We start from the raw sequence: 55,211 nt of genomic DNA, 5'->3' as shown, positions 1-55,211 counted from the left end.
TAACCCGTACCGGGGAAACCGGTCGGCAGCATCGTCAGGCGCTGTTCCTGGGTGCGGGCGCTGAGCAGTTCGCCGGTGGCCAGGACCTTGGCCCAGCGGTGCAGGTCGTGCAGGTCGGAGATCATCGCGCCGGCCGCCCACGCCCAGCTGGGGTTCCAGTCGGTGGAGTCCTCGACGTCGCCGCTGAGCGTCTGGTCGGTGTAGCCGTGCGCGTGCGGGGAGGGGAACTCGGGCCCGGCGGGGAACAGCGTGTGGCGCAGACCGGCCGGGCGCAGCACCCGCTCGTGGACGACGTCGGCCAGGCGGCGGCCGGTGACCTTCTCGACGACCAGGCCGAGCAGGACGAGGTTGGTGTTGGAGTACTGGAACTCCCGGCCCGGTTCGGCGGTGTTCGGGTGCTTGAACCCGTAGGCGAGGACCTCGGCGGGGGTGAAGGAACGACGGGGGTCGCTGAGCAGATCGTGGACGAACCCGGGGTCGGCGGTGTACGGGAACAGGCCGCTGCGCATCTCGGCGAGTTGACGCAGGGTGATCTCCTCGCCGCAGGGCACGCCGTCGACGTAGGCGGAGATCGGGTCGTCCAGGCCGATGCGGTGCTCGTCGACGAGCTGGAGCAGCGCGGTGACGGTGAAGGTCTTGGTCTCGCTGCCGATGCGCAGGTAGGTGTCGGCGGGCATGGGGGCGCCGGTGGCGGTGTCGGCGACGCCGCTGGCCCGCACGTAGCAGCCCCTGCCGGGCAGCCACAGGCCGACGACGGCGCCGGGGATGCCGGCCTGGCGGCGCACGTCCTCGATCGTCCGGTCCAGGCGGGCGCTCAGGTCGGCGTCCAGGCCCCCGCGCGGGCAGTCCTCGCCGGGCCCGCCGACACCGTGCCCGCCGACACCGTGCCCGCCGACACCGGGCCCGCCGCCGCGCCCGTCACCCCGGTCCGCGGTGCCCGCGGCGGCGGGCGCCGGGGACCGGCCGGCGGTGTGGCCGGCGGCGGGCGCCGCCGTGACCGGGGCCAGGACACAGACCGCGGACAGTGCCGCGGCGCACAGCCGGCGATGGGTGGTACGTCGCACGTCGGGGCCGCCTCTTCCAGCTCACGGGGGTCGGACGGCAACACCACCACCGCGACCCGCGGACCACCGCCCGCGCCCGCCCGCCACGGCGGCGAGTCCACTCGTTCGGAGCCCACACCCACCCGTGCCGGCCCGCCGCCGGCCCCGCGAGCCCGCAGGCGCTGGCGCCCCGGCGCCGGGCACGGCATCCGGTGCCTGTCGGCCTGTCGGCCTGTCGGCCTGTCGACGCGCCGACCGGCGGCGGGCACGGCGCCCGGCCGCGGGGTGCGCGGCCGGTGCTGCCGGTGCAGGACGGCGGGGCAGGGCCGGCGGTGCCACGGCGGCGATCCGCGGGCAAGGGGCCCCGGTCCGGCTGCGCCCACCGGAGCGGCAGCGGCCCGGCACGGGGCCCGGTGGTGGGGCGGGCAGGGGTCAGGGCCGCCAGCGGGGGGCCGAGTCGTCGGGGGTGCGGGGGCTGGCGAAGTGGAAGGGCACCACCAGGCGTTCGGCCAGGGCCCGGCCGGCCCGTTCGGCGGCCGCGGCCTCCAGGGGCTGCGCGCCCACGCCCGCCGCGTCCGCGCCCAGGTGGTGCTCGGCGGTGGACCGGTAGACCGTCGCCAACTCGTGCTGCTGCGCGGGATCGGTGGTGATCGCTAGCAGGACCACGAACCAGTCGTGGACGGTGTCACCGTCCCAGACCGCCTCGACGGCCACGATCCGCCCCGGGCAGCCGGCCGCGCGGTGCGCCAGCGACGCCACGTCCAGCGGACTCTCCGGCGTACGGGCTATCCGGTCCCCGTAGTGGAGGTAGCGGTCACCGACGATCAGCTGCGCGGCACCGACCCCGATGTTGTGGGTGACGAACCCGACGTCGACGACGACCTTCACCGCCTGCAGGAACGAGTCCTGCAACACGTAACCGTCGACCTGGTCGCGGATCCCGGCCGGCAGGCTCTGCCACCACTTGGCCCTGGCCGCCTCGTCCATGATCATCCGGGCCCCCCTGGACTCCCGCGGCCCTCACGGCAGGGCCCCGCGCGCCACTGTACCCGGGCCCGCCCGGCCCGCACGGCGGACCATGACAAGCCCCCGCCACCGCCCGTGCGAAACCGGCCGCCGCACCGCCCCACCAGCCCCGGCCCCCACACCCGACCACCGCAACCCCTGGTCACGACCCCCGCGAAACCCGCCGCCGCACCGCCGACACACCCCCCGCCCCGACCCGCACGAGACGCCGAACGGGCCCACTCCCGCACCCGCAGTGGCCGGATTCCACCACGACCACCACCCCCACCCACGCCACCACGGCCCGGGCCGGGCACACCCGCACCCCACCCCCGGACGAGGCGGCCCGAACCCCCGCCGCAGCACGGGAAGTCGGACGGGCCGACTTCCACCGCCACGACCACACCCGACTCCACGCGCGCACGCCGCACCAACCCGCGCGCACCGCTCCCCGGCCGCAGCCGACCCGGCACTGACGGTGCACCAGAAGTCGGACCGGCCGACTTCCCCCGTACATGGGGCAGCCCGCACGCCCTCCGGGGTCTCGCGGCCACCACACCCGTAGCCGCGACCACGCCGGCCCCCCGGGCCCGCGTCACAGCGGCCCCGCACGGGCGCCGGCCCAGCCGGCTCTCCGCCGGACACGCGGCCGGCGACCGGGAGCGGTGCGGGAGGTCGGACCGGCCGGTTTCCCGCGTCGGGCGCGTGGAGGGTGAGTGGGGGCGTAGGGCGAGGGCCGCGCCGGGCGCCGCCGTGTCGGTGGCGTGCACGGGAAGTCGGACGGGCCGACTTCCCGTGCGGGGGAGTCCTGGTTCTTGCCGGTGGCCGGCGTGGTGGTGGGCAGGTGGTGAGCTCGACCGCGCCCCGGGGCCCGTTTCGCGGCCGGGGGAGCGGGCCGCAGGCGGGGGGCAGCGGGCGCCCTGACCGGGACACCGCGCGCACGGCCCCGCCCGCGCGGGCGGCCCCGCCGGCCGCGGACACCTCACCAGCGCCCGGACCGAACAGGACCGCCCCGGCCGCCGGCGACCCCGGGGCCCGCGATCGGACCGCGGCCCGGCCGACGGGCCGGGCCGGGCGGCCGGGGGTCAGGACGGGGCCGGGCCCGGGAGCCGGCGCTCCTCGGCGTCGGCGGCGGCGACCACCGCCGACAGCAGGCCCGGGAAACGCCCCTCCAACTCGTCGGCACGCAACGCGTTCATCTTGGTGGTCCCCACGTAGTACTGGCGCAGCAGACCCGCCTGGCGCAGCACGTTGAAGTGGTGGGTGGACGTGGAACGGGAGATCGGAAGGTCGAAGGAACCACAGCTCAGATCAGCGCCGGCGTGGGCGAGCCGGCGCACCACCGATCTGCGCGCCGGGTCCGCCAGCGCCTCCAGTACCTGCTGGACGCTCAGGTCCTCCACACCAGGGTGCACGATCACCCGCGCGACGACGCGTGCCCGTCCCACACCCACCACCCCTTCCCACCATCGCCCCCGTTCCGGTTTCGGTGAAAAGCCGCGCCGCGTGCGCGACTTCGCGTCCCTGACGCTACTACGAGCACGACCCCTCCCACGCCCACCGCAACACCTCCGCAACACGCCCCGGCACAGCGCAGAACGGGAAGGAGCAGAAGGCAAGGAGCAGAAGGAGGAAGAGAGGAAGGCAGGGACCGGAGAAGAGGACGAGGGCGGGGGCGGGGCCGGGGCCAGGTCAGGCCGCGCGCACCGGCGGCCCCGCCGGACGCGGCGCCAACCGGGCCAGCGCCAGCGGCTCGAAGATGCCCATCAGCACCGGATCCACCGGCCGCACCACCGCCGGCGCCGGCGCCAGCGCAACCGGCGAGCGCAGCAGCGCCAGATACAACTCCTGCGTCTCGGCCGCCGGATCGATGCCCAGCTCCTCCGCCAGCACCTGACGCAACTGCTGGTAACAGCGCAGCGCCTCGGCCCGGTTGCCCGCCGCCGCCAGCGCCTCCATCCGGCACCGGTAGGCACTCTCCCGGAACGGCGCCCGCCGCACCGCCTCGTCCGCCCACCGCAGCGCGTGGTGCTCCTCACCCAGCGCCGACGCCGACAGACTCGCCGTCTCCAACGCCGACATCCGCAACTCCTCCACGTGCTCGCGCACCCCGCCCGCCCACTCACCCTCGTGGTCGGGCAGGAACGCCCCCCGCAGGTTCGCGATCGCCCCGGCCGCCAACTGCTGCGCCACCGCGTAGGAACGCGCCGCGTACGCCTCCCCGGCCTCGCCGACCGCACTGGCCGCCGCCTCCAGATCCACCGCCGCGTCCGCGGGCAGCCGCAGCACGTACCGCCCGCCCTGGGCGATCAACGGGGTCGCCCCCGGCCCCTGACCGGGGGAGGCGACGAAGGCCCGCACCCGGCTGACCACGCTGCGCAGCGCGGACGCCCAGGTGTCGGGCAGCCCGTCGGGCCAGATGGTGTCGGCCAGCTGGTCGCGGCTGGTGCCGGCGGAGCGCTCCAGCACCAGGCGGGCGAACGCCACCTGGGCCTGGGCGCTGGACAGGTGCTGCGGGGCGCCGTGGTCGTGCTCGATCGTCACCAGGCCCGTCAGACGGATCAGCATGCGGACGCCCCCGATCTGCCGGACGGACTGTCTTCCCGGAAGCCGTTCATCGTGCTCCAACCCCCTTGAGCCAAAGCGGAGCCGCCGGCCCGTGCGCCGGGCCTGCGGTATGGGAAACCTGGACCGGAAAAAATGCCGCCGACCAGCCGTTCGGTTTCGGCGGATTTCGACCATACATTCGGCGTATCACGCGGTGTCAACACCGGTAGGCGAAACATACCCACCGGCCGGTCCATACGTCGTGGACGCAAGGTTTCTGCACGTCAGGGTAGAACCGCAGGCCGGGAATGCGGCTATTGCGGACGCCTTGCGCTTCCTGCCGTAGAAATGTAGCCATCCTTGAGCACCCCGCGTGAAGGCTTCCAGAAAAGCCCGCCCGAACCACCGCCCGTGAAAAGCCCGGGACCGCCCCGCGCCTTTCGTCCGACAAAAGCCGCGCACCACCGCCCGCCACACCCGCGGATAAACCGCCCGCATACCGCGGAACAACCCGCGCGAAGAATGCCGCACACCGCACCGCGCCGCCGCAGCACCCGCACCGCCACCCGAAGCACCGCAGCCCGAAGCACCACCACCGCCCGCACCACCACCGCCCGTAGCGCCACCGCCCGACGCACCCGCCGACGAAGGAGACCCGTACGTGAACGCCACCGGAGCATGGGACCGCCTGGAGCCGAAGCTCGCCGCCACCCTGAACCGCGTGGCCGCACTGGAATCCGACCCCTCCCGCCGCAACAGCTTCGTCGCCTACACCATGGAACGCGACAGCGCCTACTGCGACCTCGACGGCGAACGCCTGCTCATGATGTCCGGCTACAGCTACCTCGGACTGGCCGGCGACGAACGCGTCGTCGCCGCCGCCAAGGCCGCCGTCGACGTCTACGGCACCGGCAACCACGGCGTGCGCGCCCTGGCCGGCACCATCCCCCTGCACGAGGAACTCGAAGCCGAGGTCGCCCGCTTCGCCCGCCGCGAACGCGCCCAGGTCTTCGGCTCCGGCTACGCCGCCAACGTCGGCACCGTCGGCGCCCTCGTCGGCCAGGGCGACACCGTCCTGATCGACAAGTACGACCACGCCAGCATCGTCGACGGCTGCCGCCTCTCCGGCGCCACCGTCACCCGCTTCCGCCACAACGACGTCGACCACCTCGAACGCCGCCTCAAGGCCGCCGCCCCCACCGGCGTGCGCCTGGTCATCGTCGACAGCGTCTACTCCATGGACGGCGACATCGCCCCGCTGCCCGAACTGCGCGAGGTCTGCGACCGCCACGACGCCCTCCTCATGGTCGACGAGGCCCACGCCCTGGGCGTCATCGGCGCCACCGGCGGCGGCATCGAGGAACACTTCGGCCACCGCTACCGCGTCGACATCAAACTCGGCACCCTCTCCAAGGCCATCCCCTCCATGGGCGGCTGGGTCGCCGGCAGCCACGAACTCATCGGCCACCTGCGCTACGCCGCCCGCCCCTTCCTCTTCTCCGCCGCCCTCGGCCCCGCCCAGACCGGCGCCGCCCTGGAATCCCTGCGCATCCTGCGCCGCGAACCCGAACGCGTCACCCACACCCAGACCCAGGCCCAGCGCCTGCGCGAGCGCCTCAACCAGGCCGGCATCTCCACCATGGACTCCACCACCGCCGTCCTGCCCGTCATCGCCGGCTCCGACGACGCCGCCTACGACTACGCCACCGCCTGCCGCAAGGCCGGCGTCATCGGCCTGCCCGTCGTCACCCCCGCCGTGCCCAACGACCTCGCCCGCCTGCGCATCGCCGTCACCGCCCGCCACACCGCGGCCGACATCGACTTCGCCGCCGACGCGTTCCTGACCGCCGCCGCCCAGACCGGCCTGATCTGACACCCGGCCGCACCCGGCCACCCCAGGCCGCACCCGGCCGCACCCGGCCACCCAGGCCCCACGCCGGTCACCCCAGGCCCCACGCCGGCCACCCCAGGCCCACGCCGGCCGCACCCGGTCACCCCCGGCCCGGACAGGAGAGGAAGCCATGGCCCCGCACCCCCGCCCACCGATCGCCGTCACCGGCCTCGGCGTGCTCAGCCCCGCCGGCCACACCGTCCCCGAGTTCTGGCACACCGTCACCTCCGGGCACTCCACCGCCACCGCCCTGCACGACCCCGACCTCGCCCGCCACAAGGTCCGCCTGGGCTGCCGCGTCAACGACCTGCCCCACGACGACTGCCTGCCCGCCAAGGACGCCCGCCGCCTCGACCCCTTCGCCCACTACGGCACCCTCGCCGCCCTCGCCGCCCACCGCGACGCCGGAAGCCCCCACCCCGAACCCGGCCGCGCCGCCATCGTCGTCGGCAACGCCGTCGGCGGACGCACCACCAGCGACCGCGAATCCGCCCTCTACACCACCCACGGCCCCCTGCGCGTCTCCCCCCTGATGCCGCTGGTCACCATGCCCAACGCCGCCGCCGCCCAGATCGCCATGCGCCTGAACTGGAGCGGCCCCGCCCTGACCATCGCCACCACCTGCGCCTCCAGCGCCGACGCCATCGGCCACGCCGCCCTCCTCCTGCAGACCCACCGCGCCGACGTCGTCATCGCCGGCGGCTGCGAGGCCACCCTCACCCCCGTCACCCTCGCCGCGTTCGGCAACCTCGGCGCCCACTCCCAGCGCAACCACGACCCCGCCCACGCCAGCCGCCCCTTCGACACCCACCGCGACGGCTTCGTCATGGGCGAAGGCGCCGGCTTCCTCGTCCTGGAACGCCTCGACGACGCCCGCGCCCGCCACCGCACCCCCTACGCCCTGCTCGCCGGCCACGGCTCCAGCTCCGACGCCTACCACCTGGCCAACCCCCGCCCCGACGGCGCCGGCGCCGTCACCGCGATGCGCGCCGCCCTCGCCGACGCCGGCCTCACCTCCGCCGACATCGCCCACGTCAACGCCCACGGCACCTCCACCGTCCACAACGACCGCGCCGAAGCCGCCGCGCTGCGCACCGTGTTCGGCCCGCACGGCGTGCCGGTGACCTCCACCAAGGGCGTCATCGGCCACCTGATCGGCGCCGCCGGCGCCGTCGAGCTGATCGCCGCCGTCCAGGCGATGAACAGCCGCCTCGTCCCTCCCACCGCCAACCACGAGAAGACCGAAGAGGGCCTGGACCTCGACGTCGTCCACGGCGCCGCCCGCCCGATCCGCGCCGGCGCGGCCCTGTCCAACTCCTTCGGTTTCGGCGGCCACAACTCGACCCTGGTGGTGACCCCGCTATGACCACGACCGCCCCGCCCGCCCGGCGCGCCCGCCACACCCTCGGCGCCGAGGACCTGGCCGCCTACCGCGCCGCCGCCCGCACCCGCCTGCCGGCCGCCACCACCGCCGCGCCCTCGCCCGCGCAGCCCTTCGTGCTGGCCCACACCCTCGCCCAGCAGAGCGTCGCCGACCTGACCGCGGGCGACGCCGGCTTCACCGGCGTGGTCCACCTCGGCCAGGAGATCCGCACCCACCACCGCCTCAGCCCCGCCACCACGGTGCTGGTGGAGGTCGCCCTCACCGCGGTGCGCCGCGAGGCCCGCGGCACCCGCCTGGCCCTGGCCACCCGCATCAGCGACGACACCCGGGGCACCCTGCTGGCCGAACTGTCCACCGCCGCCCTGCTGGTGGGCGTCACCACCCTCGAACCGTTCGGCGCCCCGGCCCCGGCCGCCCACCCCGGCACCACCGCCGACACCGAAGCCCTCACCCTCACCCACACCCTCACCCGCGCCGACGTCGCCGCCTACGCCCACGCCTCCGGCGACCTCAACCCCATCCACCTCGACGACACCGCGGCCCGCGCCGCCGGCTTCCCCGGCGTCATCGCCCACGGCATGCACCTGGTCGCCCTGGCCGCCGAGGAGATCACCGACCGCCACGCCGGCGGCGACCCGGCCCGCATCACCGCCCTGGGCGCCCGCTTCGCCGCCCCGCTCGCCCCCGGCGCCGCCCTGCGCCTGACCCTGCAGCCCTACGACCGGGCCACCGTCGTGCGCTTCAGCGTCGCCACCGACACCGGCACCGCCGTCAAGGCCGGCTGGGCCACCCTGGCGGGGGAGTGAACACCGTGACCACCACCCCCACCCCCGCCCCCGCGGACACCGCCGCCACCCCGGCCACCCCCATCCCCGCCCCCGCGGGCACCGCCGCCACCCCGGCCGCCCCCATCCCCGCCACCGCGGACACCGCAGCCACCCCGGCCACCCCGGCCGCCGCCGCGGGCACCGCCGGGCACGGCGCGCCGCCGCTCACCCTGGCCGACGCGTTCGCCGCGCACGCCCGCCACCAGCCCCACGCCGCCGCCCTGCTGTGGCACGAGCGGGCCGTCACCTACCGCGAACTGGCCGACGCCGCCGACGCCGAACGCACCCGCCTGCACGCCCTCGACCTCGCCCCGGGCGAGCCGGTGGGCCTGGTGGCGACCAAGTCCCCCGAGGCGATCGCCCTCGTCCTGGCCTGCCTCACCGAACGCCGCCCCTTCCTGCTGCCCTCCCCCCAGCTGCCGCCGGCCCTGCTGGCCGCGCTGTTCGCCCAGGCCGGTGCCCGCCACGTCCTCGCCCCCCACGGCCAGGACACCCCCCGCCTGCCGCAGCCCCCGCACCCCGCCACCCGCCCCACCCTGGCCGCCGGCACCTCCTTCCTCCTCACCACATCCGGCTCCACCGACCTGCCCAAGATCGTCCCGCTCGCGCAGAGCGCCGTCGACCGCTTCACCACCTGGGCCCACGACACCTTCGACCTGGGCCCCGGGCGCACCGTCGCCAACTACGCCCCCCTCAACTTCGACCTGTGCCTGCTCGACGTGTGGGCCACCCTGGCCGCCGGCGGCACCGTGCTGCTCGTCGACCCCGCCCACGCCCTCAACGGCCGCCACCTCCTGGACCAGCTCACCCGCCACCGCCCCCACGTCCTGCAGGCCGTCCCGCTGGCCTACGCCCTGCTGGTCCAGGCCGCCGCCCGCGACGCCCGGGCGCTGGAGAGCGTCGAACACGCCGCGTTCACCGGCGACGCCATCGACCCGCGCACCCTGGCCGCGCTGCCCGCACTGCTGCCCCGCGCCGCGCTGTACAACATCTACGGCTGCACCGAGACCAACGACAGCTTCCTGCACCGCCTGGACCGCCTGGACGCCACCGCCGCGCTGCCCGTGCCCATCGGCACCCCGCTGCCCGGCGTGCGCACCCTGCTCGCCGCCCCCGACGGCACCCCGGTCACCGGGCCCGGCAGCGGCGAACTGTACGTCTCCACCCCCTTCCAGGCCGCCGGCTACCTGGACCGCTCCCGTGACGCGGGCCGCTTCACCACCCAGCCCGCCGGCGCGGGGCAGGGCCGGCGCTGGTTCCGCACCGGCGACCTCGCCGTCCGCGACGACCAGGGCCGCCTGCACCTGCGCGGACGCGCCGACTTCCAGGTCAAGGTCCGCGGCGTCGCCGTCAACACCGCCGAGGTCGAACGCGTCCTGCTCGCCCACCCCGAGGTGCGCGAGGCCGCCGTCGCCGCCGCCGACGACCCGATGACCGGCAAACGCCTGCACGCCGCCGTCCAGCGCGCCCCCGGCAGCACCCTCAACAGCCTCGTCCTGCGCGAGCACCTGGCCCGCAACCTGCCGCGCGCCGCCGTGCCCGAGCGCCTGGCCATCCACGACGCCCCGCTGCCCAAGACCCCCACCGGCAAGGTCGACCGCAAGGCCGTCCTGCCCCCCACCTGAACCGGCCCCACCTGAACCGGCCCCGCCTGAACCCCCTCGGGCCTGAACCGGCCCCGCCTGAACCGGCCCCATCCGCATCCGATTCCTTCTTCGATTCCTCACTCTTGCAAGGGAGTTGCCACCATGAGCAACATCGCCCAGATCAAGCGGTTCCTCATCGAGGAGTTCCTGCCCGACGTCACCCCCGAGCAGCTCGCCGACGACCACGACCTGCTCTCCGACGGCGTCATCGACAGCCTGGGCGTCCTCAAGCTCATCGCCTGGGTCGAGGACCACTTCGCCCTGCCCGTCGACGACACCGACCTGGACCCGAACAACTTCCGTTCCGTCGCCGCCATCGACGCCTTCATCACCGCCCGCCGCGCCGCGGCCACCGCCACGGTGGGCGGCTGATCCCATGCACCCGGCCCTCACCGCACTCCTCGCCGGCCGCCCGGTGCCCCTGGAGGCCTGGCGCTCGTGGTGGGACCAGCTGGAGCAGCGCACCCTGGGCCCGGCCCGCGACAGCGACCGGGCCCAGGCGGCGGCCCTGCTGGCCAGCCTCACCACCGGCCTGCCCGAGCCCGCGACCCTCGCCGCCCTCACCACCTCCCTCACCGAACGCGCCCCCGACCCGGGCCCCGCCCACCCCGGCAGCGTCAACATCGTCGGCACCGGCGGCGGCCCCGCCACCTTCAACCTCTCCACCGCCGCCGCGCTGACCGCCGCCAGCATGGGCATCCCCGTCGTCAAGACCGGCTCGCGCGCCTACACCAGCGCCGCCGGCTCCATCGACCTCCTCGAACGCCTGGGCATCACCCTCACCTCCTCCCACGCCGCCACCGGCGAGGACCTCGCCCGCCACGGGATCGCCTTCGCCGGCCCGCACGTCTACCCGCCGGCCCTCACCCGCCTGGCCCGCATCCTGTACCCGCTCACCCTCAAACCCTTCGGCGCGTTCCTCAACACCCTCGGGCCCCTCCTGGCGAGCGTGCCCGTCACCGCCCAGCTCACCGGCGTCTGCGCCGCCGCCCGCCTGGACGCCCTGCGCGACCTCGCCGCCCGCACCGCCACCCGCACCGTGTGGCTGGCCACCAACAGCGCCGGCGCCGACGAGCTCCTGCCGTTCGCCGACAACACCCTGCACACCCCCGGCGGCGCGATCCACCTGCCGGCCGGGTCCGTCGCCCCGGACCGCGGCACCCTCGCCGACCTCGCGCCGCACCCCGACGACCTCACCGGCCACTTCCTGCGCGCCCTCGCCGGGCAGGGCGGCGACACCGCCACCCACACCATCGCGCTCAACGCCGCCGCCCTCGCCCTCGCCTCCGGCCGCCACACCCGCTGGCACACCGCCCACGCCGCCGCGCTGGACGCGCTCGCCGACGGCGCCCCGCGCGCGCTCGCCGAACGCCTGCGCGCCCGCCCCCGGGAGGCGGCCGGTGTCTGAGCCCCTCTTCCCCGACGGACGGCTGGGCCTGGCGCTCTTCCTCAACGCCGGCGACCCCGCCGGGCGCCTGGCCGACCTCGCGCACATGCTCGACGCCCACGGCGTGGACGTCCTCGAACTCGCCGTGCCCTTCCCCCACTCGCCCACCGACGGCCCGGTCATCCGCCGCTCCGCCGCCCGCGCCCTGGCAGCCGGCACCACCCTGGACACCGTCCTGGCCGAACTCGCCGACCTCACACCGCGGCTGACCCGCCTCAAGGTCGCCCTGCTCGCCGACTGGAGCCACAGCCTGCGCCACCGCGACCCCGCCGCCACCGCCCGCGCCGTCACCCGCGCCGGAGCCGCGGCCCTGCTCGTCCACGCCCTGCCCCCACGGGTGCGCCCCGCCTGGCAGCAGGCCCTGCACGACGAGGGCCTGCCCGAGGTCACCACCTGCTACCCCGCCTCCACCCCCGAGGTCCTCACCGCCGCCGCCCGCGGCGCAGCCGGCGCCTACGTCTACCTCGTCGCCCACTACGGCCGCTCCGGCACCACCCCCGCCCACGGCCACCGCGCCCTGGCCGACACCGTCACCGCGCTGCGCACGGCGGCCCCCGCCGTCCCCGTCGCCGTCGGCTTCGGCGTCAAGAGCGCCGCCGACCTGGACGCGGTCGCCGCCGCCGGCGCCGACGCCGCCATCGTCGGCTCCGCGGCCGTCGCCCGCATCGAACACGCCCACACCGAAGGCCTCGACGCCGTCGAGGAGTTGCGGGCCTTCCTCACCGACCTCCGCCCCACCCGTCCCCCACACCCGGACGCACCCGGCGGACGCACCACCATCACCCTCACCCCCGCCAGCACCACCACCCGAGAGGAACAACCGGCATGCTGATCCGCGACATCGCCGACGTGAAGACCGTCGAGTGGGGCAACGGCGTCTCCCGCCGCTTCCTGCTCGCCGGCGACGGCCTCGGCTACAGCCTCACCGACACCGTCGTCAACGCCGGCACCAAGTCCCGCCTGGAGTACCGCAACCACCTCGAGGCGTGCTACTGCATCGCCGGCTCCGGCGAGGTCGTCGACATGGACGGCAACTCCCACCCCATCACCCCCGGGCGGCTGTACGCCCTCGACCAGCACGACGCCCACTACCTCATCGCCAGCCCCCACGAGGACCTGCGCCTGGTGTGCGTGTTCTCCCCGGCCCTGCGCGGCGACGAGGTCCACCAGCTCGACGCCCACTCCTCCTCCGCCTACTGAGGCGAAAGGTCCACGCACACGCCCCCAGGCGTGCCGGGCACGCCGCGGGGCGCCTGCGACCCGCCCCGGGGCGGGCCCCCCGCCCCGAGCCACCCACCGGCGCGCCGCCCCGCGCGCCGGCCCTGCCACCCCGGGCCCCCACGGCGGGCCCGGGAGGAAGGCGGCAACGTCATGATCCGCTGGGACGCCGACCAGAACGCCCTGCGCGAGGGCCTGGCCCGCTTCGGCGACGACCTGAGCGCCGGCCACATCGAAGGCGACGAACAGGCCGCCTTCTCCCACGACAAGTGGCGCCTCATCCAGAAGACCGGCATCCTCTCCCTGCCCTTCGACGAGCGCTACGGAGGCCTGGGACAGTCCCTGCTCACCACCATGTACGTCCTCGAGGGACTGGGCCACACCTGCCGCGACGGCGGCCTCAACTTCTCCGTCACCACCTCCATGGCCTCCACCGGCGTACCCCTGCAGGCCTTCGGCTCACCCGCCCTCAAGGAGGCCTACCTGCCGCGCATCGCCTCCGGCGAGGCGATCGGCGCCCACGCCATCACCGAGTCCGACGGCGGCTCGGACGCCATGCAGATGCGCACCCGCGCCGTGCGCGACGGCGACCACTTCGTCCTCAACGGCGCCAAGACCTTCGTCTCCAACGGCCCCGTCGCCGACGTCATCGTCGTCTACGCCCGCACCCACCCCCAGGGCGGCGCCCTGGGCGTCACCGCGTTCCTCCTGGACCGCGACACCCCCGGCATCACCACCGGCAACCCCATCAAGAAGATGGGCCTGCGCACCTCCCCGCTGTCCGAGCTCTACCTCGACGACGTGCGGGTGCCCAAGGACCGCGTGCTGGGCCGCGTCGGCGGCGGCTTCCTCGTCCTGGACCACGTGATGAAACGCGAGATCCTCTACTCCTTCATCGTCAACACCGGCGAGATGCAGCACCGCCTGGCCCGCTGCCTGGACTACGCCAAGACCCGGATGTCCTTCGGCAAGCCCATCGGCTCCTACCAGTCCGTCGCCAACAAGATCGTCGACACCAAGATCCGCCTCGAGACCGCCCGCAAGTGGCTCTACGACACCGCCCAGCGCCTGGAGGCCGGCGAGAACGTCACCGTCGACATGGCCATCGCCAAACTCCTCACCAGCGAGTCCAACCTCGCCACCTCCCTGGCCGCCGTCCAGGTCTTCGGCGGCAACGGCTACATGTCCGAGTACGGACTGGAGAAGGACGTGCGCAACGCCGTCGCCGGCACCATCTACTCCGGCAGCAACGAGATCCAGTACAACCGCATCGCCGCCATGCTCGGACTGGGCAAATGAGCGCCCCCGCCCCGCCGCGCCCGGCCCCCGCCCGGCCCCGCCACCTCAAGGTGTGCGGGGCCCGCACCCGCGCCGACCTCGCCCTGCTCGCCGAATCCGGCCCCACCCTGGTCGGCCTGTGGCACGGCGTCCCCGACGGCCCCGCCGACCTCACCGAACAACGCCTCGCCGACCTCGCCGCCACCGCCATCCGCCTGGGCCTGGAACCCGTCCTGGTCACCTTCCTCGACGACGCCCACCGCCTGGCCGCCCTGGCCCGCGCCACCGGCATCCGCTGGATCCAGCTGCACGCCTACCAGCCGCCCTCCCTGGTCGCCGAGCTGCGCGAGCGCCTGCCCTACGCCGTCCTCGTCAAGGTCCTCCACCTCTCCCGCGGCCGCTGCCTCGAACGCCCCTTCATCGGCGCCTTCGAACGCGCCGGCACCGACCTGTTCCTCCTCGACACCGTCACCGCCGACGGACGCGTCGGATCCACCGGCCACCCCCTGGCCCCCACCGACGTCCACACCCTGCTGCCCCGCCTGGGCATCCCCTTCCTCCTCGCCGGCGGCCTCAACGCCGCCAACCGCGACACCTACCGCACCGTCACCGACCACCCCCTGTACGCCGGCGCCGACATCGACACCGCCGCCCGCGACCACGCCGGCCGCTTCACCCGCGAAGCCGTCACCGCCCTCACCCACGCCTGGCAGCACACCCGGCGCACGCCCCACCCGACGGAGGCCTACGCATGAGCAGCGCCCACCCCCAGCGCTTCACCGACGCCCTCCTCGCCGCGCAGCGCCCCCTGATCATGGAGGTCAAACTTCGCGACCCGCACGGCACCGACCTGCTCGGCCCGCGCACCGTCACCGACCTCGTCACCCGCTACGAACAGGCCGGCGCGCCCTGCCTGTCCGTCGTCACCGGCCGCTGGTTCGGCGGCACCCCCCGCCTGCTGCGCGAGGTCACCGCCGCCACCCGCCTGCCCGTCCTGCAGAAGGACTTCCTCACCCGCCCCGCCCAGCTCGAGGCCTCCGCCGCCCTCGGCGCCAGCGCCGTCCTGCTCACCGCCGCCCTGCTGCCCGCCGTCTCCCTGCGCCGCCTGGTCGCCGCCGCCCTCACCCTCGGCCTGACCCCCTTCGTGGAGATCACCGACGCCCGCGAACTCGACCTCCTGGACGACCCCGCCGACTGTGTCATCGCCGTCAACAACAAGGACATCCGCACCCGCGAACGCGACCCGGGCGACCTCACCCGCAGCCTGCGCCTGCTGCCCGCCCTGCGCGCCGCCGCCGTGCGCGCCCCCGTCTCCGCCTCCGCCATCACCGACCCCGCCGACGCCGCCCGCCTCCTGGACGCCGGCTACGCCGGCCTGCTCGTGGGCACCACCCTGATGCGCACCGGCGACCTCACCGGCTGGCTGGCCGGCCTCGACACCGCCCGCGCCGGAGCCGCCGCATGAACACCGCCACCCGCTCCCTGGTCCTGGACGCCGACGGCATCCCGCTGTCCGTCCTGGTCGCCGAACCCCGCGACCGGGCGCCCAAGGCCGTCGTCCTCGCCATCCACGGCCGCGGCATGCGCGGCGCCTACTTCGCCGGCCCCGCCCACCCCGACACCGACCTGCTCACCCTCGCCGCCGACCTCGGCTACACCGTCCTGGCCCCCGACCGCCCCGGCCACGGCGCCTCCGCCCACCGCCTGCCCCACGGCCAGCTCATCGCCGACCAGGCCGCCACCCTGCACGCCGCCCTCACCGACTACGCCCGCGCCCACGACACCGGCGCCGGCGTCCAACTCCTCGCCCACTCCTTCGGCGGCAAGATCGCCCTGCAGCTGGCCGCCCACTGGCCCCACGACCCGCACCTGCCCCTGCTCGGCGCCGACATCTCCGGCCTCGCCCAGCACTACGCCCCCGGCGCCTGGGACCGCCCCGACGACCTCGCCGGCGGCGGCCGCCTCAACTGGGGCCCCCTCCACCTCTACCCGCCCGGCACCTTCCACGCCGCCCGCACCCTGCTCACCCCCGTCCCCGCCCTCGAATCCCGCGAACTGGCCACCTGGCCCGCCCGCTACCGCGCCCTCGCCGCCCGCGTGCGCGTGCCCGTGCGCCTGACCCTGGCCGACCACGAGCACTGGTGGCGCCTGGACCCCGCCGCCCGCACCGCCCTCACCACCGCCTTCCCCGACGGCCTGGCCCACCTCGTCACCGCCCACCGCGCCGGCCACAACCTCTCCCTCGGCCACGCCGCCCGCCCCTACCACCTGCGCGCCCTCGCCTTCACCGACGACTGCCTCACCCGCGCCCCCCACACCCCCGCCACCGCGGCCCCGGCCCTGGCCACCGTCTGACCCGCCCCCGCCCCCGGCGCCGTCCGCACCCCCGGCACACGCGAAGACCCGGCACACGCGAAGGCCCGGCACGCGCGAGGGCCCCGCCGCCCCCGGCGCGCGGCCGGGAAGCGACGGGGCCCTCACACCGGATCAGGCCTTGCGGATGTTGTACGCCCAACCGGAGCCGTAGCAGCTGCTGGTGCTGTACGAACCGCTGACCACCCACCCCGACGGGATCGGCGAGAACGAACACACCGTCGCACCCGTGCGCCCGGCGGTGTCGGCGATCGTGTACGCCACGCCGGTGCCGGCGCAGCCCGCGCTGCTGTAGGACGTGGTGACGACCCACCCGGCGGGGATCGGCGACATCGAGCAGACGGTGGCGCCGGTACGCCCGGCCGTGTTGGAGATCGAGTAGGCGACGCCGGTGCCCGCGCAGCCCGCGCTGCTGTAGGAGCTGGTGACGACCCATCCGGTCGGGATCGGCGACATCGAGCAGACGGTGGCGCCGGCGCGCCCGGCCGTGTTGGAGATGGAGTACGCGACGCCGGTGCCGGCGCAGCCCGCGCTGCTGTAGGAGCTGGTGATCACCCACCCGGTGGGGATCGGGGACATCGAGCAGACCGTCGCACCGTTCAGGGTGGCCGTGTTGGCGATCGAGTACGCGACGCCGGTGCCGGCGCAGCCCGCGCTGCTGTAGGAGCTGGTGATCACCCACCCGGCGGGGATCGGCGACATCGAGCAGACCGTCGCACCGTTCAGCCCGCTCACGTCCGCGATCGTGTACGCGACGCCGGTGCCCGGACAACCGGAGCTGCTGTAGGAGCTGGTGATCACCCACCCCGGCGGGATGGGGGAGTTGGAGCAGACGATCGAAGCGGCGGTGCGCTGCGGGGCCGCCTGCGCGGTCACGGCCGTCGCGCTCACCATGCCCAGCAGCATGAGCACGACCGTCACCACGTGGGGTATGCGGGTACGTAGGGTCTTCACAACAGGCCTCGGAATCTTCTCGGCGCTCGACGGCGACGCTGATGCAGACGAGGTGAACGCTTGGCACACGGTCCCTTCACCTCGGCTGAGATGGTGTCAGAGTCACGCCGGTGACACCAGAGCGTCGCGAAGATCGCCCACCACCCCCGACAAGGCCGCCACCGCACCCACCCGCATCGGCGCCGCAACGAAGAACACCGCCGCCGCCCCCCAGGTCGAAGAAAGGGGGGCGACGGCGGTGCCGGGCCGAACGAAGGGTGACGTGCCGTCAAGGCACGGCCCGTCGGGGCTACACCTCCGGCTCCCAGGCCGCCAGCTGCTCGAAGATCCGCACATCGCCCTCGACCTTCAGGTCCGACACCGGGATCCGCCCGTACAGGGCCAGCACCAGCTGGCCGGCCGTGCCCAGGGCACTGAAGGCGGCCGCACCCGCACCGGCCTGCGCGCCGCCCGCGGGCAGACGGGTGGTGTGCGCGCCGGCGGCGGACAGCGCCAGGCGCCACGAGCGGCCCTCACTGGCGTGGTAGTCCACGACGCACGGCTCGTGCGGCCAGGGCGCCGTCGTCGCACAGCAGGTGAACAGGAAGTCCTCGACGCCGTCCAGCGCCACCTCCTCGGGCAGCGCGGTGGCGCCCGTGCCCGCGGCGAGCTGGGCGTCGTAGGTGTGCACCGCCAGCTGCTGGAGCTGGTGGCGGGCCACCGCGCCGCTGGTGGGCGGGGACTGCGGGCCCCACCACGTCCAGCAGCCCCGGTCGGGACCGGCCTGACCCAGCGCGTCCAGCAGCAGACGGGTGGACTCCGCCAGCCACTGCGACAGCTCCTCGCGCCCGCGCGGGGCGCCACCCTCCCACACCGAGGCCGGCGGCGGGGCGTCGGCCGGCCCGGCGGCGACGGTGGCGGCCCAGCGCCGCCGCCCCTCGCCGATGTGCTGCGCCAGGTCGAACAGCGTCCACTCGGGGCAGGTCGGCACCTGCGCGTCGAGGTCGGGGGCGGCGGCGACGGCGGCGCGGAAGGCGTCCGAGCGTTCGCCGATCAGCCGCAGCAGGGCGGGGAAGTCGAGAATGGTGTCCACGCGGGTTGTCTATCACCCCACCGCGGGGGCGGGGCAACCGAATTTCCGCACGCCGCAAGCCCTGCGGGCAGGCGTGCGGCGGCGCGCGCGGGACGCGAGGCCCCGCCCCGGGGCCGGCCGGCCCGGCCGATCGGGGAAGGGGCGGTGGCGCCCCGCGCGCGCCCGGGGGCCGCGCCCGAAGAGGGGGACGGCGCTCAAGCGGTCGAGCGGTCAGGGATTCAAGCGGTCAGGGGCTCAGGCGGTCAGGCGCACGTTGCGCCGGTGCTCCGTCATCCCGGTGACCAGCTGGTCACGGATGCGCGCCGGCACCTGGGGGGCGAACCGGGCCAGGTAGTGCGCCAGATGCGCCTGGTCGTCGACGAGGAACGGCAGGTCGAAGACGAGGAGCTTGCGCACCGCCAGCAACGGCACCGGAGCGCGCAACGGCCGGAACGAGCGGTTCCACAGACCGCCCTCCTCGCACACCGGATGGAACTGACCGATCATCAGCCCCTGCTCGACGAACTCGTCCTTGGCCTTGCGCTGCAACTCGTCCAGCACCGTGGAATCGGCCCGGTCCAGCTGGGGCAGCACCAGCAGCACCGTCAGCAGCTCCCGGTCCGACTCCTCCGTCAGAGCACCCACCAACTGCTCGTACCAGGACCGCAGTTCACCCACCAGCGCGGGCAGGTCGGCCCCCGTGCCGCCGCCGTCACCGGCCGCGCCACCGGCGGCCACCGCGACGTGGAACAGACCACGGCGCAGCGAGGGCTGGGTGTAGGGGCACACCGGGCCGCTGCGCCCCAGGTCGGGGTGGGCGGTGGTGAGGAACTGCCGGCTCCAGGCGAGGATCTCGGCGACCTCGGGGTGGGCGTCGGCGGCCCCGGCGTCGATCTCGTCGGCGGCGAAGACCCGCAGGCCGGCCTCGGCGGCGGCGGGCGCGTTCACCGGGGCCCCCGCCACACCGGGGTCAGCTGCGGCCCGCCGGCGGGCAGGGCCAGGGCGTCGCCGAAGCGGGTGAAGCCGTTGCGGGCGCACAGGTGCGCACCGCCGGGGGAGCTGGTCTCGGCGTAGGCGGCCTGCCCGGCCGCGTCGACCTCGGCGAGCAGGGTCCGCAGCAGGGCCGCGGCGGTCAGGTCGTGACGGCGCTCGGGGCGCACGCCGATGAACGCCAGGTAGTAGTGCGGGCGGTGGCGGGGGTGACGGCGCGCCTGCAGGCGGGTGATCGCCGCCAGCCGCAGCACGCTCTGCGGGTGGGCCGCCGCGTCCACGGCCTCGTCCAGCGCGCGGGCCGCGTCCTGGCCGTGGTGGTCGGGGTGCTCCCACACCCCCGGGGGCAGGAAGAGTAACGCCGCGTCCAGGTCCTCGGTGGTCAGCACCCCCCGGTGGGCCAGGCACTGGTCGACGTAGACGCGGAAGAACGCGGGCAGGACACGGGCCCGGTAGGTGGCGTCGGGGAAGGCCCAGCGGGTGAGCGGGTCGTCCTGGAACGCGGCGGCGAGCACCCTGGACAGGGCGGCCTCCTCGCCGGGCCGGGCGGCCCGCACGACGGGGTGCCCCTCGGGCCGGGCACTGGGGATCTCGGCCGGGCGGGCGGCGGGGGCGCCCGGCGGGACGGTGGCGGTGGTCAACGGACACGCTCCTCGGCAGACAAGCGGACAACGGGCGGGCGGTGGGGCAAGGCGCGGCCCGGCGGTGCGGGCACGCCGTGCCGCGCGTGCAGGGCGCGCGGCGGGTACACCGGTGCGGCGCGGCGGTGCGATCGGACACGGGCGGTGCCGCGCGGTGCAGCTGTTCTCCGTGCGGTGGCGCTGTGCAACGGCGGCGGCGCTTGTGCAACGGCGACGGCGCCGTTGCGGCAGGACGGCGGCGCCCGCACGCAACGGCGCGGCACGCCACGCGGGTACGGCGACGCCGCCCCCGGTCAGCCCCCGGCGGCCAGCGCCGCCACCCGCGCGTGCAGCTCCGGCAGGAACTCCCGCGCCTCGGGCTTCATCAGCACGCTGCGCAGCACCCCCGCCGTAGCGGCGTCGGCGAGCGCACCGCGGTGGCGGCGCGTGAAGTCGGCGGCGTCCACCCGCAGCAGGCTCAGGTAGACCGGATCGTCCTCCGCCGCCATGCCCCGGCGCAGCACCCGCTCGCTGGCGGCGTCCACACCCGACATCGACAACGGCCCGTCCGGGGTGGGGAAGTAGGTGACGATGTCCAGCTGCGGCTCCTGGTACGCCGTCAGCCGCCCGTCCGCACCGACCAGGCGCGACCAGTCCAGCGCGCTGCGCCGCGCACCGGCCAGCACCGCGCCCAGCCCGTCGGGCGTCAGCGGCAGCAGCTGCAGGGTCAGCCACAGCGCCGCGGCCGAGGCACCGGCGCGCGAGCACTCCAGACTGATCTCCCCCAGGTGCAGTTCGGCGTCGGTGAAGTAGGTGTACGGGGAGTCGTGGGCGAAGTGGCGCCCGATCCCGGGGTCCGCGAACAGCACCGCCCCGCACCCGTAGGGCTGCAGGCCGTGCTTGTGCGGGTCGACGGTCACCGAGTCGCAGCCCGCCACCGCCCGCCACGGCGCCGGGTCCAGCTCCAGCTCCGCCGCCAGCGCGTCGTCGGCGGCCAGCAGCGCGAAGAACCCGCCGTAGGCCGCGTCCACGTGCACCCGCACCCCGTACCGGCGGGCCAGCGCCAGCACCTCGTGCACCGGATCGACCGCACCCGCCCCGGTGGTCCCGGCGGTGACGACCACGGTGCCCACCCGCCCGGTGCGCAGCACCTCCTCCAACGCGTCCACGTCCATCCGCCCGGCCGCGTCGGCCGCCACCGCGTGGCCCGCCACCCCCAGCACGTGACACATCCGGCTGTGCGTGTAGTGGGCCTGCTCGCTGTAGGCCACCCCGAGCCCCGGATGGCTCTGGCGGGCCACGTACAGCGCCTCCAGGTTGGCGATGGTGCCGCTGCTGGTGAGGTGGCCCACGTGCCGGGGCAGGCCGAACATGGCGGCGAGCTGCTCCACGCACTCGCGTTCCATGTCGTTGGTGGCCGGCCCGCCCTCGTAGGCGTGGTTGTTGGGGTTGAACCGCATCGCCGTCAGATAGCCCACGACCGCCGCCGGGTGCGGCGGCTTGACCATCTGCCCGGCGTAGCGCGGATGGAAGAACGGGTAGTTGTGCTCCAGGCGCTTGGCGAAGCGCTCGAACGCGACGGCGAAGTCCGCGTCCTCCACCTGGTGCGAGGGGTGCGGGCGGAAGGGCCCGAACCGCTCGCCCCACCGCTCGGCCACCTCGGCCGCCCTCGGCAGCCAGTACCGCAGGTCCACGCTCCGGCCCCTTCCCTTCGAGGGATCCTCCAGTGCTTCGCGAGCCACGGTGACCTGCGCCCGCAAGCCGGCCGCAACACCCGCAGCTCACCCGCACCCGCCCCGCCCCCGCCCGCACCCACCCCCCGTACCGGCCGGTAGGGCCAGCCCCGGCGCGGCCCGCCGCACACCCCCCACGCCTCAGCCGGACCCCAACCGCGCGCTAGGAACCGCTGCTGCAATCACCCCCTGGAAGACGGCGAAGACGGCCCCGGGGCGCCACCGGCCCGGACCGCACCCGCCCGGGCAGCGGGCGGACAGGCGAACGGGCCCCGGGCACCCGGCCGCCCCCCGGCACCCGGCAGCGAGCAGGAGGACACACCATGGTGACCAGACGCAGGATGATCGGCGCCGCCCTGGCGACCGGGGGAGGGGTCCTGCTCATGCGCACCACCGTGCGCCCGGCCGCCTCCGCCCAGACCGTCGCGGCCCGCACCCAGGACCAGGCCGACGCCCACACCCACGGCGCCACCCCCCAGGACGACCCCGGCCCCGACGCCGGACCGGCCCTCGCCCCCAAGTTCACCACCGCCATGCCCGTGCCCCCGCTGCTCACCCCGGTCTCCACCGCCGGCGGCACCGACACCTACACCATGACCATGCTGCGGGCCTCCGCCCGCATCCTGCCCGGCCTGCGCACCGACGTCCTCACCTACAACGGCTCCTTCCCCGGCCCCGTCATCCGCGCCCGCTCCGGACGCCCCGTCATGGTGCGCCACACCAACCTCCTCGACGAGGGCGTCTCCGTCCACCTGCACGGCGCCCGGGTGCCCACCGACAGCGACGGCGACCCGATGAACCTCCTCGCCACCGGCCGCACCCGCACCTACACCTACCCCAACGACCAGGCCCACGCGAGCCTGTGGTTCCACGACCACGCCCACCACCTGGAGTCCGAACACGTCTACCGGGGCCTGGCCGGCTTCTACCTGCTCACCGACGAGACCGAACGCGCCCTGCCGCTGCCCTCCGGCCAGTACGACCTGCCCATCGCCCTGCGCGACGCCCGCTTCGACACCGACGGCAACCTCGTCTACCGCATGGACGACCCCTTCAACCGCACCACCATCCTCGCCAACGGCCGCCCCTGGCCCAAGGTCGACGTCGCCGCCCGCAAGTACCGCCTGCGCCTGCTCAACTCCTCCAACCTGCGCTTCTTCTCCCTGCGCCTGGCCGACGGCGGCCCCATCACCCAGATCGGCTCCGACGGCGGCCTGCTCGAACGCCCCCACCTGACCGACACCGTCGACCTGTCGCCCGGCGAACGCGCCGACGTCGTCATCGACTTCTCCCGCTACCCGGTGGGCAGCAGCATCGCCCTCACCAACACCCTGCCGCCCGGCCCCACCGAACACGTCGGCCAGGTCCTGCGCTTCGACATCACCCGCCCCGCCCACGACCCCAGCTCCGTCCCGGCCGTGCTGCGCACCCTGCCCGCCCTGCCGGCGCCCGCCCGCGAACGCACCGTGGTGCTGCAGGTCGACGAGGACGGGCGTGCCGAACCCCGCGGCCTGATCGACGGCAAGGTCTACGACCCGGCCCGCGTCGACGCCCGGGTGGCCCACGGCACCTCGGAGATCTGGACGGTCGTCAACGCCAACAAGGACGTCCCGCACAACTTCCACCTGCACCTGGTGCAGTTCCGCGTCCTGGCCCGCAACGGCGCCGCCCCCTCACCCGCGGAGGCCGGCCTCAAGGACACCGTGCGCCTGCTGCCCGGCGAGAGCGTGCGCCTGCAGGCCGTCTTCGACTCCTACCGCGGCCGCTACCCCTACCACTGCCACCTGCTCGACCACTCCGCGATGGGCATGATGGCCCAGATGGAGATCGCCTGACCCGGCCCCCGGCCCCCGGGCCCCGGCCGCCCGGCCCCCGGGCCCCGGCCGCCCGGCCCCCGGGCCCCGGCCGCCCGGGCCCCGGGCCGGCCCGCCCCCCGGGGCCCGGCCGCGCAACACGGCCGGGGCCCCGGCACCGACGTCGCCGCCTCAGGACGCGTGGATCCCCTGACCCGGCGTCAGGATCCCCGCCGGATCCCACCGCCGCTTGGCCTCCACCACCCGCCCCCACAACCCGCCGTAGTGCCGCCGCCAGTCCGCCCCCGTCATCCCCGGCACCGCCCCGATCAGGTACCGCTTCCCACCCAGCTCCACCGCCCGCTCGTACAACCGCCGGTTGCGCTCCAGCATCGCCCCCGTGTCCGCCCCCGGCCCCGGGAACGCCAACAGGTCGAAGTGCCAGCCCACCTCCTCCCGCGGCAACACCGCCAACGGCGCCCCCACCCGCGAACGCGCGTACGGGTAGAACAACAACAACCCCGCCCCCAGGTCCTGCGCCGACAGCACCCGCGCCGCCTCCTCCATGAACACCCGCGCCCGCGACGCCGGCAGGAACAGGCTCAGCCACGGCTTCGCCAGCCCCCACAACCCGGCCGCCCGCAGGTACCCCGCGAACGCGTCCACCCGGAACGCGTACTCCCGCCAGCTCTGCTCCACCACCTGCGTCTCACCCGCCACCGGACGCAGCCCCGCCAACAACGCCCCCGCATCCACCGGCCGCCCCGCGTCCGCGAACGCCACCAGCTCCGCCTTGTACCGCCACCGCGACCCGTCCGCGCTGCGCTGCACGTCACCCACCTGCAGGTCGAACCGCCCCTGCGCCATCACCCGCTCCTGGTCCGCCAGATACGCCCCCAGATCGTCGTAGAACAGCGAGAACACGTGCGCCCGCTCCCGCGCCGGCACCAGCCGCACTTGCGCCCGCACGATGATCCCCACCTGCCCGCCACCGGCCAGCACCGCCTCGAACAGCTCCCGGTTCACCGCCCGCGAGGCCGTCACCAGCTCACCCGTGCCGGTCACCACGTCCACCGACTCCACCGTGTCCACCTGCAACCCGTACCGCTGCACCCCACCGCCGATCCCGCCCACGCTCAGCGTCCCCCCGACCGACAGGTGCAGGTAGTCCGTCAGACACGGCGGCATCCACCCCACCGCCAGCGCCGCGTCCGTCAGCTGCGCCCACGTCGCCCCGGCCTCCACCACGGCCCGCCCCGGGCCCACCGACACGATCCGCGACAGGCCGCGCGCGTCGACCGCGATCCCGCCGCGCGGGTTGGCCTGCCCGAAGCTGGAGTGCGACTCCAGCCCCGCCGCCCCGGCCGTGCCCGCGTCCCCGCTCTGCCCGTTGACCGCCACCGGGATCCCGTGACGGCGCGCGAACGCCACCACCCGCTGCACGTCGCGCACCGAGCCCGGCCGCAGCACCGCCCGCGGCCGCTGGGACACCAGGTGCCCGAAGTCCCCGGCGAACCGCTCCAGGCCCTCGCCGGACAGCGTCACCGACCCGTCCAGCACGGGCAGCCGCGCGACGTCGCCCCCCTCCTCCACCGCCCAGGCCCCCCGGGCGGTGCTCCACCCGATCACCGCGGCCCCCGCACCCGCGAGCACCGCCCGCCGCGACAGTTGCGACCCGCTCATACCAGACTTCTCCGATCAGTCGTCAAATACGGATTGTTGTACCGCAATCACCCCGCAACCACCTACCACCCCGCCCGCCCCTGCGACCCCTGCCGCCCCTGCGGCCCGTGCTGCCCCTGCTGCTCCTGCTGCTCCTGCTGCTCCAGTGCGGCCAGCGCCTCCAGCGCCCGCCCCAGCACCTTCGCCCGGAACGGATGCCCCACCTCCAGTACCCCCGCCGCCGCCACCGCCTCCTCCAGCAGCGCCCGCCGCGCCGCCGTCCGCCCCGCCACCTGCGCCCACCCGCTCGCCTCCACCAACACGTGGGCGAGCTTGGAGCCGTACACCTGCGGGCTCACCCCGAACAGCACCCGGTACACCCACAGGCCCTCCCGCCCCCGCAGCACCCGCCCGTCGTGACTCAACAACCGCATCCGCGCCCTCAGCACCAGATCCCCGTGCACCGACACCCGCACAACCCCCGTAGGGGGTGTCTGACAATTCCCGCCGGGCGGGCGGTGCCGGGGCACGCACCTCGCCGCGTTGTCGTCAGTCGCCGATGCTCCGCATGGACTCCCTCCTCCGCCTTGCGATGCACGCACCCCGACACCGCCCGCTGATCCGACGCGAATTGTCAGACACCCCCTTCGTCCGCCCACCGCCCACCGCCTGCCGCCCGGGCGCAGCACGACACGCACGCACACCGGCCCCCCGTGGACGGGGTGGCCGGCGCGTGGCCGCAGGAGTGGATGCCGACGAGTCTGCGGCCGGCGCGCCCCCGGCGACAAGACACGATCCGCGTGCGCTGCGTCCTACCGAAACCCCCCGCGACCTGCCAGGATGGGACCCGGCACCCTCCCGCCGCCCCCGCACCGCACCGCCCTGCGCCGCCTCGCCACCCTCCCGCGGCCGCTGCGCCGCCCGCCGGGAGCCCCGGTGCGGAAAACCCGTTGCCGCTCCCGCCGGTGAAGCGGCATCGTGGTGGCCGGCGACACCGTGCGCCGCCCGCGCCGCGAAGGAAGGAGCCCGCCATGACCACCACGACCACCCGTGGCCGCCGTTATCGCCGCTCCCCGCGCGCCCGCGCCGCACGCTGACGGCCCGTCCGCGGCCTGCCGTCCGCCGCGCCCGCCCCGCGTCGCGCACCCCCGTCCTCCTTCCCCTCCCCGCCCCCTGGTGCGTCCTGCGTGCCTGCCGGGCAAGGGAGTCGGGATCTCCCGGGCGAGCTGGGCACTGGAGAGCCCAAGGGCCTGTAAAGCCCCCGCTCCGGCTGTGGCGGTTCGAATCCGCCCTCGCCCACCGCGCGTTCACCACCTCGCGCCGCCGCGTCCGCGCCGCCGCGTCCGCGCCCCCTGGTGCCCGGGGCGCGCGGGGTGCTGGCTAGCCTGGTCGCATGTTCGTACTGGAGCTGACGTACACCGCCCCGCTGGAGCGCATCGACGCCGTCCTGCCGCAGCACGTGCAGTGGCTGCACGCGCACTACGAGGCGGGCACCTTCCTCGCCTCGGGCCGCAAGGTGCCGCGCGAGGGCGGGGTGATCATCGCCCTGGGCGAGGACCGCGCCGCGATCGAGGAACTCACCCGCACCGACCCGTTCTCCCGCGAGGGCCTGGTCGCGTACACCGTCACCGAGTTCCTCGCCACCACCACCGCCCCCGCCCTGGACGCCTTCCGCCAGCAGCTGCCGGCCTGACACCCGGGCCGCACCACCCGGGCCGCACCACCCGGCACGCACGGCCCGGCACGCACGGCCCGGCACGCACGGCCCCGCGCGGGTACGGACGGCCCCGCACGGGCCCTGCGGGGCTGCGTCCGCATGCCCGTCGACGCGCCGTCCGCGTCCCGTTCGCGTCCCGTTCGTGTCCCCGTCCCGCCCGCCGGGTACGGGGCACGGTCGCGTTCTGGCTACGATCGGTGAGCACGGGGCAAGGACGCGACCGGGAAGTTGGCGGGAGAAGACGGATGGCACACGCACGGGCCGGGCAGCCGGCGCAGCCGGAGGACCTGGTGGATGTGGCGCGGCTGGTGACGGCGTACTACGCGCTGCACCCCGACCCGCAGGAGGCCGCCCAGCGGGTGGCGTTCGGCACCTCCGGGCACCGCGGCTCCTCGCTGGACGCCGCGTTCAACGAGGACCACATCGCCGCGACCACGCAGGCGATCTGCGAGTACCGCACCCAACAGGGCATCGCCGGGCCGCTGTTCCTGGGCGCCGACACCCACGCTCTGTCCGAGCCGGCCAAGGTCACCGCGGTGGAGGTGCTGGCCGCCAACGGCGTGCACGTCCTGCTGGACGCCGCCGACGGCTACACGCCCACCCCCGCGGTCTCGCACGCGATCCTGGCCCACAACCGCCGCAGCCCCAAGGCGCTGGCCGACGGCATCGTGGTGACCCCCTCGCACAACCCGCCGCGCGACGGCGGCTTCAAGTACAACCCGCCCAGCGGCGGGCCGGCCGGCTCCGAGGCCACCGGCTGGATCCAGGACCGCGCCAACGAGCTGATCCGCGAGGGCCTGCGCGGCGTCAAGCGCGTCCCCTACGCGCGGGCGCTGGCCGCCGCGACCACCGGGCGCCACGACTTCCTGGGCACCTACGTCGAGGACCTGCCCGCCGTGCTGGACCTGGACGCGGTGCGCGCCGCGGGCCTGCGCATCGGCGCCGACCCGCTCGGCGGCGCCTCGGTGGACTACTGGGCGCGCATCGCCGAAACCCACCGCCTGGACCTCACCGTCGTCAACCCGGTCACCGACCCGACCTGGCGGTTCATGACGCTGGACTGGGACGGCAAGATCCGCATGGACTGCTCCTCGCCCGCCGCGATGGCCTCCCTCATCGGGCGCCGCGCCGAGTACGCCATCGCCACCGGCAACGACGCCGACGCCGACCGCCACGGCATCGTCACCCCCGACGGCGGCCTGATGAACCCCAACCACTACCTCGCGGTCGCCGTCGACTACCTCTACCGCCACCGCCAGGACTGGCCCGCCGACGCGGCCGTCGGCAAGACCCTGGTCTCCTCCTCGATGCTCGACCGCGTCGCCACCGACCTCAAGCGCGACCTGCTGGAGGTGCCGGTCGGCTTCAAGTGGTTCGTCGACGGCCTCCTGGAGGGCTCCATCGCCTTCGGCGGCGAGGAGTCGGCCGGCGCCTCCTTCCTGCGCCGCGACGGCGGCGTGTGGACCACCGACAAGGACGGCATCCTGCTGGCCCTGCTCGCCTCCGAGATCACCGCCGTCACCGGCGCCACCCCCAGCGCCTACTACCGCGAGCTGACCGCCCGCCACGGCGCCCCCTCCTACGCCCGCGTCGACGCCCCCGCCGACCGCGAGCAGAAGGCCCGCCTGGCCCGGCTGTCCCCGGAGCGCGTCAGCGCCGGCGAACTCGCCGGCGAGGCGATCACCGCCGTCCTGGCCGACGCCCCCGGCAACGGCGCGCCCATCGGCGGCATCAAGGTCTGCACCGACAACGCCTGGTTCGCGGCCCGCCCCTCCGGCACCGAGGACGTCTACAAGATCTACGCCGAGTCCTTCCTCGGCGACGACCACCTCGCCCGCGTCCAGGACGAGGCCCGCACCCTGGTCGGCGAGGTCCTCGGCGCCTGACCCGCACCGCGCGTTCCCCGCGGCGCACCGCGCACCGCGCACCGCTTACCGCCCGTGCCCCGGACCGGACCCCCGGCCCGGGGCACGGGCGCACCCGGGCCCGTACGCCGGCCCCGGCGCCGGCCCCGGCCGCTACGCCGCTGCCGCGCCCGCCTCCGCCGCTGCCGGCGCCCCCGCCGCCGCGTCCCGCGTGGTCGCCGCCGCGACCCCCGCCGCCACCAGCGCCAGCCCCGCCGCCGCCAACGGGAACCACCGCCCGCCCAGCACCGCGATCGCCCAACTGCCCGCCACACCCCCGGCCGCCGTCCCCAGGTACAGCGCACTGCTGTTCAACGAGATCAGCAGCGGCGCACTGCCCGGATCGATCGACGCCAACCGGTGCGGCAGCGCCACCGACACCGCCCACCCCGCCAACGGCACCACCACCGCGTACACCAGCGCCCCCGGCATGCTGCGCCCCAACCACGGCAGGGCCGCGAACGTCGCCGCGGCCGCCGCCGAGCCGGCCAGCAGCACGCGGCGCACCCCGACCCGGTCCACCAGGCGCCCGCCCAGCCAGCTGCCCGCCACCGACATCACGCCCGCGGTCAGCAGCACCAGGCTCAGCCGCCCCGCGTCGCCGCCGGTGGCGCCCGCCACGGCGGTGGACAGGTAGATGTAGACGCACTGGAAGGCCAGGAAGAACACCAGGGTGGTGGCCGCGGCCCCGAGCACCCGGGGCCGGCCGAGCGGCGCCAGACGGTCGCGCAGCCCCACCGCGGCGCTCGGTGCGGGCAGCTCGCGCAGCAGCAGCGCGATCCCGGCCAGCGCGGCCGCGCCCAGGGCGGTGACCAGCCACATCGTCAGCCGCCAGTCGGTGCGCCCCACCCAGGTGCCCAGCGGCACGCCCAGCGCGGTGGCCACCGTCATCCCGCCCAGGACGGTCGCCAGCGCCCGTCCGCGCCGTTCGGGGGCGACCAGGGCGGTGGCCACGGCGTTGGCGGTGGGCGTGTACAGCGCGGCACCGCCCGCGGCCAGCACCCGGGTGGCCAGGAGCAGGTCGTAGGTGGGGGCGAGCGCGCTGAGGGCGTTGGCCGCGCCGAACACGGTGAGTCCGGTCAGCAGCAGGCGCCGGCGCGGCCAGCGGGCGGTGAGCGTGGCCAGGACCGGGGCGAGCAGGGCGTAGCCGAGGGCGAAGACGGTGACCAGCTGGCCGGCGGCGGGCACCGATACGCCGAGGTCGGCGGCCACCGGGGCGAGGATGCCGGCCACCACCATCGAGTCGGTGCCGACGGCGAAGGTGCCGAGGGCGAGCAGGAGCAGGCGTACGGGCACGGAAGGACCCCCCGGATCGTTTGATCACCATGCAACAGTTCGATACTCGTCAAACAATCAGGGACGGGTGGATGATTGTCAAACCATCGCCACCCGCCGGCCACCGCCCGCCACCGCCCCGTGAGGACCACCGCCATGCCCGACGACGAGCGGCTGCCCCAGCCCGACACCGCCGACATCGACCTCGTCACGGTCCTGCACGCCCTCGGCGACCCCGTCCGCATGACCCTGCTGCTCAGCTACGCCGACGGCGCCGAACACTCCTGCGCCCCCCGCGACCTCGGCCTCGAACACCTCCACAAGTCGACCGTCTCCCACCACATGCGCGTCCTGCGCGAGGCCGGCGTCACCACCACCCGCGTCGCCGGGCGCAACCGCTTCGTCAGCCTGCGCCGCACCGACCTCGACGCCCGCTTCCCCGGCCTCCTCGACGCCCTTCTCGCCGCCACCCCGCCCGCCTGAGCGCCCCGCCCGCCCGAGCGCGCCGCCCGCCCGAGCGCGCCGCCGGCCTGAGCGCCCTGCCCGCCCGAGCGCGCCGTCCGACGCCGCCTCGGCCCCGGCCGGCCGCCGCCCTGGCAGGATGGCGCCATGGAACACGTGCTGGGCATCGGCGGCTACTTCCTGCGCGCCGCAGACCCCTCCGCCCTCAACGCCTGGTACCGCGACTGCCTGGGTCTGGACACCGACGAACACGGCCTGTGGCGCCAGGAGGCGGGCCCCACCGTGCTGGCCACCTTCGACGCGGGCACCGACTACTTCGGCTCCCGCGCCCAGCAGACCATGCTCAACTTCCGCGTCCGCGACCTCGACGCCATGCTCGCCCAACTGCGCGCCAAGGGCGCCGACGTCGCCGACGACATCCAGGACATGGACGGCATCGGCCGCTTCGCCTGGGTCACCGACCCCGAGGGCAACCGCATCGAACTCTGGCAACCCGCCTGACCACCCCGGCCGCCGCATCGAGGCGCGCACGCCGGGCCGCGCCGCAGCGGCGATCGCCCTGCGACGCCGATCGCCATCGCGAGCGGGTTCCCGCCCCCGGGGGGGGGCGCTTCCGTAACTGTGGCAGCCTGCGGGCATGTCGGAGCTTCGAGAGCACGCAGGCCGTCACTACGCCGTCCGGTTCCACTACGCCCTGCCGGACGACGCCTGGTGCGTGGAACTGAGCGAAGCGTGCCCGCGCCGGCCTCGTGGGCCGGGATCCCCGGCGCCGAGACCCACCTGCCCGGGGCCGCCTTCCTGGTGGCCGTCATACCCGACGAGGATCCCGACCTGGAGCCGACGGTCCACGTGCACGGCCATGACGAACACGTCGTCCCGTACGAGGTCATGCGCTGGTTCATGGACCTGGTCGCCGAGCAGGTGGCCCGCTGCCGCACCGCACTGACGCAAGGCACTCCCGACCCGGTGCAATGATCCCGGCGTGACCGGCGCCGGCGGGGTCCGGGCCCGCGCCGAGCACGTCCCTCCCCGGCCTCCTCCCGGCCGGGGAGTGCGCCCCGGCAGCCGGCCGGCCGTGCACTGATCCCCTGGAAGGCCGATGACGGACGGCTCCAGGGCGGCGGGGGAGCGGGAAGTCGGCGGGGCCGACTTCCCGTGCCGCAGGTGTCGGCGGGCGGCTGGGCATCGAGCGAGTGGTGGTCCTGCCGGACCGGGCAGCGGCCCCGGCCCCGGGGGGAGTCGCCGGATGAGGGGGCGTCAGGCCTGCTTCTCGGCCAGGGCGTGGGCGACCAGGGCGTTGGCGTGGCCGTGGCCGAGGCCGTGCTCGGACTTGAGCCAGGCGACGAGCTCCATGTGCTTGGTGAGCGGGGAGGTGCGGACGAGGTCCTGCCAGTAGGCGATCGGCCGGCCGTACTTCTTCTCGATCGAGGGGAAGTAGCTGGCGGGGCCCTTCACGGTGTTGGTCATGATCAGATGGTCCCATCGGTGTCGAGCGAGAAGATCTCCGCGGTGGCGGTGTTCCACAGATAGGACCGGGACACCGACCGGAACTCATCGCCCCCGCGGTGTGGCCTGAGTCACACCCGACCGGAGTCCGTGCCGCCGGCCCCGGCGGCCTTGACCTCAAGGGCGCTTGAGCTCCTACGGTCGGGTACGTGATCTTCACCGAGACAGAACGCGCCTACCTCACCGCCCAGCCACTGGCCCGCCTGGCCACCACCGGCCCCGACGGCGGCCCCCAGGTCCGCCCGGTGGGCTTCCGCCTCAACGCCGACGGCACCATCGACATCGGCGGGCCCGCGATGGCCCGCAGCCGCAAGTACCGCAACGCCCAGGCCCGCCCCGAAGTCTCCGTCCTGGTGGACGACCTCGCCCCCGCCGACGACCCGGTCGCGCCCGGCTGGGGCCGCGGCGTCGAGATCCGGGGCCACGCCGAGACCCTCACCGTCGACGTGCCCCCCGTGGCACCCGACCACTTCAGCCACGACATCCTGCGCGTCCACCCCCGACGGGTCATCACCTGGAACCTTCAGGCCCGCGGCAGCACCACCCGCACCGTCGACTGACCTGCGCGAGGACCGCGCGAGGACCGCGCGAGGACCGCCCCTTCAAGGCCTCGTCCCCGCACCGGCGCCGTCCGTCCGCACCGCTGCGTAGGGTGCGGGGCATGACCGGGGCCTTCGACATCCACACCCGCCTGCCCGCAGCGCTGACCGACCGCGCCCAGACCGGGCGGTTCATCGCCGACTTCGCGGCCTCCTGGCACCAGCCCCTGTGGCCAGGGGACGGCTGGAGCGCCGAGCAGCTCGCGGCCTGCGAGCACCGCCTGGGCCTGGCTCTGCCGGCCGCCCTGCGCGAGACGTACCTGCTCCTGGGCCGGCGCAGCGACCTCACCGCCAACCACGACACACTGCTGCGCCCCGACGAGCTGCACGTCCTCGCCCCGGCACCGTGATCCGCGCGGACCTCGCCGACACGACGCGCGAGCGGTGGGAGCCCTGGGAGCCGAGCCTGACCGTGGCCTGCATCGCCATGGTGATGACCGAGACGGTGCTGTTCGACGGAGGCTTCACCGACTTCCTGGAGGCCGACGCCGAGGAGACCGGCCTGACGCAGCGGTTGCGGGAACTCCCGGCCGTGGGACGCGGCGCGCGCTGGTTCGCCGACGACGATGTCCTGATCCGCGCACTCGACGGCCACGGCCTGAACGCCCGAGCCCGAACGCAGCCAGCTCTGGAACGGCTGCGCACCGCGGTGCCCGGAGACCGGCTCGACGGGTGATCACGCTGCCCAGGGCCCCTCGGGAGTGGGAAGTCGACGGGGCCGACTTCCCGTGTCGCGTCGGCCGCGCCCCGGCCCGGCCGCCCGTCACCCGTTCGAGTCGTAGCGGCTGCGCGGAGCATCCGGGGTTTGTAGCGTCGGGCCCGTGAAGATCATTGCGAGCGCGCGAGTGGCCTGTACTGCCGCCCTTGTCGGCGCGGTCCTGGCGGCCGGCACCGGGACCGCGGTGGCCACCGGCGCCGTCGCGGCCACCTCGGTGCCCTTCTACGCCCAGCAGCTCAACAACGACTGCGAGGCGACGGCCCTGCGCATGGTCCTGGCCGCACGCGGCGTGAAGACCGACGACCAGGACGTCCTGGACAAGATCGGCGTCGACCGGGACCACCCCGAGTTCGGGCACTCCGGCCCGCTCTCCGGCGACCCGAACGTGGCCTTCGTCGGCGACCCGGACGGCTCGGAGGTCGACGGGACCGGCTTCGGCGTGTACGCCCCGCCGGTGGCGAACGCCGCCCGCGCCTACGGGCTCACCGTGGACCAGTCCGGTTCGGGCATCGCGGTCCAGACGCTCAAGGACGCCCTGGCGGCCGGGCACCCCGCCATCGTCTGGGTCGACTACCTGTGGCGCCACCTCAGGTCGACCACCTACACCGCCTACGACGACGTCAAGGTCCTGTACGCCGGACCGGCCGAACACGCCGTCGTCGTCACCGGGTTCGGCAACGGGACGGTGTCGATCAACGACCCCGCCCGCGGCCGCACGACCGTCTCCGAGCGGGACTTCGAGAACGGCTACGCCACCTACGGCCGGATGGCCGTCGTCGTCGACTGACGAACGGCCCGGACTCCGGGCCGGAAACCCGGTTGACCTGTGGTGAATGACGAGGGCGTGATCTCCGAGGAACGCGCCGCCGAGCTCGTCGAGTCGCTGTTGGCCGACGAGCGGCCGACATGGGCGGGGCCGCTCTCCGAGCCGGTCGTCTGCGAGATGGAGGAGCACGCGGTCGGCTGGCTCGTCCTCTGGAACTCGGCCCAGTACGCGCGCACCCGCGATCCGCGCGACAGCCTGGCCGGCAGCGGCCCCTACCTGGTGGACCGGTACGACGGCAGCATCCACCACGTCCCGGCCACCGCGATGGGCGGGGGCTGGGAGGAGCTCTACCTCCGGCAGGCCCGAGGGGGAACGCCGTCCGACCCGCTGGTCATCGCTCTCCAGGAGCTCCTTCGCTCCTCCGGAACCACGGCGGCCCTGCGCCACCTCCGCCGCCAGGCACCGCTACTCGGACTGCAGGACGTCCGGGCGTTCGTGTCGGCGGTGTCGCGCGGGGTGCCGCCTTCGGACGCGCTGGTGCGCCTCACGTGGCAGCGTGAGGCCGGTTCGCCCCCGGACATCGAGACCCTCACCGGCCCGGTCGGTTGACGGCCGCGGCGGGATGACAGCGCTTGCCGTGCGTCGATCGTGCGTGTCCCCGGTCGAGGCCGTGGCCGCACGGGCGGCATGACGACCGCCCGAAAGGTCCGTGCCGCGTAACCGGCCCGGCCGGATCCGGGCCGGCCTCCCGCGCCGGCACCGTGAGCAGAACACCAGGACCGCCATCGACGGGCTGTCCCCGCGAGTTCCGAAAGGTCGTCGCCTACCTCGACGGCCGGCTCCATCGCCGCTCACTACCGCCACCGGCAACACGATGAAGCACAAGGCGGGGAGCGGGAAGTCGGCGGGGCCGACTTCCCCTGCGGGCAGGGGGACGCAAACAGCGGGGCCGAACGCCGCTGCTGTGCGAGCTCCTACCGTTCTGCCGACGGAAGGACGGGGGAGCAGGAGCGGCCCGCGTCCAGGGCCCGGCCGCAGAGCGAGCACCAGTCGAAGGGGGCGGTGGTGAGTGCGGGGACTGCGGCCCGCAGGGCGGATTCGGCTCGGTCGAGACCCGCGCCGTCCCGTGCGAAGCAGCGCACGATCCAGGTGTCACGGAGTGTCCGCGGCGTCCACCAGCTGTAGAGCTCCAGGTGGAAGGCCCACCTGCCGTCGAACCACCACGTGTCGGCGGGGCCGGTCGCCTCCGGTACGCGAGGTGGCAGGTGTTCCTCGGCGACGCGCGGGGCCACTCCGAGGCCGGTGGTGGTCCGCAGGACGAGGTGCGGCCACCGGTACACGCTCGCCAACAGGGCGTCGGCCTCCAGCCGCTGCTCGACGCTGCTGTTGAGCACCCTGTGCGCCGACCCCGGCACCGGTATCGCGGTGCGGCCGTCCGCGAGGACGTCCACCCGGACGGTCCCGGGGCCGTCGAGGATTCCGGGGAAGGCCCAGCCGTGGGACGTCCAGTGGGCGGACGGAACCCCGTCCAGACCGTACTCGTCGGGGTTGCCGCCCCGCGCTGAGTAGAACAGGCCGCCGTAGCGTTCCTCGAACCGGACCATCGCGTCCACGATCGAGGTCTCCGCGGGATGCTCGAAGCCGGCGTCGTCGACGGTCGTCGTCTCCTGCCTGATCCGGTCGGGAGACATCGGCGTATGCCGCCGCGCACGTGGCTCGAGGAAGTCCCGGAGCCGGGGCGACACAGTGGGGTCATCGAGAATGTGTATGCCGCACAGGGTACGCCGCCGAGCCGCACCGGGCGGCCAGCCGTGCGTGCGCTGACCGCCCACGCCCAGTGAGTCCGTGGAATCGGCCGTCCAGGAGTGGGAAGTCGGCGAGGACGACTTCCCACGTCGAGCACCGGGAGTTGTTTGGGCTATGCGTCGAACTCGCCCGCGCGGACGGCGGTGACGAAGGACTGCCAGGCGGAGGAGTGAAAGAGGAGGGCGGGGCCCTCGGGGTCCTTGGAGTCCCGGACGGGCATCACGCCGGGGAAGCCGTCGGCGACTTCGATGCATGCACCGCCACTGCTGCTGTAGGTGCTCTTGCGCCAGTGGGTGTTGGTCAGTTCGACGTCCATTCGAGATCCCTCCGGACCATACGGATCATGGCCAATGAGTCGGCCTGGTTCATGGACTCGACCCCGAGCCGATCGTAGCCCTTGGTCACCGCCGCAACTGACTGAAGGTCACGGTCGATGTAGCCACGCTGCTCGGTCTCGCCATACGCGAGAACTTTGCGGCTGGGCATGGTAAGGAGGTGGATCATGCGAGTGAATGGCAGCCGCTCTCCCAACTCGTGCGGTGCCACCTGAATGACGATGTTCGAGCGGTCAGCGAGTCGTTCAAGGTGGAGCAGCTGCTCGACCATGACGTCTCGCCCGCCGATCAGCCGTTTGAGGCAGCTCTCGTCCAGCACCGCGTGCAGAACCGGCGGCGGATCGCGGTCCAGAACCTGCTGCCGAGCCAACCGGAACTCGACACGCTCCTCGGCCTTCTCCTGCGTCGCGTTGCCTTGCCGGGCGTATCCGACCTCGACTGCGGTCGCGTAGGCGCGAGTCTGCAGGATTCCAGGGATGACGTTGATTTCGAAGACACGGATCTGCTCTGCACGTGACTCGTAGTTGACGTACTCCGGGAAGCCCTCGTGTAGCGCCGTGTGCTTGAGCTGCCAGTACATGAGCGTCAGCGTGCCGCCGGTCTTCAGCTCCTGGTCGGCGAGTTCCGCCAGCTTCAGGCTCGGCGGCCGCTGCGCAAGTTCGACGTAGGAGAGGTGGGAGGCGGTGCAGTCCACCTTCTTCGACAGCTGGAGCTGGGTGAGCCCAGCGGCCTCTCGCGACCTGCGGAGTTGGACTCCGAAGGCAGCCCACGGGGATGACGTCGGGTCGATGGTCTTCTTGTTCATGGCAACCCCCAACTCGCGGCCGGCCCACCGGCAAGTCGCATTTCACTTCCGATGCTAGGCGACCCAGGGCCACCATGTGCACGGAAAGTGAAAGAACGATCGCGGAGGGTTCCGTCCTCATGGCTCATGACCAAGCGCCCGAGCTCCACGGCTACGGGGTCCGGTGGGACCCCGAGGGGCGGTGCTACCGGGTGCGCAACGAGCGGGTGGGGGAGTGGCTGCGCCAACCCTCCGGGGAGCTCAGCGGGTTCACGTCCTTCGACGCGGCGTTCAGCGCGTGGCGGCAGTTCGAGCCGCCGCGCCCCCTGGGGGCGTGATGGGATCCGCCCTGAACCGCGTGACCGCCGACCAGCGCCGCCAGGCCGCCGACGCCCTGGACGACCTGACCACCGTGCTCGCCCTGGGCGGGGTGACGCTGCCCTCCATCGAGGTGGACTGGGAGTACGGGCACCGCACCGGCTGCTACCTGATCGGCCTCGGATCCGCCCGGGCGCCCGAGGTGCTGCGCATCGTCGACCTGCTCCGCAAGGGGCTGCGCTACGAGCGCCTGACGTATGACGACTGACGATCTCCTCGCCCTGAGGAAGGGCCCCTGATACGCGATCCCCGTTGCTGACCGTGCCGGACGAGTGGGAGGGCACTACGGTGGCGGGGCAGGGCGGTGATGCGGTCGGTGGTGACGGTGCCGCCGTCGAGGACGAGGACGAGGACGGGGACGCGCGAGGACGAAACGGCACACGGGCGGCCCGGCGAGAAGGCCACCTGCGACGTGATCGGGCCCCCACCGCGTTAGACAGACATGCACCGCACAACCACGAAGAGCCCGGAGCCGGGCGGCGAACCGCTCGACTTCCGGGAGTTCGCCGCGGCACGGGGGCGCCACCTGGTCAGGACCGCCTTCCTGCTCACCGGCGGCGACGCACACCTCGCCGAGGACCTCGCCCAGGAGGCCCTCGGCAAGCTGTACGGCAAATGGCGCCGCATAGCGCGCCTGGACAACCCCGCCGGGTACGCCCAGACCGTCCTGGTGAACGCCTTCCTCTCCCACCGCCGCCGGCGCAGCAGCGCCGAGCACGTGACCGACACCTTCGCCGAAGCCGCCGTCAGCGACCCCGACCCCGCCCTGCGGGTCACCCTGCTGCGCGCGCTGGGCGAACTGCCCGCCCACGACCGGGCGGTCCTGGTCCTGCGCTTCTGGGAGGACCGCAGCGTCGAGGAGACCGCCGCGGCGCTGCGCATCAGCGTCAGCGCCGTGCGCTCGCGCAGCGCCCGGGCCCTGACCCGGCTGCGCGCCGTCCTGGGCGCCGAGCTGGACGACCTCGCCCGCTCCTGAGCACCCACCTGCTCCCGAGCGCCCGCTCCTGAGCACCCGCCCGCTCCTGAGCACCCACCCGCTCCTGACGAGCGGACCCCCGGGCCCGGACCGACCGCCCGGGCACCCACCACCGACGAGGAAGCGGAGTACCGGCATGTCCCTTGACGCGCACGACGAACAGCTCGCCCGGATCCTCCGGGACGCGGCCGACCTGGCTCCGGACCCGCCCGGCGCGCTGCTGGCCGACGGCGCCGAGCGGCGCTGGCGCCGGGCCCGGCGCCGGAAGGCGGCGCTGGCCGGCAGCGCGGGCGTGGTGGCGCTGGCCGCCGTGGCCGCGGTGGCGCTGCGGCCCTGGGCGGCGCCGACCGACATCGCCCCCGCCGCGCCCGCCGGCGGCTGGCCCGAGCGGATCACCGCCGCGTTCATGGCGGACACCCTCACCGCGGTGCTGCCGCCCGGCCAGGTCACCGCCGCGGGCGGCAGCGGAAGCAACGACGGGCCGGTGCCGGGGCTGGCGCCGACGGCGCACCTGATCTACGACGACGGTCACGGCGCCGGGATGGTGACCCTGTCCGTGAACCGGGCCACCCTGCCGATCCGCGCCTCGACGTGGGGCACCGAGTGCCCCGACCCGGTCGAGGCGCCGACCGAGGCGTGCGAGCGGACGGTGCGCCCGGACGGCTCGATCGTGGTGGTCGCCAAGCTGAAGCCCGTCGAACCGATGAAGGTGCGCAAGTGGCAGGCCACCTACACCGGTGCGGACGGCCGGCAGGTGCAGATCTGGGAGGTCAACTCGACCAGCTTCGGTCCGCCGCTGAGCCGTGAGGAGCCGCCGCTTAGCGACGACCAGCTCGTCGCGGCCGCCACCAGCAGCGCCTGGGACCCGCTCTTCGCCCAGCCCGGCAGCCCCGGCACGAGCCCGGCCGGCGCCGCCCAGGGCCGGACACCGGAGCCCCAGGGCCCCGAACCGGAGCGCATCCTCGCCACCGTGGCGGGCGCGCTGCCGGCCGGCACGCGCACCGACAGCGGCGCGGCGCAGCACGTCCCGGGCCGGGCGCACGTCTCGGTCACGCTGGAGGGGCGCACCAGCATGCTGTCCGTCTCCGTGACGCCAGGCCCGGACACGGACGGCGGCGGGCGCGCGGGCTTCGAGGCGGACGCCGAGCCGGGGGCGCTGTCGCACACCGCCGACGGGTCGAGCGTGCTGGTGCGCGAGAGCGGTGCGACGAAGTCGGGCGGCGGGCCGACGGTGCTGTGGAGCGTGGAGGTGCGGCAGGCCGACGGGACGCGGGTGCGGGTGTCGCAGTGGAACGGCGCCGACGAGACCCAGATGACGCCCGGAAAACCGGCTCTGACGACCAATCAGCTCAAGGCCGTCGCCACCGCCCCCGGCTGGCGGCACTGAGGGCGCCGCGCCGGGCCCACCCGGGCCCGGCCGCGCGCCGGTGGACCGACCGTGCGCCGGCGACGGTGAACCGGGCCCCGGCCGGGGGGTGAACCCGCCCGCGCGGTGGGCACGTTCGCAGGAGAGGGGCGCGCAACGCGCCGCCGAACGGAAGGCCGAAGGAGCCACACCATGGGCATAGCACGTCGTGACCTTCTCAGGTGGAGCGCGGGAGTCGGCGGTGCGGCGGCCGTCGCCGGCCTCGGCGGCCTGGCCCTGCCCTCCACCGCCTGGGCCGGCGCCCGGACCACCCCGCGCGGGATGCCGACCGACAGCTGGATGCGCTACATCAAGGACGGCGTGCCCCTGCGCAGCCTCACGATCCCGGGCACCCACGACTCCTGCTGCGAGAACCCCAACTACGGCACCGAGTGGTCGCACACCCAGAACTGGGGCATCACCCAGCAGTTGCAGGAGGGCATCCGCTTCCTCGACATCCGCTGCAACGGCCTGCAGGGCGCGCCCAACGAGCTCGGGATCTACCACTCCAACGCCTACCAGTACATCCGGCTCCAGGACGTGCTCAACCAGTGCCGCTCCTTCCTGCAGGCGCACCCCTCCGAGACCGTCGTGATGCGGCTGAAGAACGAGAACGCCGGCGGCCAGGCGCTCGACGAGGTCGAGTTCCGCCGGCGGGTCAACTACTACTTCAACGAACTGGGCTTCCGCAGCCTGTTCCACTTCTACGGCTGGCCCACGATCGACGCCGCCCGCGGGAAGGTCGTGCTGCTCGCCGACTTCGCCAACGACTGGGGCCTGATCAACTGGTCCAGCAGTCAGAACAGTTACTTCGACACCCAGGACGTCTGGCAGATCGACGAGACCTTCCCGCTGGTCAAGAAGGGGAAGTACATCGTCGCCCAGTTCGACAAGGCCTTCCTGAACCCGGGCTCCTCGCAGATGTTCGTCAACTTCATCAGCTTCGCCAACGGCAACTGGCCCAAGAGCAACGCACAGACCCTGATGGACCAGACCGTCTACCCGTACCTGAAGGCCCGCACCGAGCAGCGGGCCCGGTTCGGCATCGTCCCGATGGACTTCCCGGACTTCCACGTCAACGTGCTGCACATGCTGATCGACAAGAACTTCGTCTAGCACACGCCGGCCCCCGGCGGGCCCGGCGGTGGCCCCCTCCGGGGGAGGGGGCCACCGTCTCTCCACGGGGAATTGACGTTTCGTCACATTCAGGGAGTGGCGGCGGGTGCGGCGAACGCGGCGACGTCCGCCAGCGACGGGTGGTAGCCGTCGGTGGTGTCCACGCACAGCCGGGGCACCGGCAGTGACAGGGGCGCGAAGTCGTCCAGCAGGTTGCCCGGCCCCGGCGGGGCCTCCAGCAGGGCGCGGTCCGCGTGCGCGGACCGGCCCGCCTGCCCGGCCCGCGCCGCCAGGCGGGCCCGGACCCGTGCGCGGGCCAGCGCCGGATCCACCCGGCAGTGCACGATCCGCAGCTCGGTCAGGCCGGTCAGCGGTGCCAGTCCGGGGCGCCACAGCCGGTCCTGGAACGCCGCCTCCGCCACCACGCTCACCCCCGCGCGCACCAGAACCCCCAGCGCGTCGAAGAACGCCGCCCGCACCACCTCGTCCGGGTTCGAGGCCGCGGTCCCGGCGTGCACCAGGCCCTCCTTCACCTCGTCGCGGCACAGCGCCGGGCAGCCGACGGCCCGCGCCAGCGCGTGCGCCAGCGTCGTCTTCCCGCTGCCCGGCCCACCGCTGACCACGATCAGCACCGCGTCCTCCACCCGCCGCCCGGACCCCGCCGAACCCTCGCCGAACCCTCGCCGAACCCCACCGTAGGCCCGCCGCGGGCAGGTCAGCCGGATGCGGGCCGCAGGCCGTCCAGGAGCAGACCGAGGGCGAACGCGAAGCGGTCGTGCCCGGTGCCGCAGACCAGCTCGGCGGCATGGCGCCGGGTGTGCGGGAACTGTTCGGCGGGCAGTGCGCCGAAGCGCTCCAGCAGCTCCTCGGGGCCGAGCACCCATTCCTGGTCCTCGTGCCGGCGCCGCTGCCGGACCATCGACTGCTCCAGGGCGTAGGCGCCGACGTAGAGGGACAGCGCGTCGCGGGCCCAGCCGGCCGTCCTCGGGTCGAGGCCGCCCGCCAGCAGGATCGCCAGGATCCCCTCGCCGACCCGCAGCGTCGCCAGGTTGGTCGGCACCACGGCCAGCGCGGCGCGCGAGACCCCGGGGTACGTCAGGTAGAGGTCGCGGATCTGGGTGTACACCCCGACCAGTTGCCCGCGCCAGGCGCCCGGGTCCGGCGCGGGGACCACGACCTCGGCGTAGAGCCGGCCGATCAGCAGGTCGTCGAGGTCGTCCTTGTTGACGATGTGCGCGTACAGCGAGGACGGGCCGGTGCCGAGCACGGTGGCGACCCGACGGATGGTCAGCGCGTCGTACCCCTCGGTGGCGACGACCTCCAGCGCGGCGTCGGTGATCCGTTCGACGGTGATCGGCTTCTTGCGCGCCGGCGCCGCGGGGGCTTGCTCCGCGGGCTGGGCGTGGCGGGCCGCGCGGCGTCGGCGGGGATCGTCGGACATGCCGACCACTGTAGCTTGACGCGATCTAAGTTCGTCAATTAGAACTTAGATCGTCCGAACGAACTAAGTTCGTCACGATGTCCGGGAGGCATGTGATGCGAGTTTCCGTCGTCGGAGCTGGCCTGGGAGGCCTGACCCTCGCGCAGGGTCTGCGCGGGGCCGGGATCGAGGCCGAGGTGTTCGAACGCGATCCCGGCATCGCCGCACGCTTCCAGGGCTACCGCCTCGTCCTGGACCCGACCGGCTTCCAGGCGCTGCGCGCCTGCCTGCCGACGCGCTGGCACGCGCTGCTGGACGAGATCGTCATGCCCGCCTCCGCCGAACAACTGGTCCTGGACCCGCAGCTGAACGAGATCGGCAGGCTCGGCGCGGGCCGCACCGGCATCGTGGTCGACCGGCAGGTGCTGCGCCACCTGCTGCTGACCGGCCTCACCGTGCACACCGACGCCGCGCTCACCGGCTACGACCTGGCGGCCGACGGCCGGGTCCGCGCCCGCTTCGCCCACCGCGCCCCGGCCACCGCCGACCTGCTCGTCGGCGCGGACGGCATCACCTCCGCCGTCCGCGGGGTGCTGTCCCCGCAGACCGCCCCCACCGACACCGGCGTGCGCTTCGTCATCGGCCGCACCCCGCTGACCGACGAGTTCACCGCCCTGTCCAAGGCCTACGGCTCGAAGATCACGGGCAACGGCGTCAGCCTGCTGCTCGGCGCGATGCGCTTCCGCACCCCGCCCAAGCAGGCCGCCGAGCAGCTGGCCCCCGACGTCACCCTGCCCGACATCGGCGACTACGTGCGCTGGGCCATGATCCTGCCGCCGACCACCGCACCGACCACCGCGCCTGACACCCCGTCGGAAGACCCGACCGCGCAGCAAGCCGTGCTGTCCAGGACGGAGGGCTGGCACCCGCAGCTGCGCGCGCTCATCCGCCAGGCAGACCCGGACAACACCACACTGCTGTCCATCCGGGTGGTCGAACCCGGCGAACGCTGGGCACCCGGCCCCGTCACCCTGCTCGGCGACGCCGTCCACGCCACCTCCCCGACCGGCGGCAACGGCGCGAACACCGCCCTGCGCGACGCCGACCTGCTGCGCCGCCGCCTGACCGAGGCCGCCGAAGGCCGCCGGGACCTGCTCGACGCGGTCGCCGACTACGAGCGGCAGATGTTCGCGTACGGCGCCGAGGCCGTGCGCACCAGCCTGGAGAGGCTGCCCGCCTTCGCCCCCGACGCGAAGCTCCCCTGAGGCCGGTCCCGCTCGCGCGGACGTCAGGCCCGAGGCCGGTCCCGCTCGCGCGGACGTCAGGCCCGCGGCCCCGGGTGGGCGGAGCCGCAGCGCACTCCCCACGTGCCTTCGGGGGAGAGGACCTCGCCGGTCGCCCGGGTCACCGTCAGGACGCTCCTCATGCCGTCGAACAGGATCCGGTCGCCCGGCGCGAGGAACAGCGGGCTGCTCAGCGCGCAGTAGTAGCCGTCCGCCCTCCCGATGTCGTCGACCATCACGAACCGTGGGACCGGGGTCTCTCCATCCACAGCCAGGTGCATGCCCCGGATCGTGCCACAGGGGACGACGGACGCCGCGACCGGGGCACGGGACGTCAGGATCCGCCCACGGCGCGGTGCAGGCGCTCGGGGAGGGTGGGGTAGGGGCGGCAGTCCAGCACGGGCAGGTGGTGGGCGCGGGCCCGGGCGGCGAGCCAGTGCGAGTAGCGGGCGCTGACGGCCGCCCGGCGCTCCTGCGGGCCCGGGCCGGGTTCGCGCCGGGCGTAGTTGGCGCCGATCGCCGCCGGGTCGCCCTCGTGGAGGAACACCGCCCGCACCCGGCGGCCCGCTTCGGCGGCCTCGGCGCAGGCCCGGGCCGCGGCGGCCGGGGTGAGGTAGTCGCCCTCGACGACGGCCGGCACGTCCACGCTCAGACGGTTGCGCACCACGCCGAGCACGGCCTCCTCCAGGGCGCGGGCGGTGGCGATCTGCCGGCGCAGCACCTCCTCGGCGCCCAGCGCCGCCTCCGGGTCCGGCCAGGCGTCGAAGAGGTGCAGGCCCGGGTGCTGCTCGGCGCTGGTGGCGGCGTGCAGGGCGGCGACGACGTCGTCGAACTCGACCACGAACGCGCCGAGTTCCCCGGCGATCCGGGCGGCCGCGCGGCTCTTGCCGACGCCGGAGGCCCCGCCGATCAGCAACACGTCCCAGGCCCTCGCGGTAGTTCGCACACGGGCACGCTACCGGCCCGCCCGCACCGGGCGGTAAGCGTTTTCGGGTGCCCCGGGGCTCTTCGGAGGTGAGGGGAGGCCGGTCGGGGCTCCCCGAGCCCGGCCCCCGGCGCCCGACAGCCGGACCAGGCCCGGTCCCGTCCGTCACCCGCGCCCACCCGGGCCCCCCGGGCCGCCACCGCGGCGCGGGTGACGGCCCACGGGCGGCACAGGAGCCGCGCGGGTCGGGTGCCTCGGACGCGATCGGGTTCGAAGTCGACAGCGGATTTCCCGTCCGGCCCGGCCGCGGCGGGCGGTCAGTCGTCGTCGGGCAGGGGGCGGCCCACCGCCCAGGGCAGGACGAACCAGAGCCCGGCGAAGATCAGCGCGACCACGCAGGCCATGGCCACGGCCACCGCCGTCCCCAGCACCACGTCCAGGACCAGCAGCACCGCGCCGGTGAGCGCGCAGGCGAGCAGCAGCAGGCCCAGCTGGGCGATGTGGGCGGAGATCCGCACGATCCGCGCCTTGCCCGGGTGGTGGAACAGCCCGCGGTGCAGCGCCACCGGGGTGGCCAGCACGGCCGAGGCGATGACCGCCAGCAGCAGGGTGGTGACGTAGATGTCCTGCTGGGCGTCGGTCAGCTCGACGAAGCGCGGGGTGAAGGCGACCCCGAGCATGAACGCGAACACGATCTGCACACCGGTCTGCAGCACCCGCAGCTCCTGCATCAGCTCCACCAGCCGCCGGTCGGCCCGCACGGCCGGGCTCTCCTGCCCGGGCTGCGCCCCGGGGGAGGGCTGCGGCTCGGGCCGCGAGTCGGGGTCGGGCTGGGACGGCGGCGGGGTGCTGGTCATGCGTCACATTGTGGCGCCGGGGCCCGGCACCGGGGTGGGCGCGACGCCCTGCCCGCGGGTGGCCCCGCCAGCCCGGACGGCCCGGCCCGCCGGTGTCCTCGGGCCCGGCGGTGCCCCCGGGGCCGGACAGCCGGCGTCCCCGCGACTCACCGACAAGCAGGTTTGTCTTGACAAATTTTTTTGTCGGCGAGACCCTGGAGGGGTGCTGGACGTCGCCGTGATCGAAGAACCCGCCGCCGCCGAGGCCTCCCTGGACCCGATACGGTCCCGGATCCTCGCGGCCCTGGCCGAGCCCGGCTCGGCCGCCATGCTGGCCGGGCGCCTGGGACTGCCCCGGCAGAAGGTCAACTACCACCTGAAGGAACTGGAACGCCACGCCCTGGTCGAGCTGGTCGAGGAGCGGCGCAAGGGCAACGTCACCGAACGGGTGTACCGCGCCACCGCCGCCTCCTACGTGATCTCGCCCAGCGTCCTGGCCGCCGTCAGCCCCGACCCGGCCCGCTCGCCCGACCAGCTCTCCGCGCACTGGCTGCTGGCCCTGGGCTCGCGGCTGGTGCAGGAGGTCGGCGCCCTGCTGGGCGGCGCCTCCCGGGCCCGGCGGCGGGTCGCCACCTTCGGCATCGACGCCGAGGTGCGCTTCGCCTCCGCCGCCGACCGGGCCGCCTTCGCCGACGGACTCGCCCAGGCCGTGGCCGCCCTCGTCAGCCGCTACCACGACGAGTCCGCCCCGCAGGGCCGCACCCACCGGGTCGTCGTCGGGCTCCACCAGATCCCCGCGGCCCAGCCCGACAGCCCGTCGAACACCCGGCCCGACACCCCGCAGGACGGGGACGCCGCGCAGCAGGAGGACCAGCGATGACCCACCCGTTCGAGATCGAGCTGGAGACCACCCTGCCGGCGAGCCCGGAACAGGTCTGGGAGGCCATCGCCACCGGGCCCGGCATCGACTCCTGGTTCATGGGACGCAACGAGATCGACCCGCGCGAGGGCGGCACCGCCGTCATGGAGACCGGCGGCCACCGCGCGCAGGCGCTGATCACCGCCTACGAGCCCGGCAAGCGCCTGGCCACCCGCACCGCCACCGGCGACGACGGCCGCTTCATGGCCTTCGAGTACCTCGTCGAGGGCCGCGAGGGCGCCGCCACCGTGCTGCGCGTCGTCCACAGCGGCATGCTCGGCGACGACTGGCAGGACGAGTACGACGCGCTGCGCCGCGGCTGGCCCTTCCACCTGCACACGCTGCACGAGTACCTGGCGCACTTCCCCGGGCGCACCGCGCTGCCCGTCTTCGCCGTGGCGCCCACCCCCGGGCGGCCGGTGGAACAGGTGCGGGCGGCGCTGGCCGCGGCCCTGTCGCTGCCGCACCCGGCGGCCGTCGGCGCCCGGGTGCACGCCGAACCCGCCGGCCTGCCGGCACTGGACGGCGAGGTGGTCTGGGCGGACGACGAACGCTTCGGGGTCCGCACCGCCGACGGCCTCTACACCTTCCACCACGGCCCCGGCGTGGTGCTGATGTTCCACCACCTGTTCGCGCCGGACACCGGCCGGGCCGCCGAGGCCGCCTGGCAGCGCTGGCTGAACGACCTGCTCGGCTGACCACGCCGAAACCCGCGCGCCGAAACCCGGGTGCCGAACCCGGGGCGCCGGAACCCACCCCCCACCACCCCGTACCGAGACGTCAAGGAACTCCGATGCGCACTCTGATCAGCACCGCCTTCATCTCCCTCGACGGCGTCGTCGAGGCCCCCGGTGGCGAGTCCGGCTACCGCAACGCCGGATGGACCTTCAAGGACGTCGAGTTCGTCCCCGAGGCCTTCGAGATCAAGGGACGGGAACAGGAGGAGGCCGCCGCGATGCTGCTGGGCCGGGTCAGCTACCAGGCCTTCAGCCCGGTGTGGCCGGACATGGCGGAGTTCGCCCGCTACCGGACGCTGCCGAAGTACGTCGTCTCCACCACCCTCACCGAGGACGACCTGGTCCCGAACTGGGGCGAGACCACGATCCTGCGCTCGGTCGAGGAGGTCGCGGCCCTGAAGGAGGGCGAGGGCGGCCCGATCATCGTCCACGGCAGCGCCGACCTCAACCACGCGCTGTCCGACGCCGGCCTGGTGGACCGCTACCACCTGCTCGTCTTCCCGCTGCTGCTCGGCGCCGGCAAGCGCCTGTTCAGCGCCACGGACAAGGACGCCCAGAAGCTGCGCCTGGTCGAGCACGCCGCCTACTCCAACGGCCTGCAGAAGCAGGTCTTCGACGTGGTCCGCTGAGCGCACCGCCGTCGCCGCCGGGCCGCCGGCAGCACCGTCACCGGGGGGAGTCGAAGCCCGCTCACCCTCCCGGGAAGCCTCCGGGGGAGGCCTGGGCCTGGGCCGTCTACACCTGGGCCGGCTGTGCCGGGGTGGCCTGTGCCGGGGTGGCCGCGGTGAGGCGGGTGATCTCGGCGGCGACGGCCTGCGGGTCGGCGGCGACGGTGACGCGGGCGACGCCGTCCAGGCCCGGGTGGGAGCCGACGCGCACCGAGTGGCGGGCGTTGCGCAGCAGGTCGAGGTCGTTGACGTCGTTGCCGAAGGCGTCGTACTCGTCGATGCCCAGCGAGGCCAGCGCCTCCCACTTGGTGGTGGTGCCGGGCGCGAAGTCGACGATGGCCTCGTCGAGGTGGTGGTTGACGGTCATGCCGAGCGCGCGTCCGGCCTCGGCGAAGGCCGCGAGGTCGGTGGCGTCGACGACGAGGAACTTCACCACCTCGGGCAGTTCGGCGAGTTCGACCCGGCGCGCCAGGCCGCCCTGGTCGACGCGGGCGCGGATCGGGTGGTCGGCCGGCCCGGTGTAGGCGTAGTCCCAGGGGCCGTCGGCGAGGTAGCCCGCCCGGTGGCGCTCGGCCTCGGCGAGGGGGAGCGGGGGTGCGGGGGCGCTCACGGGCGGCGGCGGGACCGGTCGGACGGGCCGTCGGCGGCCGGGAACTCCGTGCGCAGCCGGGTGCGGGTGCGCATCAGGATCCGGCCGAGCACGTTCCTCCCCGTCCCGGTGCGACCGCGCCCCCAGTAGTGGTCGGTGCCGGTGTCCTCGACGATCTCCTCGTCGCCGGTGGACAGCAGGACGGCCCGGATGTCGTCGTGGGTGCGGAACTTGGCCTCCACGGCGCGGCGCATCACGTCGTCCTTGACCCGCTCCCAGTCCCGGCGCAGCGGCCTGGACGGGTCCCGGCCCAGCTCGGCGGCGCGCAGCGCGGTGCGGGCCCGGCGCACGAGCTCGGCGTGGCGGGTGCCCGCGAACTTCTGGGCCTGGAAGTAGTGTTCCGAGGTCGGCCACAGCTGCCCGTCGAGTTCCAGGCCGTGCGCGGAGAAGTTGGAGAAGCAGCCGTAGGGCACGTCGTCCGCGCCGTAGAAGAAGATCGTCACCCGGGCCTCGAGGGTCGGCGGCCGGCACAGGGCGGCCGGCAGTGGTCGGTGGTGGGGCGTGCGCAGGGTTCCAGGCACCGGGCCGCACGCGCAAGCGGTTTCGCCCCGCCCGGCGCCGCCCCGCCGGCCGTACCCCCGCGCCCGGGCCGGCGCCGAAAACCCGGTGACCGCGCGGCCCCGGCGTCCCTACACTCGCCACTCGGACGAGCCGCAGCCCGCCCCGGACAGAGTCCGGGGCCGCGGCGCGCCCCCGTGACCCGCAGACGAGCAACCGAGAGGGAGGACCGGCCGTGCCGAAGCCGTACGCCGCCGCCCCCTCTCCCGCGTCGCGGTACGAGGTGATCCTGGTGTCCCCGCTGTTCCGGTGCCCGCTGCGCGGCCGGCACCGGGGCACGCCCACGACCGTCTGACACCCGCGAGCTCACACCCGCGAGCCGGGGAACCCGAGCCGCCCGCCACCCGGCGGCCGCCGCGGGATCCCGGCGCCCCGCCCAAGGGGCGACCCCGGCACCATGTCTGACGAGCCGTCGGCCCCATCGCGCGCCCACCCACCCCGCGGATCACCTCCGAAAGGCACCGGGCCATGCGCACCGACCTCACCACCACGACCGGCACCACCACGACCACCACGGCCGGCACCGCCGCGGCCGTCGCCGCCATCGCCGCCGTCCGCAACCTCGGCATCCTCGCCCACGTCGACGCCGGCAAGACCACCGTCACCGAACGGATCCTCTACCTCGCCGGCCTCACCCACAAGCGCGGCGAGGTCCACGAGGGCACCACCGTCACCGACTGCGACCCGCAGGAACGCGACCGCGGCATCACCATCTTCTCCGCCGCCGTCACCTGCGCCTGGGCCGGCCACCGGATCAACCTCATCGACACCCCCGGCCACGTCGACTTCGCCGACGAGGTCGAGCGCTCCCTGCGCGTCCTGGACGGCGCGATCGCCGTCTTCGACGCCGTCGCCGGCGTCGAACCGCAGAGCGAGTCGGTCTGGCGCCAGGCCGAACGCCATGGCGTGCCCAGGATCGCCTTCGTCAACAAGCTCGACCGCGCCGGCGCCGACCTCGACACCGCCCTCGCCTCCATCCGCGAACGCCTGCACCCGACCCCACTGGCCGTCCAACTGCCCATCGGCACCGAGGACTCCTTCACCGGCGTCGTCGACCTCGTCCACCTGCGCGCCCACACCTGGAACGACGAGGGCGCCCTCACCACCGGCCCCGTCCCCGCCGACCTCGCCGACCGCGCCGCCCGGCGCCGCCGCACCCTGGAGGAGACGGTCGCCGAACTGCACCCCACCGCCCTCGAGGAGTACTGCACCCACGCCACCCTGACCCCCGACACCCTCACCACCGCCCTGCGCGACCTCACCCGCACCGGCGAGGCCGTCGTGGTGCTGTGCGGCTCCGCCTACCGCAACCGCGGCATCGAACCCCTCCTGGACGCCGTCACCGCCTACCTGCCCTCCCCCCTGGACGCCCCACCCGTCCACGCCGCCGACACCAGCGGCCAACAGCGCACCGCCGACCCCCGACAGCCCCTCACCGCCCTGGCGTTCAAGGTGAACGCCGCCCCCACCGGGCGCCTCACCTACCTGCGCCTGTACGCCGGCACCCTCCGCAAGGGAGACACCGTGCTCGACACCGCCACCGGACGCACCGAACGCATCGCCCGCATCCTGCGCATCACCGCCGACCTCGCCACCGAGACCGACCACGCCCTGGCCGGCGACATCGTCGCCGTGATCGGCCCCAAGGCCGCCCGCGTCGGCGCCACCCTGTGCGCACCCGCACACCCGATCCTCCTGGAAGCCCCCGTCAGCGCCGAACCCGTCGTCACCGTCGCCGTCGAGGCCCGCCGCACCACCGACACCGACAAACTCGCCACCGCCCTGGCCCGCCTCGCCGAGGAGGACCCCTCGCTGCGCCTGCGCACCGACCCCGAGACCGGCCAGCGCACCCTGTCCGGCCTGGGCGAACTGCACCTGGAGGTCGCCGTGGAGAAGGTCCGCCGCGACAGCGGCGTCGACGCCGTCGTCGGCCGCCCGCAGGTCGCCCTGCGCGAACGCCTCGTCGAGGGGGTGACGGGCTTCGTCTACCGGCACGCCAAACAGGACGGCGGCGCCGGCCAGTTCGCGCACCTCGTCCTCGACGTCCACCCCCTGCCCGACGACACCACCGAAGGAGACCTGGTGTTCACCTCCACCGTCACCGGCGGCCGCGTCCCGCGCGAGTACGTGCACGCCGTCGAGGCCGGCTGCCGCGACGCCCTCACCGAGGGCCCGCTCGGCGGCCACCCCGTCACCGGCGTCGCCGTCACCCTCACCGACGGGGCCACCCACCCCAAGGACTCCTCCGAGCTCGCCTTCCGCACCGCCGGCCGCCTCGCCCTGCGCGAAGCCCTGCGCACCGGCCGCCTCCAGCTGCTCGAACCCCTCGCCCAGGTGGACGTCACCCTCCCCGAGGACGCGCTCGGCACCGTCCTCGGCGACCTCGCCGCCCGCCGCGGCCACGTCCAGGCCACCGCCGCCGGCACCGGCAGCCACGCCGGCACCGGCACCGGCGCGGCCACCGTCACCGCGCTCGTCCCGCTCGCCGAACTCTTCGGCTACGCGACCCGCCTGCGCAGCCGCACCCAGGGCCGGGCCACCTTCACCACCCGCCCCGCCGGCTACACCCCGGCCCCGGCGACCACCGCCTGAGCCGCGAACGGCCCGCCCCCGCCCACCCGCGGGGGCGGGCCCCCGCCGCCCGCCACCGCACCGCCGGCCACCGCACCGCCGCCCGCCACCGCACCGCCAGCCGTCCGCCCGCCGGCCGTCCGCCGTCCGCCGGTCGTCCCCGCTGCGCCGCGCCGCCGCCCGCTGCCCGTAGGCTGGGCGGGCCGTCACCGGAACAGACCATCACCAAAACGGACGAACAGGGCGCAACCGCCGGAAGGGCGGCGCACCACGGCACGGGCGGCAGCACACGACGGAGCGCGACGGAAGCGGGCAGGGGCATGCAGTTCGACGACCAGGGCGACCTCGACACCTCCCAGGTGGACGACCGGCGCGGGATCCCGGGCGGCAAGGTCGCCATCGGCGGCGGGGCCGTGGGCCTGGTGGTGGCCCTGCTGGCGATCCTGCTGGGCGTCGACCCCAAGCTGCTGGGCCTGTCCTCCGGCGGCGGCTCCACCACCTCCGCCGGCACCCGCACCACCGGCGAGGTGCAGCAGGCCTGCAAGAGCGGCGCGGACGCCAACAAGCGCCAGGACTGCCGGATCGTGGCGGTGACCAACAGCCTGCAGGACTTCTGGCGCACCGAGCTGCCGCGGCGCACCAACGCGGCCTACCGCGGCGCCGAGACGGTGCTGTTCACCGACCGGGTCTCCACCGCCTGCGGCCCGGCGACCTCGGCCGTCGGCCCGTTCTACTGCCCCGCCGACCGCAGGGCCTACGTCGACCTCGGCTTCTTCGACGAGCTCTCCAGCCGCTTCGGCGCCAAGGGCGGCCCGTTCGCCGAGTCCTACGTCGTCGCCCACGAGTACGGCCACCACATCCAGAACCTGCTGGGCACCACGCAGAAGGTCGGCGGCGACCGCCAGGGCGCCGACAGCGCCTCGGTGAAGCTGGAGCTGCAGGCCGACTGCTACGCCGGGGTGTGGGCGCACCACGCCACCACCACCCCGCAGCCCTCCACCGGGCGGCCGCTGATCGCCGCCCTCACCGACCAGGACATCGCCCAGGGCCTGGACGCGGCCGCGGCCGTCGGCGACGACCGGATCCAGCGGCAGGCCACCGGCCGGGTCGACCCGGAGCGCTGGACGCACGGCTCCTCCGACCAGCGCAAGGCCTGGTTCACCACCGGCTACCGCACCGGCGACCTCGCCCGGTGCGACACCTTCGCCGCCCGGTAGCCGCCCGCCTCCGCCCCGGAGCCGTGGCGGCCCCGGAACCGCCCCCGCCGCGGAGCCGGTGCGGCCCCGCACCCGCCGCGGCCGCACCGGCCCTCCGTAGCCGAAGCAGCGGCGCGGGGCGCGGCGGCGCGCCCCTGTCAGATGTCAGGGACCGCGGCCGCCCCCGCGTTCCTAGGCTGCTGGTCACCGGCCCGACCACCCGTCAGGGCCGCCCACCAGCCAAGGGAGAACCACCCATGCGCAGGATCACCCACGCCGCCCTCGCCCTCGCCCTGGCGACCGCTGCCCTGACCACGCTCGGCGCGACCGGCGCCGACGCCGCCGACGGCTCCTGGGCGGGCTGCCCGTACGGCGCGGTCTGCGTGTACCCGCAGAACCAGGACCCGGCCTCCAGCCCGAGCGAGGTGTACTGGAGCTACGGCGCCCACAACCTGAGCAACCAGTACGGCAACCACTGGGTGCTGAACAACCAGTCCGGCGGTGCCCACGCGCACCTGTGCAAGAGCTCCGGCGGCGGCAACTGCGTCTACGACATCGCCGCCCAGAACGGCGTCTGGTACGACCTGGGCCCGATCAACTCGATCACCCTCGACCGGCCCTGACGCCACGTCACCGACCGGGGGGTGCCCGCCGCACGGGGGAGCGGCGGGCACCCCCCGTTCCCGCTTGACGTGCCCCTGACCTGCTGCGGCGGGCTGATCGAACTCTTGAAGGGCGCCCCGCGACGCCGGCTCCGCCGCCTCACCGTTTGGAGGTTCCTCCAGGTTTCAACCCCCGGCCCAGCGTTCACAAAGATAACGAGTAGAGGCATATTTCGGCCTGCATGGATTTACTTATTGACGCCATACCTGCGCTCAGGTTTAACTCCCCACACCCCGCCGCAGAGCCGCGGCGACGTCAGGGAGAGGCACCCCCACATGAACGCCACGATGCGTCGCGCCGTCATCGCCACCACCGGCATATCGCTGGCCCTGTCCATGGCCGCCTGCGGCAAGGCCGGCGGCGACAAGAAGGACAGCGCCTCCGCCGGAGACGGCAAGTCCATCGGCCTGCTGCTGCCCGAGAACGCCTCCTCCACCCGCTACGAGTCCTTCGACCGCCCCTTCATCGAGGCCAAGGTCAAGGCGCTGTGCGCGGACTGCAAGGTGCTCTACAGCAACGCAGAGGGCAGCGCCGCCAAGCAGAAGCAGCAGTTCGACACCCTCATCACCCAGGGTGTGAAGGTGATCGTCCTGGACGCCTTCGACGCCAAGTCCACCCAGTCCTGGGTGCAGGAGGCCGCCGCCAAGGGCGTCAAGGTCGTCGCCTACGACCGCCTGGCCACCGGCCCCGTCGCCTCCTACGTCTCCTTCGACAACGAGAAGGTCGGCGAGCTCCAGGGCCAGGGCCTGCTGGACGCGCTCGGCGCCAAGGCCGCCGACTCCGACATCGTCATGATCAACGGCGACGAGGCCGACCCCAACGCCGCCCAGTTCAAGTCCGGCGCGCACAAGGTCCTCGACGGCAAGGTCCGCAAGGTCGTCTACGAGCAGTCCGGCGAGTGGAAGCCCACCGTCGCTGGCCAGAAGATCGGCGCCGCGATCACCCAGTTCGGCAAGACCGGCTTCCAGGCCGTCTACTCCGCCAACGACGGCATGGCCGGCGCCATCATCACCCAGCTCAAGTCCGCCGGCATCAGCGTCCCCGTCGGCGGCCAGGACGCCGGCCTCGACGCCGTCCAGCGCATCGTCGCCGGCGACCAGGCCTACACCATCTACAAGGCCTACAAGCCGCTCGCCGAGAACGCCGCCGAGCTCGCCGTCGACCTCCTCCAGGGCAAGGACGTCAAGGCCGTCGCGTCCTCCACCATCGACAGCGCCACCGACAAGGGCATCCCCGCCAAGCTGCTCGAGCCCAAGGTCGTCACCAAGGCGAACATCAACGACACCGTCATCGCCGACGGCCTCTACAAGGCCGCCGACATCTGCACCGCCGACTTCGCCGCCGCCTGCACCGCCGCCGGCATCAAGTAACCCGGCACCAGGGCCCGTCCGGCACATCCCGCCGGACGCAGCGCCCGCCACCACGCCCGCCCGCGCGACGCGGCCACGGCGCTCCCCGCCCCCGCGGGGGGCGCCCCCCCGCCCGGGCCCCCCCCCCCCCCCCCCCCCCCCCCCCCCCCCCCCCCCCAACCCCCCCGGCCCCCCCCCCCGGTGCGGGGCCCCCCCTCAGGGGCGGGG

General features: G+C 74.6%; 59 protein-coding genes and 1 tRNA gene (1 of these 60 running past the window's edge). 37 read left to right on the top strand and 23 right to left on the bottom strand.

The features are described from left to right. The 4 genes from ACFYUY_RS24585 to ACFYUY_RS24570 form a co-directional block, all read right to left on the bottom strand. Positions 1 to 1,064, bottom strand: the 5' portion of a protein-coding gene (locus ACFYUY_RS24585) for a serine hydrolase domain-containing protein (protein WP_387903677.1). 226 nt of this gene lie to the left of the window's left edge; the window shows 1,064 of its 1,290 coding nt (coding positions 1–1,064); it begins with the start codon at positions 1,062 to 1,064; the stop codon falls past the left edge of the window. A 411-nt stretch (positions 1,065 to 1,475) separates the two neighbouring features. After that, positions 1,476 to 2,036, bottom strand: coding sequence for a hypothetical protein (locus ACFYUY_RS24580; RefSeq protein ID WP_360206733.1), 561 nt, complete (start codon positions 2,034 to 2,036; stop codon positions 1,476 to 1,478). A 1,097-nt stretch (positions 2,037 to 3,133) separates the two neighbouring features. Then, positions 3,134 to 3,496: a helix-turn-helix domain-containing protein gene (locus tag ACFYUY_RS24575; protein ID WP_360206736.1), complete on the bottom strand. Its 363-nt coding sequence runs from the start codon at positions 3,494 to 3,496 to the stop codon at positions 3,134 to 3,136. Between the two features lie 244 nt (positions 3,497 to 3,740). Beyond that, complete coding sequence (locus tag ACFYUY_RS24570) at positions 3,741 to 4,616, bottom strand: bacterial transcriptional activator domain-containing protein (RefSeq protein ID WP_360206739.1); 876 nt, start codon at positions 4,614 to 4,616, stop codon at positions 3,741 to 3,743. Positions 4,617 to 5,256: 640 nt separating this feature from the next. On the opposite strand from ACFYUY_RS24570, the gene ACFYUY_RS24565 reads away from it, so the two are divergent. The 12 genes from ACFYUY_RS24565 (at position 5,257) to ACFYUY_RS24510 (ending at position 16,641) form a co-directional block, all read left to right on the top strand. After that, positions 5,257 to 6,468, top strand: coding sequence for an aminotransferase class I/II-fold pyridoxal phosphate-dependent enzyme (locus tag ACFYUY_RS24565; protein WP_360206742.1), 1,212 nt, complete (start codon positions 5,257 to 5,259; stop codon positions 6,466 to 6,468). 148 nt (positions 6,469 to 6,616) lie between these two features. Continuing rightward, entirely contained in the window at positions 6,617 to 7,852 is a 1,236-nt protein-coding gene (locus ACFYUY_RS24560) for a beta-ketoacyl-[acyl-carrier-protein] synthase family protein (protein ID WP_387903674.1), read from the top strand. Further along, positions 7,849 to 8,676: a MaoC/PaaZ C-terminal domain-containing protein gene (locus tag ACFYUY_RS24555; protein WP_387903671.1), complete on the top strand. Its 828-nt coding sequence runs from the start codon at positions 7,849 to 7,851 to the stop codon at positions 8,674 to 8,676. The genes ACFYUY_RS24560 and ACFYUY_RS24555 overlap by 4 nt, the downstream gene beginning before the upstream one ends. 5 nt (positions 8,677 to 8,681) lie before the next feature. Then, complete coding sequence (locus ACFYUY_RS24550) at positions 8,682 to 10,322, top strand: AMP-binding protein (RefSeq protein WP_387903668.1); 1,641 nt, start codon at positions 8,682 to 8,684, stop codon at positions 10,320 to 10,322. Between the two features lie 123 nt (positions 10,323 to 10,445). Beyond that, entirely contained in the window at positions 10,446 to 10,715 is a 270-nt protein-coding gene (locus tag ACFYUY_RS24545; RefSeq protein ID WP_360206754.1) for a phosphopantetheine-binding protein, read from the top strand. A gap of 4 nt (positions 10,716 to 10,719) precedes the next feature. After that, the gene (locus ACFYUY_RS24540; protein ID WP_360206757.1) at positions 10,720 to 11,751 is read left to right on the top strand and encodes a hypothetical protein; all 1,032 of its coding nucleotides are present in this window, start codon (positions 10,720 to 10,722) and stop codon (positions 11,749 to 11,751) included. Next, entirely contained in the window at positions 11,744 to 12,622 is an 879-nt protein-coding gene (gene trpA, locus ACFYUY_RS24535; protein ID WP_360206760.1) for a tryptophan synthase subunit alpha, read from the top strand. The genes ACFYUY_RS24540 and trpA overlap by 8 nt, the downstream gene beginning before the upstream one ends. Continuing rightward, positions 12,616 to 12,990, top strand: coding sequence for an ectoine synthase (locus ACFYUY_RS24530; RefSeq protein WP_360206763.1), 375 nt, complete (start codon positions 12,616 to 12,618; stop codon positions 12,988 to 12,990). The genes trpA and ACFYUY_RS24530 overlap by 7 nt, the downstream gene beginning before the upstream one ends. 171 nt (positions 12,991 to 13,161) lie before the next feature. Beyond that, positions 13,162 to 14,307 carry an acyl-CoA dehydrogenase family protein gene (locus ACFYUY_RS24525; RefSeq protein WP_360206766.1) on the top strand — a complete coding sequence of 382 codons (1,146 nt, stop codon included), beginning with the start codon at positions 13,162 to 13,164 and terminating at the stop codon, positions 14,305 to 14,307. After that, on the top strand, positions 14,304 to 15,041 hold the full coding sequence (locus tag ACFYUY_RS24520; RefSeq protein WP_360206768.1) for an N-(5'-phosphoribosyl)anthranilate isomerase: 738 nt from the start codon (positions 14,304 to 14,306) through the stop codon (positions 15,039 to 15,041). Before ACFYUY_RS24525 ends, ACFYUY_RS24520 begins: the two co-directional genes overlap by 4 nt. Beyond that, positions 15,038 to 15,751, top strand: a complete 714-nt coding sequence (locus ACFYUY_RS24515; RefSeq protein ID WP_360206770.1) for an indole-3-glycerol-phosphate synthase — start codon at positions 15,038 to 15,040, stop codon at positions 15,749 to 15,751. Before ACFYUY_RS24520 ends, ACFYUY_RS24515 begins: the two co-directional genes overlap by 4 nt. Further along, positions 15,748 to 16,641, top strand: a complete 894-nt coding sequence (locus ACFYUY_RS24510) for an alpha/beta fold hydrolase (protein WP_360206773.1) — start codon at positions 15,748 to 15,750, stop codon at positions 16,639 to 16,641. The genes ACFYUY_RS24515 and ACFYUY_RS24510 overlap by 4 nt, the downstream gene beginning before the upstream one ends. Before the next feature lie 132 nt (positions 16,642 to 16,773). Here ACFYUY_RS24510 and ACFYUY_RS24505 read toward each other — a convergent pair whose 3' ends face one another. From ACFYUY_RS24505 to ACFYUY_RS24485, 5 genes are all read right to left on the bottom strand, one after another. Continuing rightward, entirely contained in the window at positions 16,774 to 17,580 is an 807-nt protein-coding gene (locus ACFYUY_RS24505; RefSeq protein WP_387903661.1) for a hypothetical protein, read from the bottom strand. 322 nt (positions 17,581 to 17,902) lie between these two features. Then, positions 17,903 to 18,685, bottom strand: a complete 783-nt coding sequence (locus ACFYUY_RS24500; protein WP_360206777.1) for a maleylpyruvate isomerase N-terminal domain-containing protein — start codon at positions 18,683 to 18,685, stop codon at positions 17,903 to 17,905. A gap of 234 nt (positions 18,686 to 18,919) precedes the next feature. Further along, entirely contained in the window at positions 18,920 to 19,612 is a 693-nt protein-coding gene (locus ACFYUY_RS24495; RefSeq protein WP_360206780.1) for a DUF6875 domain-containing protein, read from the bottom strand. Continuing rightward, positions 19,609 to 20,295 carry a hypothetical protein gene (locus ACFYUY_RS24490; RefSeq protein WP_360206783.1) on the bottom strand — a complete coding sequence of 229 codons (687 nt, stop codon included), beginning with the start codon at positions 20,293 to 20,295 and terminating at the stop codon, positions 19,609 to 19,611. The genes ACFYUY_RS24495 and ACFYUY_RS24490 overlap by 4 nt, the downstream gene beginning before the upstream one ends. 293 nt (positions 20,296 to 20,588) lie before the next feature. After that, a complete protein-coding gene (locus tag ACFYUY_RS24485; RefSeq protein ID WP_387903658.1) occupies positions 20,589 to 21,968 on the bottom strand; it encodes a pyridoxal phosphate-dependent decarboxylase family protein in 1,380 nt (459 codons plus the stop codon). Positions 21,969 to 22,330: 362 nt separating this feature from the next. Here ACFYUY_RS24485 and ACFYUY_RS24480 point away from each other — a divergent pair, with 362 nt between their 5' ends. Continuing rightward, positions 22,331 to 23,842 carry a multicopper oxidase family protein gene (locus tag ACFYUY_RS24480; RefSeq protein ID WP_387903656.1) on the top strand — a complete coding sequence of 504 codons (1,512 nt, stop codon included), beginning with the start codon at positions 22,331 to 22,333 and terminating at the stop codon, positions 23,840 to 23,842. Positions 23,843 to 23,992: 150 nt separating this feature from the next. Here the strand turns inward: ACFYUY_RS24480 and ACFYUY_RS24475 are convergent, their stop codons facing one another. Both ACFYUY_RS24475 and ACFYUY_RS24470 read right to left on the bottom strand, forming a co-directional pair. Beyond that, on the bottom strand, positions 23,993 to 25,483 hold the full coding sequence (locus ACFYUY_RS24475) for an FAD-binding protein (protein ID WP_387903653.1): 1,491 nt from the start codon (positions 25,481 to 25,483) through the stop codon (positions 23,993 to 23,995). Between the two features lie 62 nt (positions 25,484 to 25,545). Next, positions 25,546 to 25,896, bottom strand: coding sequence for a hypothetical protein (locus ACFYUY_RS24470; RefSeq protein ID WP_387903651.1), 351 nt, complete (start codon positions 25,894 to 25,896; stop codon positions 25,546 to 25,548). 785 nt (positions 25,897 to 26,681) lie between these two features. Here ACFYUY_RS24470 and ACFYUY_RS24465 point away from each other — a divergent pair. From ACFYUY_RS24465 to pgm, 3 genes are all read left to right on the top strand, one after another. Further along, positions 26,682 to 26,761, top strand: a tRNA-Tyr gene (locus ACFYUY_RS24465). Positions 26,762 to 26,855: 94 nt separating this feature from the next. Beyond that, the gene (locus tag ACFYUY_RS24460) at positions 26,856 to 27,155 is read left to right on the top strand and encodes a YciI family protein (protein ID WP_360206804.1); all 300 of its coding nucleotides are present in this window, start codon (positions 26,856 to 26,858) and stop codon (positions 27,153 to 27,155) included. A 269-nt stretch (positions 27,156 to 27,424) separates the two neighbouring features. Further along, the gene (pgm, locus tag ACFYUY_RS24455; RefSeq protein ID WP_360206806.1) at positions 27,425 to 29,065 is read left to right on the top strand and encodes a phosphoglucomutase (alpha-D-glucose-1,6-bisphosphate-dependent); all 1,641 of its coding nucleotides are present in this window, start codon (positions 27,425 to 27,427) and stop codon (positions 29,063 to 29,065) included. Positions 29,066 to 29,197: 132 nt separating this feature from the next. Here pgm and ACFYUY_RS24450 read toward each other — a convergent pair whose 3' ends face one another. After that, positions 29,198 to 30,379, bottom strand: coding sequence for an MFS transporter (locus ACFYUY_RS24450; protein ID WP_387903648.1), 1,182 nt, complete (start codon positions 30,377 to 30,379; stop codon positions 29,198 to 29,200). A 135-nt stretch (positions 30,380 to 30,514) separates the two neighbouring features. Here ACFYUY_RS24450 and ACFYUY_RS24445 point away from each other — a divergent pair, with 135 nt between their 5' ends. From ACFYUY_RS24445 to ACFYUY_RS24435, 3 genes are all read left to right on the top strand, one after another. After that, positions 30,515 to 30,841 (top strand): ArsR/SmtB family transcription factor, encoded by a 327-nt coding sequence (locus tag ACFYUY_RS24445; protein ID WP_387903645.1) that lies wholly within the window; start codon positions 30,515 to 30,517, stop codon positions 30,839 to 30,841. Between the two features lie 126 nt (positions 30,842 to 30,967). Next, entirely contained in the window at positions 30,968 to 31,321 is a 354-nt protein-coding gene (locus tag ACFYUY_RS24440; RefSeq protein WP_387903642.1) for a VOC family protein, read from the top strand. A 231-nt stretch (positions 31,322 to 31,552) separates the two neighbouring features. Further along, positions 31,553 to 31,795: a hypothetical protein gene (locus ACFYUY_RS24435; protein ID WP_387903640.1), complete on the top strand. Its 243-nt coding sequence runs from the start codon at positions 31,553 to 31,555 to the stop codon at positions 31,793 to 31,795. A 282-nt stretch (positions 31,796 to 32,077) separates the two neighbouring features. On the opposite strand, the gene ACFYUY_RS24430 is transcribed toward ACFYUY_RS24435, so the two are convergent. Beyond that, positions 32,078 to 32,287: a DUF4287 domain-containing protein gene (locus ACFYUY_RS24430; protein ID WP_387903637.1), complete on the bottom strand. Its 210-nt coding sequence runs from the start codon at positions 32,285 to 32,287 to the stop codon at positions 32,078 to 32,080. A gap of 188 nt (positions 32,288 to 32,475) precedes the next feature. Between ACFYUY_RS24430 and ACFYUY_RS24425 the strand changes: the two genes are divergently transcribed. The 5 genes from ACFYUY_RS24425 (at position 32,476) to ACFYUY_RS24405 (ending at position 35,018) form a co-directional block, all read left to right on the top strand. Beyond that, positions 32,476 to 32,886 (top strand): PPOX class F420-dependent oxidoreductase, encoded by a 411-nt coding sequence (locus ACFYUY_RS24425; protein WP_387903634.1) that lies wholly within the window; start codon positions 32,476 to 32,478, stop codon positions 32,884 to 32,886. Between the two features lie 101 nt (positions 32,887 to 32,987). After that, the gene (locus tag ACFYUY_RS24420) at positions 32,988 to 33,275 is read left to right on the top strand and encodes a hypothetical protein (RefSeq protein WP_387903632.1); all 288 of its coding nucleotides are present in this window, start codon (positions 32,988 to 32,990) and stop codon (positions 33,273 to 33,275) included. Then, positions 33,272 to 33,601 (top strand): hypothetical protein, encoded by a 330-nt coding sequence (locus ACFYUY_RS24415; protein ID WP_387903629.1) that lies wholly within the window; start codon positions 33,272 to 33,274, stop codon positions 33,599 to 33,601. The genes ACFYUY_RS24420 and ACFYUY_RS24415 overlap by 4 nt, the downstream gene beginning before the upstream one ends. 145 nt (positions 33,602 to 33,746) lie before the next feature. Then, positions 33,747 to 34,430, top strand: coding sequence for a C39 family peptidase (locus ACFYUY_RS24410; protein ID WP_387903626.1), 684 nt, complete (start codon positions 33,747 to 33,749; stop codon positions 34,428 to 34,430). A 57-nt stretch (positions 34,431 to 34,487) separates the two neighbouring features. Beyond that, positions 34,488 to 35,018, top strand: a complete 531-nt coding sequence (locus tag ACFYUY_RS24405) for a YrhB domain-containing protein (RefSeq protein ID WP_387903624.1) — start codon at positions 34,488 to 34,490, stop codon at positions 35,016 to 35,018. A 365-nt stretch (positions 35,019 to 35,383) separates the two neighbouring features. Here the strand turns inward: ACFYUY_RS24405 and ACFYUY_RS24400 are convergent, their stop codons facing one another. The 3 genes from ACFYUY_RS24400 to ACFYUY_RS24390 form a co-directional block, all read right to left on the bottom strand. Continuing rightward, positions 35,384 to 36,100, bottom strand: coding sequence for a hypothetical protein (locus ACFYUY_RS24400; RefSeq protein ID WP_387903622.1), 717 nt, complete (start codon positions 36,098 to 36,100; stop codon positions 35,384 to 35,386). A 227-nt stretch (positions 36,101 to 36,327) separates the two neighbouring features. Beyond that, complete coding sequence (locus tag ACFYUY_RS24395) at positions 36,328 to 36,531, bottom strand: DUF397 domain-containing protein (protein WP_387903619.1); 204 nt, start codon at positions 36,529 to 36,531, stop codon at positions 36,328 to 36,330. After that, positions 36,516 to 37,355 carry a Scr1 family TA system antitoxin-like transcriptional regulator gene (locus ACFYUY_RS24390; protein WP_387903617.1) on the bottom strand — a complete coding sequence of 280 codons (840 nt, stop codon included), beginning with the start codon at positions 37,353 to 37,355 and terminating at the stop codon, positions 36,516 to 36,518. Before ACFYUY_RS24390 ends, ACFYUY_RS24395 begins: the two co-directional genes overlap by 16 nt. 119 nt (positions 37,356 to 37,474) lie before the next feature. Between ACFYUY_RS24390 and ACFYUY_RS24385 the strand changes: the two genes are divergently transcribed. From ACFYUY_RS24385 to ACFYUY_RS24365, 5 genes are all read left to right on the top strand, one after another. Beyond that, complete coding sequence (locus ACFYUY_RS24385) at positions 37,475 to 37,672, top strand: hypothetical protein (protein WP_360206842.1); 198 nt, start codon at positions 37,475 to 37,477, stop codon at positions 37,670 to 37,672. 20 nt (positions 37,673 to 37,692) lie between these two features. Further along, positions 37,693 to 37,920 carry a hypothetical protein gene (locus ACFYUY_RS24380; protein ID WP_387903614.1) on the top strand — a complete coding sequence of 76 codons (228 nt, stop codon included), beginning with the start codon at positions 37,693 to 37,695 and terminating at the stop codon, positions 37,918 to 37,920. A 234-nt stretch (positions 37,921 to 38,154) separates the two neighbouring features. After that, complete coding sequence (locus ACFYUY_RS24375) at positions 38,155 to 38,688, top strand: SigE family RNA polymerase sigma factor (protein WP_360206848.1); 534 nt, start codon at positions 38,155 to 38,157, stop codon at positions 38,686 to 38,688. Between the two features lie 136 nt (positions 38,689 to 38,824). Beyond that, positions 38,825 to 40,075, top strand: a complete 1,251-nt coding sequence (locus ACFYUY_RS24370) for a hypothetical protein (protein WP_387903611.1) — start codon at positions 38,825 to 38,827, stop codon at positions 40,073 to 40,075. A 171-nt stretch (positions 40,076 to 40,246) separates the two neighbouring features. Beyond that, a complete protein-coding gene (locus ACFYUY_RS24365; RefSeq protein ID WP_360206854.1) occupies positions 40,247 to 41,209 on the top strand; it encodes a phosphatidylinositol-specific phospholipase C in 963 nt (320 codons plus the stop codon). An 89-nt stretch (positions 41,210 to 41,298) separates the two neighbouring features. Here ACFYUY_RS24365 and ACFYUY_RS24360 read toward each other — a convergent pair whose 3' ends face one another. After that, positions 41,299 to 41,841: an AAA family ATPase gene (locus tag ACFYUY_RS24360; RefSeq protein ID WP_387903607.1), complete on the bottom strand. Its 543-nt coding sequence runs from the start codon at positions 41,839 to 41,841 to the stop codon at positions 41,299 to 41,301. 83 nt (positions 41,842 to 41,924) lie between these two features. Further along, on the bottom strand, positions 41,925 to 42,650 hold the full coding sequence (locus ACFYUY_RS24355) for a TetR/AcrR family transcriptional regulator (protein ID WP_387903605.1): 726 nt from the start codon (positions 42,648 to 42,650) through the stop codon (positions 41,925 to 41,927). A 95-nt stretch (positions 42,651 to 42,745) separates the two neighbouring features. Between ACFYUY_RS24355 and ACFYUY_RS24350 the strand changes: the two genes are divergently transcribed. Continuing rightward, the gene (locus ACFYUY_RS24350; protein ID WP_387903602.1) at positions 42,746 to 43,894 is read left to right on the top strand and encodes an FAD-dependent oxidoreductase; all 1,149 of its coding nucleotides are present in this window, start codon (positions 42,746 to 42,748) and stop codon (positions 43,892 to 43,894) included. Positions 43,895 to 43,950: 56 nt separating this feature from the next. Here ACFYUY_RS24350 and ACFYUY_RS24345 read toward each other — a convergent pair whose 3' ends face one another. From ACFYUY_RS24345 to ACFYUY_RS24335, 3 genes are all read right to left on the bottom strand, one after another. Beyond that, a complete protein-coding gene (locus tag ACFYUY_RS24345) occupies positions 43,951 to 44,193 on the bottom strand; it encodes a hypothetical protein (protein WP_387903600.1) in 243 nt (80 codons plus the stop codon). Between the two features lie 53 nt (positions 44,194 to 44,246). Continuing rightward, on the bottom strand, positions 44,247 to 44,858 hold the full coding sequence (locus ACFYUY_RS24340; RefSeq protein ID WP_360206867.1) for an AAA family ATPase: 612 nt from the start codon (positions 44,856 to 44,858) through the stop codon (positions 44,247 to 44,249). Positions 44,859 to 45,154: 296 nt separating this feature from the next. Then, positions 45,155 to 45,694: a DUF6328 family protein gene (locus ACFYUY_RS24335; RefSeq protein ID WP_387903597.1), complete on the bottom strand. Its 540-nt coding sequence runs from the start codon at positions 45,692 to 45,694 to the stop codon at positions 45,155 to 45,157. Between the two features lie 202 nt (positions 45,695 to 45,896). On the opposite strand from ACFYUY_RS24335, the gene ACFYUY_RS24330 reads away from it, so the two are divergent. The 3 genes from ACFYUY_RS24330 to ACFYUY_RS24320 all read left to right on the top strand — a co-directional run bounded on the left by ACFYUY_RS24330 (position 45,897) and on the right by ACFYUY_RS24320 (position 47,958). Then, the gene (locus ACFYUY_RS24330; protein WP_387903594.1) at positions 45,897 to 46,553 is read left to right on the top strand and encodes an ArsR/SmtB family transcription factor; all 657 of its coding nucleotides are present in this window, start codon (positions 45,897 to 45,899) and stop codon (positions 46,551 to 46,553) included. Beyond that, on the top strand, positions 46,550 to 47,290 hold the full coding sequence (locus ACFYUY_RS24325; RefSeq protein ID WP_360206876.1) for an SRPBCC domain-containing protein: 741 nt from the start codon (positions 46,550 to 46,552) through the stop codon (positions 47,288 to 47,290). The genes ACFYUY_RS24330 and ACFYUY_RS24325 overlap by 4 nt, the downstream gene beginning before the upstream one ends. A gap of 95 nt (positions 47,291 to 47,385) precedes the next feature. Next, entirely contained in the window at positions 47,386 to 47,958 is a 573-nt protein-coding gene (locus tag ACFYUY_RS24320; protein WP_387903591.1) for a dihydrofolate reductase family protein, read from the top strand. Between the two features lie 106 nt (positions 47,959 to 48,064). Here the strand turns inward: ACFYUY_RS24320 and ACFYUY_RS24315 are convergent, their stop codons facing one another. Continuing rightward, on the bottom strand, positions 48,065 to 48,607 hold the full coding sequence (locus ACFYUY_RS24315) for a hypothetical protein (RefSeq protein ID WP_387903589.1): 543 nt from the start codon (positions 48,605 to 48,607) through the stop codon (positions 48,065 to 48,067). After that, positions 48,604 to 49,089, bottom strand: a complete 486-nt coding sequence (locus tag ACFYUY_RS24310; RefSeq protein ID WP_387903587.1) for an NADAR family protein — start codon at positions 49,087 to 49,089, stop codon at positions 48,604 to 48,606. The genes ACFYUY_RS24315 and ACFYUY_RS24310 overlap by 4 nt, the downstream gene beginning before the upstream one ends. Before the next feature lie 583 nt (positions 49,090 to 49,672). On the opposite strand from ACFYUY_RS24310, the gene fusA reads away from it, so the two are divergent. The 4 genes from fusA to ACFYUY_RS24290 all read left to right on the top strand — a co-directional run bounded on the left by fusA (position 49,673) and on the right by ACFYUY_RS24290 (position 55,004). Further along, positions 49,673 to 51,796 carry an elongation factor G gene (fusA, locus tag ACFYUY_RS24305; RefSeq protein WP_387903584.1) on the top strand — a complete coding sequence of 708 codons (2,124 nt, stop codon included), beginning with the start codon at positions 49,673 to 49,675 and terminating at the stop codon, positions 51,794 to 51,796. A 299-nt stretch (positions 51,797 to 52,095) separates the two neighbouring features. Continuing rightward, positions 52,096 to 52,992, top strand: a complete 897-nt coding sequence (locus ACFYUY_RS24300) for a neutral zinc metallopeptidase (RefSeq protein WP_387903581.1) — start codon at positions 52,096 to 52,098, stop codon at positions 52,990 to 52,992. 236 nt (positions 52,993 to 53,228) lie between these two features. Continuing rightward, positions 53,229 to 53,594: a hypothetical protein gene (locus ACFYUY_RS24295; RefSeq protein WP_360206895.1), complete on the top strand. Its 366-nt coding sequence runs from the start codon at positions 53,229 to 53,231 to the stop codon at positions 53,592 to 53,594. A gap of 315 nt (positions 53,595 to 53,909) precedes the next feature. Next, positions 53,910 to 55,004 carry a substrate-binding domain-containing protein gene (locus tag ACFYUY_RS24290; RefSeq protein WP_360206898.1) on the top strand — a complete coding sequence of 365 codons (1,095 nt, stop codon included), beginning with the start codon at positions 53,910 to 53,912 and terminating at the stop codon, positions 55,002 to 55,004. The last annotated feature ends 207 nt before the right edge of the window (positions 55,005 to 55,211 follow it).

Source organism: Kitasatospora sp. NPDC004745 (assembly GCF_042873275.1).
GTDB lineage: Bacteria > Actinomycetota > Actinomycetes > Streptomycetales > Streptomycetaceae > Kitasatospora.
This window is presented reverse-complemented; position numbering and strand designations above follow the sequence as displayed.

Coding starts and splice junctions, on each gene's coding strand:
- ACFYUY_RS24560 (WP_387903674.1), top strand. CDS start 6,617: ATGGCCCCGCACCCCCGCCCACCGATCGCCGTCACCGGCCTCGGCGTG.
- ACFYUY_RS24420 (WP_387903632.1), top strand. CDS start 32,988: ATGACCGGGGCCTTCGACATCCACACCCGCCTGCCCGCAGCGCTGACC.
- ACFYUY_RS24470 (WP_387903651.1), bottom strand. CDS start 25,896: ATGCGGTTGTTGAGTCACGACGGGCGGGTGCTGCGGGGGCGGGAGGGC.
- ACFYUY_RS24375 (WP_360206848.1), top strand. CDS start 38,155: ATGCACCGCACAACCACGAAGAGCCCGGAGCCGGGCGGCGAACCGCTC.
- ACFYUY_RS24335 (WP_387903597.1), bottom strand. CDS start 45,694: ATGACCAGCACCCCGCCGCCGTCCCAGCCCGACCCCGACTCGCGGCCC.
- pgm (WP_360206806.1), top strand. CDS start 27,425: ATGGCACACGCACGGGCCGGGCAGCCGGCGCAGCCGGAGGACCTGGTG.
- ACFYUY_RS24290 (WP_360206898.1), top strand. CDS start 53,910: ATGAACGCCACGATGCGTCGCGCCGTCATCGCCACCACCGGCATATCG.
- ACFYUY_RS24295 (WP_360206895.1), top strand. CDS start 53,229: ATGCGCAGGATCACCCACGCCGCCCTCGCCCTCGCCCTGGCGACCGCT.
- ACFYUY_RS24480 (WP_387903656.1), top strand. CDS start 22,331: ATGGTGACCAGACGCAGGATGATCGGCGCCGCCCTGGCGACCGGGGGA.
- ACFYUY_RS24320 (WP_387903591.1), top strand. CDS start 47,386: ATGCGCACTCTGATCAGCACCGCCTTCATCTCCCTCGACGGCGTCGTC.
- ACFYUY_RS24350 (WP_387903602.1), top strand. CDS start 42,746: ATGCGAGTTTCCGTCGTCGGAGCTGGCCTGGGAGGCCTGACCCTCGCG.
- fusA (WP_387903584.1), top strand. CDS start 49,673: ATGCGCACCGACCTCACCACCACGACCGGCACCACCACGACCACCACG.
- ACFYUY_RS24570 (WP_360206739.1), bottom strand. CDS start 4,616: ATGCTGATCCGTCTGACGGGCCTGGTGACGATCGAGCACGACCACGGC.
- ACFYUY_RS24545 (WP_360206754.1), top strand. CDS start 10,446: ATGAGCAACATCGCCCAGATCAAGCGGTTCCTCATCGAGGAGTTCCTG.
- ACFYUY_RS24370 (WP_387903611.1), top strand. CDS start 38,825: ATGTCCCTTGACGCGCACGACGAACAGCTCGCCCGGATCCTCCGGGAC.
- ACFYUY_RS24515 (WP_360206770.1), top strand. CDS start 15,038: ATGAGCAGCGCCCACCCCCAGCGCTTCACCGACGCCCTCCTCGCCGCG.
- ACFYUY_RS24385 (WP_360206842.1), top strand. CDS start 37,475: ATGGCTCATGACCAAGCGCCCGAGCTCCACGGCTACGGGGTCCGGTGG.
- ACFYUY_RS24445 (WP_387903645.1), top strand. CDS start 30,515: ATGCCCGACGACGAGCGGCTGCCCCAGCCCGACACCGCCGACATCGAC.
- ACFYUY_RS24580 (WP_360206733.1), bottom strand. CDS start 2,036: ATGATCATGGACGAGGCGGCCAGGGCCAAGTGGTGGCAGAGCCTGCCG.
- ACFYUY_RS24400 (WP_387903622.1), bottom strand. CDS start 36,100: ATGTCTCCCGACCGGATCAGGCAGGAGACGACGACCGTCGACGACGCC.
- ACFYUY_RS24430 (WP_387903637.1), bottom strand. CDS start 32,287: ATGACCAACACCGTGAAGGGCCCCGCCAGCTACTTCCCCTCGATCGAG.
- ACFYUY_RS24440 (WP_387903642.1), top strand. CDS start 30,968: ATGGAACACGTGCTGGGCATCGGCGGCTACTTCCTGCGCGCCGCAGAC.
- ACFYUY_RS24365 (WP_360206854.1), top strand. CDS start 40,247: ATGGGCATAGCACGTCGTGACCTTCTCAGGTGGAGCGCGGGAGTCGGC.
- ACFYUY_RS24390 (WP_387903617.1), bottom strand. CDS start 37,355: ATGAACAAGAAGACCATCGACCCGACGTCATCCCCGTGGGCTGCCTTC.
- ACFYUY_RS24395 (WP_387903619.1), bottom strand. CDS start 36,531: ATGGACGTCGAACTGACCAACACCCACTGGCGCAAGAGCACCTACAGC.
- ACFYUY_RS24300 (WP_387903581.1), top strand. CDS start 52,096: ATGCAGTTCGACGACCAGGGCGACCTCGACACCTCCCAGGTGGACGAC.
- ACFYUY_RS24555 (WP_387903671.1), top strand. CDS start 7,849: ATGACCACGACCGCCCCGCCCGCCCGGCGCGCCCGCCACACCCTCGGC.
- ACFYUY_RS24325 (WP_360206876.1), top strand. CDS start 46,550: ATGACCCACCCGTTCGAGATCGAGCTGGAGACCACCCTGCCGGCGAGC.
- ACFYUY_RS24520 (WP_360206768.1), top strand. CDS start 14,304: ATGAGCGCCCCCGCCCCGCCGCGCCCGGCCCCCGCCCGGCCCCGCCAC.
- ACFYUY_RS24540 (WP_360206757.1), top strand. CDS start 10,720: ATGCACCCGGCCCTCACCGCACTCCTCGCCGGCCGCCCGGTGCCCCTG.
- ACFYUY_RS24530 (WP_360206763.1), top strand. CDS start 12,616: ATGCTGATCCGCGACATCGCCGACGTGAAGACCGTCGAGTGGGGCAAC.
- ACFYUY_RS24345 (WP_387903600.1), bottom strand. CDS start 44,193: ATGCACCTGGCTGTGGATGGAGAGACCCCGGTCCCACGGTTCGTGATG.
- ACFYUY_RS24525 (WP_360206766.1), top strand. CDS start 13,162: ATGATCCGCTGGGACGCCGACCAGAACGCCCTGCGCGAGGGCCTGGCC.
- ACFYUY_RS24510 (WP_360206773.1), top strand. CDS start 15,748: ATGAACACCGCCACCCGCTCCCTGGTCCTGGACGCCGACGGCATCCCG.
- ACFYUY_RS24355 (WP_387903605.1), bottom strand. CDS start 42,650: ATGTCCGACGATCCCCGCCGACGCCGCGCGGCCCGCCACGCCCAGCCC.
- ACFYUY_RS24460 (WP_360206804.1), top strand. CDS start 26,856: ATGTTCGTACTGGAGCTGACGTACACCGCCCCGCTGGAGCGCATCGAC.
- ACFYUY_RS24475 (WP_387903653.1), bottom strand. CDS start 25,483: ATGAGCGGGTCGCAACTGTCGCGGCGGGCGGTGCTCGCGGGTGCGGGG.